Raw genomic sequence first — 42,210 nt, forward strand, 5'->3', positions numbered from 1 at the left:
AGCGCTTGCATTCGGCCCTCGGCTATCGATCTCCCCTTGAGTTCGAAGCCGCGTTCAAGCAAAACACGATGCGATGACTTTACCCATTGTCACTGAGATTATCGTGTCTCACTTGAGGGGTGCAGTCCAGCAGAGGTGACGCCGATCCACGACCCAGGCGAAGAGATCAGCAGGAAGGAGGGATTGCCGGACAGCGAAAAGCTGGTCAAGCGCACCTGCCCCGACACCAGGGCAATCACTCCGTCCCGGGAGTCGCTCGCGGAATAGATCAGGGAGTTGTCCGCGTTTCGAACGCGACCCAGACGAAGAATGTTGTCCGCCAATGACGGAGAAAGGCCAGCAAACCACTTGTTCCTGCGCAGAACAGCCTTGAGGACCGCTTTGTTCATTCGTCGCCACACATGAAGACGGGATGGTCGCTGTCGCGACATCTGTCATCCCATATCAGTGTAGCGGAGATCAATCGAGGTGGCCGGGCTCCCGGCGGTGTAGGCCCACCCCAGCGCGAGTCGGCCCGCCAGCGCTAGAACGATTTTTCCTCGGCCTCATAGATGGTCATGACGGGCGGTCTCGCGCACAGCTTGGCGACCTCCTGCACGAACGCCCGTGACCCGGGTCGGGCGAAATGCGCCTCGAGCGCGATGGCGTCACGCCAGCGCTCGAAGAAGCGCAGACGGAGCGAGTTTTCACAATCGACCTGCACGGTGTGCTCCACGCAGCCGTCTTCCATACGCGAACGATGCACATGCTCCAGGCTGACCTTCATCAGACGATCAAAGTTTTCGCCAAGCCCGTCCACAGACCCCACAACGATGATCATCGGCTCACATCCTCACTCTTGTGTTCCTCAGAAGGCGCCGGATGGCTGTCCTCGGCGAATGGCATGAGCGGGATCGTGCGGACGTCGAGACCTCGGCGCCTGGGATGGACGCCAGAACATTGGTTGCCTCGGTTGTCATGCTGACCGTCGTTTCCCCGCGAAGTTGATTTTCTTGCACGCGGCGACCTGCGTCCCGGCGCCCTCGCCCGCTCAAGCTAAGGTGATTTAGTGCATCGATTGTCGCGATTGCGACAGTCTCGGCCATGATCTGTGCTTGTCTCTTGGCGGCGTCACGACGCGGCACGGCCGGAGGCGCAACGGGCAACCATGTCGAAACGAGAAGACCCGATGTTGCTGACGGCCGAACGCCTCTTCTCAGTCGAGGGCTTGGTCACCATCGTGACCGGCGCGGCGAGCGGACTTGGCCTGGCCATTTCCCGGACCATGGCAGCCAATGGTGCCGATTTGATCCTGGTTGACAGGAACGAGACCGAACTGAGGCGGATCGGCGAGGAGATCATCCCGGGGGCAGAGAACGCGACGGTCGATGTCGCAGATCCAGACGCCATCCGGCGGACGGTCGATGACGTCATCGCGCGCAAGGGCCGGCTCGACGTCATGTTCGCGAACGCCGGCATCAGCGGGGGAGCCGGAATTCGATTGCCGCAGGGCCACATCGAGAACGTCGATTTCGCAGCCTGGAATGACGTTATTGCCATCAACCAGACCGGCGCGTTCGCGACCATCCAGGCTGCGGCCCGTCACATGAAGGCGCAGCGCGGCGGTCGGATCGTGGTCACGGCGTCGGTCGGAGGATTAAGAGGCTCGGCAGCGACCGCCTATGCGTATGCGGCCGCCAAGGCCGCGGTGGTGAACCTGGTCAGGCAGGCCGCGCTCGAGCTCGCCACGTTCGACGTCAAGGTCAATGCCATCGCACCCGGCTTTTTCCGGACAGGGCTTGGCGGTGGCCGCCTGCTGGACGAGGCCCATACGGCGCCGCTCGAGGCCATGGTTCCCATGCGCCGGCTTGGGCTGCCCCACGAGATCGCCGGCGTCAGCCTGCTGCTGGCCTCACCCGCCGCGAGCTACATCACCGGATCGGTCTTCACCGTCGACGGCGGGATCACGGCGGCATGAAGCAGCTGGAGGGCAAGGTCGCGGTGATCACAGGGGCTGCGAGCGGCATTGGCCGCGAGCTGGCTGCGGCCTGTGCCGCGCAGGGAATGAAGCTGGTTCTCGCCGACGTCGATGTCGACGGGCTTTCCGCCACGAAGGAGCTGATGCCGAGCGGCATCGCCGTGCGCACCGCGCAGTGCGACGTGTCCAGCGTCAAGGCCGTTCAGCGCCTTGCTGACCTCGCGTTTAACGAGTTCGGCAACGTTCACCTGCTCTTCAACAATGCCGGCGTCGCAGCGCTTGGCCCGGTCTGGTCGGCCACCCCCGAGGACTGGACATGGGTGCTTGGAGTGAATCTCCTCGGCGTTGCCAACGGCATTCACAGCTTCGTGCCGCGCATGATGGCTGCGGGCGACGAGGGACACATCGTCAACGCGGCCTCGGCCGCGGGCTTGAGCACCGTTGCGGGCTCCGGCGTCTACTGCGCCAGCAAGCACGCGGTCGTCGCCCTGTCCGAGTGCCTTGCGAAGGACCTTCAGCTTGCCGGATCTGATCTCAAGGTCAACGTGCTGTGCCCCTCGCTGGTCAGGACGGCCATTGTCGATTCCAGCCGACATCGGCCGGTCCATCTGGCCGCGACCAATCCGGACAGCGCCCCCTTTGATCAGCGCGTCAGAGCGGGAATGGAGGCATCCGAGGTCAGCGCCGCCGATGTGGCCAGCATGACGATCCAGGCCATCCACGACGACGAATTCTACATCCTTCCGCATCCCTCGGTGCGGCTCCGGGTCGAGGAGCGGCTCCGCAACATCATCGGTGATCAACATCACCACCAGCCAGACGGCCTCCTTGCGTCGACGGATGAACCATGAGCAATTCAAACGAGACCGCCGACCTCAGAGCCAGGATCGAGGCGCTCGAGAAACGCGTTGCCGAGCATGACGATCGCGAGGCGATCCGGACACTGCGCTGCACATACCACGAATACGTCAACCAGGAGCGCGTCGCCGAACTGGCCGATCTCTTTGCGGAGAACGCCACCGTCTCCTATGGCGGTCGGCCGTCGGTGACTGGCCGCGAGGCGATCCGCGACTTCTTCCTCAACTTCCCGATCAAATGGGCGCGTCAATTCATCCACGCGCACGTCGTCGAAATCGATGGCGACCACGGCAGAGGCTACAGCCATCTCGACGGGCGCCCCGTTCTCAACGGCAAGAGCCTCATGGTCGGCGGCCGGTTCGACGATGAATATGTCAGGGAAAACGGCCGTTGGCTGTTTTCGAAAGTCGTGTTGACGACCTGGTACATGGTCCCGGTCGAGCCCAGCTGGGAAGCCGCGGCAGCGACCAGGCCGGCCCAGACCTGAGCTGCACGAACTCAGGCCTGTTGATTTGACGGCCGAGCTCCGTCAGACGTGATAGCGGCGCCGACAAGGACGGCGTCATGCACGATCTTTCACGGGCCATGCCCCGGTCCGCCCGGACTGGCGCCAACGCTGGGCACGCGTCGCTGCGGGGTCACTTGCCCTGGCAACGTCACTGCGGCGGAGTCGGGGCGCCCGGCGCGACGGGTTCCATCAGACGTCATCAAGCTGATCTGAACCTGCCGGCAACTTCTGAATAAAATAATCCTGTTGCTTTTTTTCAGAAACTATGTTTGTGTATCGCCATCCTGGACCCGCCGAGAGGGGCGCTTCGCGATCGTCACGAGACGTGGGGTCTGGGGATGCGGTGGCCGCAGGCGTGCTGCAGCGGGCTCACGGGCCCGCCGACGAACGGCAGGTTTGCGGACGTGAAGACGCGTGGTCCTGGCGCCCCGATGCTGGCGCCAAGTCGTCGGGCGATGATCCCGAGGGCGACGGTGGCTAAAAAGCCGGACACCGGGGAGATCGCGACATAAGCGTGAAAACCATCGCGCGGGGAATGCCGGGATGTCTCGGCTGAACCTGTGGTTCCTGCCGCCTGCATTTTTTTCGCAGGCGGGCCATGGGTGCGGCCAGCGCCCGGCATTCCCCGCGCCCTCTCATTCTCGAGGGCGGAACGACCGGCACAACTCGGACGCCATCGCGCCGCGGGACCGCAGCCCATCGCCCGAACCAAAGGCGCGAGGCCGGAACAAACCGCAAACAGATTTGAAGTCTGGGGAGAGAGGGATGGTGCGCTCGGAGGGACTCGAACCCCCACGGTGTTACCCACTGCCACCTCAAGGCAGCGCGTCTACCAATTCCGCCACGAGCGCGAAGAAGAAGCCGGGGCCAGAGGAAGGACGGCACCGGATCAGTGGCGCCCGTGTATCAAATCGATGTCAGGGGGACAAGGCCCGCCCTGCCCTAAAATACCGGATTGTGGACGGTTTTGGCGTGGGCCGTGGCGCGCTATCGCGACGTCGGCGTCGGCGAGCGCGGCAGCATCTGCTTGACCTCGACCGCGATGCGGTTGCGGTCGACCAGCACCACCCCATTTGCGATCGGCAGATTGTTGGCGAGCACCTTGACGTCGTCGGCCTCGGTGGCATCCAGCTCGATGATGGCGCCGCGGGACAGGCGCAGAACCTGGTGGATGGGCATGGAGCAGGTGCCGAGAACGACCATCAGGTCGACTGTCACTTTATCGAGGGTTGACACTGCAGGACCACCGAAGTCACGACTGGATTTTGATTGCCCAGACATCACCATGTTGTGGTTAGCCAATGGTTAACAGCCGCGAAACACTCGACCTGACCACCTTTGCGGGCCCTCCCGGCAACGCCGTGGATTGGCGCATCTCCGATTCGCCGGTCGACTACGCCCGGGCGACCGAATTCATGGAGGCGCGGGCGGCCGCGATCGCCGCCCATGAGGCCGCGGAGATGGTCTGGCTGCTGGAGCATCCGCCGGTCTACACCGCCGGCACGTCGGGCAAGGCCGAAGACCTGCGCGATCCGCGCTTTCCGCTGGTGCCGACCGGCCGCGGCGGCCAGGTCACCTATCATGGCCCCGGCCAGCGCGTGGCCTATGTCATGCTCGACCTCAAGCGGCGGCGCCCCGACGTGCGCGCCTATGTCGCCGCGCTCGAGGAGACCATCATCCGCACCCTCGACGCCTTCAACGTGCGCGGCGAGCGGCGCGAGGATCGCGTCGGCGTCTGGGTCAAGCGGCCCGACAAGGGCGAGGGCCACGAGGACAAGATCGCCGCCATCGGCGTGCGGCTGAAGCGCTGGGTGACCTTCCACGGCATCGCCATCAATGTCGAGCCGGACCTGTCGCACTTCCAGGCTATCGTGCCCTGCGGCGTGACCGATCCGCGCTACGGCGTCACCAGCCTGGTCGATCTCGGCCTGCCGGTGACGCTCGCCGATGTCGACGTCGCGTTCCGACAGGCGTTCGAGAGCGTGTTCGGCGCCGTCAGCGTCGCGCAGCCGGAGACGGCATGAGCTCACGCGGCGCCCTGCTGCGGCGGGACGTCGAGCTTCGCCGCAACATAGCGGCGCTCCTGGCTCAGGCCGCCGAAGCCGTAGGCATCCGCCTTGACCTCGTCGACATGCAGATAGGTCTCGTGATGCAGCGGGCCGATCAGCTCGGCCATGCGCGCGAACACCGCGGCGAGATAGGCGGCCTTCTCGTCCTTGGTGTTGGTGCCTTCGCTGACGTGAACGTCGATCCAGTAGCTGGCGAGCCCTTGCTCCGCCAGCGAGGCGCCGCCGGCGAACCAGTCCGCGGCGTCCGCTTCCGAGACGATGACGGCGGTGACCTTGGGATCCTTGCGCAGGATGCGCGCGGTCAGTTCGGTGACGGCCTCCGCGATGTCTTTCTTCAGCCCGGGCGAGCGGCGCTGGCTGGCATAGACGATGTTGATCAACGGCATGGTTGGCTCCCGGTATCCAGCGCGTGACTGCGCTTCGGGAGCAAAGCTAGCCGCGCGCCGCTCATTTTGGTATCTTATCGATATGGATATCAATGATAACGAGTTCATATGACCGCCACGCTCGACATCGCGACCGTCCGCGCCTTTCTGCTGGTGAGCGACCTGCACAGCTTCACCCGGGCGGCCGAGACGCTCGGCACCACCCAGGCCGCGGTCAGTCTCAAGCTGCAGCGGCTCGAAGCGCTGCTCGGAAAGCGGCTGGTCGAGCGTTCGCCGCGCGCGGTCCGGCTCACCGCCGACGGCGCGGCCTTCGCCGAGAACGCCCGCGCGCTGGTTGCCGCGCATGACCTCGCGCTCACCGGGGCCCCCCGCATCCGGCCGCTGCTGTCGCTGGGCATCAGTGATCACGTCGCCGGCCCCGAGCTGGTGCCGATGCTCGAGCAGTTGCATGCTGCCATGGCGGACCTCGTCCTGTCGGTCAGCATCGGCTTCTCGCGCGACCTGCTCGACCGCTACGATGCCGGCAAGCTCGACGCCGTGATCGTCCGCCAGGAGGCGAGCCGCCGCGGTGGCGAGGCGTTGATCACGGACGAGTTCGGCTGGTTCGCAGCGCCCAGATTTCGTCTGCCGGCCGGCGGCACGCTGCCGCTCGCCACGCTCGCACCGCCCTGTGGCGTGCGCAGCATCGCGGTCCGCGCGCTCGAGCGCGCGCGAATCAGCTTCAGCGAGACGTTCGTCGGCGGCGGGGTGACGGCCGTTGCGGCCGCCGCGCGCGCCGGTCTTGCGATTGCGCCGCTGGCCCGCCGGATCGCACCCAGCGGACTGATCGATATCGGAACGGATCTCGGCCTGCCCAAGCTTGGCCGCTCCAAGGTGATGCTGCATGCAAAGGCGGGAGATGCGGCCAAGCGCGCGGCCTTGCGCACGCTGGCCGCGGCATTCCGAAGCGCCGCGATGTCGAAGTAATTGACGCCGACAGGACCTGATGTAGCATGGGTTAATAATCGGAGTTCAGGAGCAGCGGCTTGAACCGTCTCTTGACCGCAGCTGACATCGTCAGCGCCCCAGCAAAGCCGAGCCCGGCCTCGACCGGCGCGACCGGCCTCGAACCATTGCATCGCCACGCGCTGATCCGGACCTCGAACGCCGACGTGCTGCGCGACCTCGCGGGGCGCCGGCTCGGCGCCGAGCGCGTCGACTTCAGGAACGCCGAGCGCTTCGAGGCGATCGTCAACCTGATCGAACTCGAGACCATCGGTCTCGCCTTCGGCACCACGACCTGCGACATGGTCTGCGACCATCGCGCCGCCGACTTCACCAGAGTGCAGATCGCCCTGAAGGGACGCGCGGTCAGTTGCACTCCCGGCGAGGCGACCGACGTCAATGAGCATCAGTTCGCGGTCGCGCCGGCCGGCGTGCCATGGCAGATGGCATGCCAGGGCGGCCATCGGCGACTGACCCTGCGGCTCGATCCGCAGGCGCTGCGACGGCGCCTCACGGCGCTGGTCGGCGTGCAGCCGCGCACCGACTTCGTGATCGACCCTGCCATTCCGGCCGCCGATCCGCAGGCCCGCAGCCTGATGCGGCTGCTGGACTTCCTGACGACCCAGCTCAACGAGCAGGATACGGCGTTCCCCGCCGCAGTCTATCGCGAGCTGGAGGATGCGGTACATGTCGCCTTCCTCTGCGCCAGCCGTCATCGTTTCCGCGACACGCTCCTGGATCCCTCTCCGATGCCGGATTTCGGCCTGGTCAAGCGGCTAGAGGACTATATCGAGGCCAACTGGCGCGAGCCGATCACGATCGAGCGGCTGGCGCGCGAGGCCGGCGTCAGCGTCCGGTCGATCTTCCGCCTGTTCGAGCGTGTGCGCGGCTATTCGCCGATGGCCTTTGCCAAATCGGTGCGCCTACGGCGCGCCCACGAGATGCTGCGCTCCGGCGATCCCGCCATCACGGTGGCGGCGGCCGCCGCCGCCTGCAACTTCGCCAATGCCGGACACTTCGCCCGCTACTATCGCGCCACGTTCGGCGAGCTGCCATCGGCGACGATGGCGCGGGGCGAGCGGTCGTGACGCATTCGGCCGCTCACAGGATGGATTCGAGCGCGCTGCGCAGGCTCTGATGCCGGAACACGAAGCCGCTCGACAGCGCCTTGTTCGGCACCACGCGCTGGCCGCCGAGCAAGAGCTCCTCGGCGAAGTCGCCGCCGATCCGGCGCAAGAGGCCGGCGGGAACACGCAGCAGCGCCGGACGCCGCAGGCAGCGCGCGAGCTCGGCGGTGAAGGCGAGATTGCGCACCGGCAGCGGCGCCGTCGCATTGACCGGCCCGGTGATGTCATCGGTCGCGATCACATGCGCGATCAGCCGAACGAGATCGTCGCGCTCGATCCAGGACATCCATTGCAGGCCGGAGCCGAACGGCCCGCCCAGGCCGAACTCGAACGGCGTCAGCATCCGCGCCAGGAAGCCGCCGTCGCGGCCGACGACGAGCCCGATCCGCAGCAATGCGACGCGGACACCGTGCGCTTCGGCACCGCGCGCCGCCTGTTCCCAGGCGTCGCAGAGGTCATGGCTGAAGCAGGCATGCGACTTGGCCGATTCGGTCAGAGGCTGGTCCTGCCACAGGCCGTACCAGCCGATCGCCGAACCGTTGACCAACACCTTCGGCTTGCGGTCGAGCCGCGCGATCAGGGATACGACCGCTTCCGTCGTAGCAAGCCGGGACTGCAGGATCGTCGCGCGCCTGGCCGCGGTCCACGGCGCGTTGCCGATCGGCTCGCCGGCCAGGTTGACGATCGCGTCGATACGGGTGCCGGAGGCGAGCTGATCGAGGCTGGTGATCAAGGTCAGCGGCGCCGGCAGCACTGCGGCCTTGGCCGGGTCGCGGACCAGGGCGACGACGTGATGGCCGGCCGCGGCGAGACCGGCCGCCAGCCGCGCGCCGATGAAACCGGTCGCACCCGTGATCAGGATGGTCTGCGCTGGCGGCAGCGCCGCGACCAGCCCGGCCGCATCCGGCTGCGACATCCGCGCAAGGCGCCGGGCCGCGGCGAAGTCGCGCAGGCCGCACAGCGCGGCGCCAACCGCGGCAGCAGCAGCAATCCAGCTCAGCACGCCGGCATAGGCCGGCACGATCACCGAAGGCCGCATCGCCCAGCCGATCAGCAGCGGCACCAGCAGCATGAGGATCGCGCCGTAGTTGATGGCGAGCAGTGTGTGATTGACGCGTTCGCTCGGCGGCAGCTTGCGCGTCAGATCCTCCTCGACGAAATCGGTGAGGGTGATAGCGATCTCGGCCAGAAGCACCGCGAGCACGAGGATCGCGAACAATCCATGCACCTCGCACCAGCCGAGGACGGCGAACAGCAGCGCATAGAGCCCATTGCGGACGCCGTGCAGCTTGAGCTCGCCCCGCTGTGACGGGCGCCAGGCCAGGCGCTCGGTGTACTCATGGTGATAGAAGGTGTCGAACACGCCCATCACGATCTGAAGCGCGATCAGGGACCAGAGCAGCGGCGTCATGGTGCGGACTCCCGGAACACGGCGCTCTGGCGCATGATGCGCCCGAAGCGCGGATGGACGATCTCGAGCGAGAAGCGAAAGACGCCGCTGCCGAGATCGGAATGGGTGACGGTGAGGTCGCCGGGCGTGAGCCATGCCGGCAGCACCCAGCGCCGGCCGGCGAAGTCGAACGTGTAGCCGGCGCTATGGAAATGAAGCGCGCCATCGGCGACGCCGACGCGCAGGCTCATGCTGAGGCCCCAGCCGAGATATTCCTCGAGCCCCGTCGGACCGGCGAAGCGCTTGGCGGAATGGATCACCTGCGGGAAGCCATGCGGGCGCCCGCAGATGCGCGTCCAGATCTGGCCGCCACTCGCCGCGTCCTCGGTCACCGCGACGATCATCGGCACGCCGATGTTCGCGCGCGTCGGCAGCGGCCCGCCGATCAGCCGCGCCAGATGCGCGAACCAGAAGCCGGCACGGCTGATCTCGGCCTGATCGACCTCGCCGACATAGACGACGGTGGCGCCATCGGCGAGGCGCTTGGAGAAGCGGCGCCAGATCGACACCGGCAGCCGTCCCCAATCCTCGGCCGACAGCAGCGCACGAAACCTGTGATCATCATGAAGCCTGGCGCTGGCGGGCGTTGAAAGTCCGGGATGTCGCATGGTCACCATGACGCCCTCCACTCTCTTCAAACGCTGCCGGACCTGGACCTTCCCGACGGCAGCAGGTTGACGATCTTCTCGCCGAGCTTGATCAGCGTGACGAGGCGCGGCCGCGGCACCTTCAGCATCTGCACGTACCAACGGTCGACCAGCTCGGTGAACGCCAGCATGTCCTTCAGCCGCTTGGCTGCGACCGCGCTGATCGCGGGATCGCCGGTCGCCTCCGCGACGCAGGCGCGCAGCGCCGCGATGGCGGGATCGATCTCGCGTTCCTTGCGGCCGGCCGCGATCCGCTGCGCCACCTCCCAGATGTCGGTCTCGGCCTCGAAATGATCGCGGCGGTCGCCGAGGATCGGCACGCGCCGGATCAAGCCCCAGGCGAGCAGCTCCTTCAGCGAGTTCGAGACGTTGGAGCGGGCCATGCCGAGCGTGTCGGCGATGTCCTCCGCCGTCATCGGCTTCTCGGCGAGGTACAGCAGCCCGTGGATCTGGCTCACCGAGCGGTTCACGCCCCACTGGTCGCCCATGTCGCCCCAGTTGAGGATGAAGCGCTCGACGGCGGGAGGAAGTTTTCGATGACCTGCAATTTCTGTCATAACAGAAATATCTGACTTAAGAGAGTGAATGTCAAGAGGCGCGGCTTTGAACCGGACTGGCGGCCGGCCAGACGGATGTTACGGCGCACATTTTGCGCCTGCCGACCGCCCGGTTCCCCGCCTGCCCCCCTCTGCAACAGGAGCAAGCCATGACGGCATCCGACAAGGCGTTCACTGGATCGATCCCGCAGATCTACGATCAACTGATGGTTCCCTTGATCTTCGCGCCCTACGCGCTGGACCTCGCGCGGCGCATCGCGGCGTACCTGCCGCGCGACGTACTGGAGACGGCGGCAGGCACCGGCGTGGTGACGCGGGCCCTGCACGCTCAACTGCCGCCGGAGGTCCGGATCACCGCCACCGATCTCAACGAGCCGATGCTCGCGCAGGCGAGGACCCATCTCGCCGCTGCGGACCGCATCGCATTTCATCAAGCCGATGCGCTGGCCCTGCCCTTTGCCGATGCGAGCTTCGATGCCGTCGCCTGTCAGTTCGGCGCGATGTTCTTCCCCGATCGCGTCAAGGGCTATGCGGAGGCCCGCCGCGTGCTCCGGCCCGGCGGACGTTTCGTCTTCAACGTCTGGGACCGGATCGAGGAGAATGAAATTCCTCACGTCGTTCACGAGACGTTGCAACAGGTCTTCCCCGAAAGCCCGCCGCAGTTCTTCACCCGGACTCCGCACGGCTATTTCGATGCCGGGCGGATCGAGGCCGATCTGACCGCAGCGGGCTTCACGGACATCGCGATCGAGACGGTGACGCATCGCAGCCGCGCGGCTTCGCCTCAGGACCCGGCCATGGCATTTTGCCAGGGCACGCCGATGCGCGGCGAGATCGAAGCGCGCGGCAGGCCCGGCCTCGCCGCCGTGACGCAGGCGACCGCGGAAGCGCTGGCGCGCCGCTTTGGCGAGGGTGCCATCGAAGGCCGGATACAGGCGCTGGTGATCTCAGCGGAGTGAGCGACGGGCTCGCGCGCCGTGTCGTTAGAGCGTCGGCAACACGGAGAACGCCTCGCCCGGCCGGCGCGGTTTGAGCTGATCGGCCGTCGCCGGGTTTTCCATCACGGCATCGACACGCGCTGCTGGCGGTCCCTCGCGGCAGGCTGCCAACACGGCGGCGACGTCGTCCGAGGGACCCGCGAACAACGCCTCGACACTGCCATCGCTGCGATTGCGCACCCAGCCTTCGAGGCCGTTGAGGATGGCCTGGTCCTCGACCCATGCGCGGTAGCCGACGCCCTGGACGCGGCCGCGAACCATGACGTGGACGATGGCGCGATCGGTCATGATCCGAGCCCCAGAAAATCGCGCAGGCGCTTCTTCACATCGGCGTCGCGCATCAAGCGTGCCGTCAGTTCGGCCGACGGCAGCCCCTTGAGCTGCTTCGGCGAGACGCCGTCACGCAGCGCCTTCAGCGTCTCATACACCGCCTGCGTCGCGGCGGCGATCGGCGCATGGCCCTGCAGCGCGACGCGGACACGGCGCGAGGCGAGATAGCCGAGATCGGACATCTCCTCCGGCGCACCGCCGAGCACGATCGGCAGCGTGGTGGCGGCCGCGATCGCGTCGAGCTGATCGCGCGAGGTGATGCCGGTGAAGAACAGCCCGTCGACGCCGCAGGCCTCATACGCCCTGGCTCGCGCGATCGCGTCGTCGAGCGAGGTGATGGAGACCGCGCCCGTCCGTCCCAGGATGACCAGCGCGGGATCGCCGCGGCCGTCGAGCGCGGCCTTCACCTTGCCGACCCCTTCGGCCAGCGAGATCAGTTGCGGCTTCGCTTCGCCGAAAGCCTGCGGCAGCAGCGTATCCTCGATGGTGAGACCCGCGGCACCGGCCGCTTCCAGCTCCTGCACCGTGCGGCGCACGTTCATCGCATTGCCGTAGCCGTGATCGGCATCGACCAGCACCGGCAGCGCTGCCGCGCGCGACATCCGCCGCATCTGCTCGGCGAGCTCGGTCAAGGTGATCAAGGCAATGTCGGGATCGCCGAGGACGGCGAGCGAAGCCGCCGAGCCGCCGAACATGCCGAGTTCGAAGCCGAGGTCCTCGGCAACGCGGATCGAAATCGCGTCGTAAACGGAGCCGGGATGGACGCAGCGATCGCTGGCGAGGATTGTGCGCAACGCTTCTCGGCGAGTACGGAACGTCATCACGCCCTACCTCTCTCCGTCATTGCGAGGAGCGAAGCGACGAAGCAATCCAGAGTCTCTTGCTGGGCCCTGGATTGCTTCGCTTCGCTCGCAATGACGGCGGTTAGACTTACTACGCAAACTCCAGGATCAGCGCGTCCACCGCGAGCGTCGCGCCGGCGGTCGCGTGGATCTTCTTCACCGTGCCGTCCTGCTCGGCGCGCAGCACGTTCTGCATCTTCATGGCTTCGACCACGGCCAGCGTCTCGCCGGCCTTGACCTCCTGCCCTTCGGTCACGGCGATCGAGACCACGAGGCCGGGCATCGGGCACAGCAGCTTCTTGCCGCTATCACCCGCGGTGACGACCGGCATCAGCCGCGCCGCGGTCGCCTCGGTTTCCGTGTAGACGTAGACCGGTGCTTCGACGCCCTGATGCGCGAGCCGCACACCGTTCGCAATCAGGCGCGTCTGCACGGCGATGGCAGCGCCATCGATGGTGCCGTGCCAGACCGCATCGCCCGGTTTCCAATCCGACACCAGCTGATGCGCCGGGCCGACCTTGCCGTCGCCCCCGACGAAGCGGACCGTGATCGCGCCGTTCTCCCTGGTGATGTCGAGCAGGATCTCGTCGCGCCCGAGCCACACCGCGCGGCGGCCCTGTCGCTTCACAGGCCGGCCGATCATCTGCTGCGAAATCTGCCGCTTGCGCTCGCCGAGCACGTGGTCGATCGCAGCACCCACCGCCGCCAGCCGGCGCGCGATCTCGCCTTCCGGCGCACGCGCGGCAAAGCCCTTGGGAAACTCCTCGGCGATGAACCCGGTCGACAGCCGGCCCTCGCGCCAGCGCGGATGGTTCATCAGCGCCGACAGGAACGGGATGTTGTGGCGGATGCCGTCGACATAGAACGCATCGAGCGCGGTCGACTGCGCCTCGATCGCGGCAGCCCGCGACTCCGCATGGGTGACGAGCTTGGCGATCATCGGATCGTAATAGATCGAGATCTCGCCGCCCTCCTGCACGCCGGTGTCGTTGCGCACGGTGATGCCGTCAGCCTTGCTCTCCGCCGGCGGGCGATACTTCACGAGGCGGCCGATCGACGGCAGGAAGCTGCGGAACGGATCTTCCGCATAGACGCGGGATTCCACTGCCCAGCCGGTCATCGTCACATCCTTCTGCGCAAGCGAAAGCTTCTCGCCGGCGGCGACGCGGATCATCTGCTCGACGAGATCGATGCCGGTGACGAGCTCGGTCACGGGATGCTCGACCTGGAGGCGCGTGTTCATCTCGAGGAAGTAGAAGCTCTTGTCCTGGCCGGCGACGAACTCGACGGTGCCGGCTGAGTCGTAGTTCACCGCCTTGGCGAGCGCCACGGCCTGCTCGCCCATCTTGCGCCGCGTCTCCTCGTCGAGCAGCGGCGACGGCGCCTCCTCGATGACCTTCTGGTTGCGGCGCTGGATCGAGCATTCGCGCTCGCCGAGATAGATCACGTTGCCATGCTTGTCGCCGAGCACCTGGATCTCGATGTGGCGCGGATCTGTGATGAACTTCTCGATGAAGACGCGATCGTCGCCGAACGAGGCCTTGGCCTCGGCCTTGGCGAGATTGAAGCCCTCGGCGACCTCGGCGGTCGAATGCGCGATGCGCATGCCCTTGCCGCCGCCGCCGGCGGAGGCCTTGATCATCACGGGGTAGCCGATCTCGTCGGCGATGCGCACCGCGTGCTTGTCGTCCTCGATGACGCCGAGGAAGCCGGGCACGGTCGAGACCTTGGCCTTGGCGGCCGCCTTCTTCGATTCGATCTTGTCGCCCATCGCGGCGATCGCGCCTGGGTTCGGGCCGATGAAGACGATGCCGGCCTCGGCCAATGCCCGCGGGAAAGCCTCGCGCTCGGACAGGAAGCCGTAGCCCGGATGCACCGCCTCGGCGCCGGTCTTCTTGCAGGCCTCGACGATGCGGTCGATGAGGAGATAGCTCTCGGCGGCGGCGGGCGGGCCGATCAGCACGGCATCATCTGCCATCTCGACATGCAGCGCATCGCGGTCGGCTTCCGAATAGACCGCAACGGTTCGGATTCCCATGCGGCGGGCAGTCTTGATGACCCGGCAGGCGATCTCGCCGCGGTTCGCAATCAGAATGGTTTTGAACATGTTCTTGCTTGATACCTTTGGGCGGGCTCCCCGCTCGTGGCACAGGCGTCACACCGCGAGCTTGATCGGTTCGTCTATACCAAAATCGCCCGCGCGCAACCCGCCTCTCGTTCCGACCGTGCCGTCCGGCGAGGCATGCCAGCCGCAGGCATTGCCGTTACCCGGAATAGCTGTGGAAACGTCCGCGGGCATAGGCGTGGGACACCGCCTTCATGAGCTCACCGACCTCGGTCTCGAGAAAATCGTTCGCAACAATCAGGGCCCGAATGGCCGCGCGCAGGTCGCCCCCGCAGGCGGCAATGGCCTGATCCACTGCGGCCTCCAGCGCGAGGTATTCAGCGTCCGTGGCTTGAGCATCGGTGTTGGATTGCGATCTGGGCTGCATGCGCGATGGCGGTCCTCGCTCCGGTCACGCCGTCATGTTCACTTTATGTTCTCTGGAGTCAAGGCGGATCACGCCGCCCCGATCTCTTGATGCTGCGGCTCGGCCTGCGGCTTTTCGGGCGCCAGGGTGACGGACGTCTCCTGGCCGCCCTGCCGCACCAGGCGGTGGATGAAGCCGAGCTTGCCGATGACCGGCGGCGTCAGGATGAAGGGATACAGATCGCGCGCGCCCATCGCCCGCGCGACGCTGTTCATGGCGAAGGTGAACGGCAGCCAGGCGTTGACGATGGTGTCGAAGTCCTCCGCGACATACGGATCGAAGGTGACGCGCGCTGTCAGTCCGCCGATCTGGTCGGCGGGCGGATCGATCTCGATACCGAACTCGGAGGCCATCTCCAGCGTATCGACGATGTGGAGGTAGTGCGCCCAGGTCTCGGCAAAATCCTCCCACGGATGCGTGGTGGCGTAGGCGGAGACGAAATTGTCCTGCCAGTTCACCGGCGGCCCCTGCTCGTAGTGCCGCTTCAGTGCCTCGCCGTAGTCCTGGGTATCGTCGCCGAACACCGCCCGGCATTCGTCGAGCCGGCCGGCATCGCGCACCAGCACGTCCCAGAAATAGTGCCCGACCTCGTGGCGGAAATGACCGAGCAAGGTCCGGTACGGCTCGCCCATTTCCAGCCGGCGCCGCTCGCGCTCGAAATCGTCGGCCTCGGCCAGCGCGATGGTGATGAGGCCGTTGTCGTGGCCGGTCATGACCTTCTGCTGGCCGGCGGGGTCGTCGGCGAGGAAGTTGAAGATCAGCCCGTGCTCGGGATCCTCGATCCGTGTCTTCACAGGGAGTTTCCAGCGGATCAGCGAGTAGAACAGCCGGTGCTTGGCCACCTCCAGCTCTCGCCATCCGGCGAGTTGCGCGGGATCAGACAGATTGGGAATCGTGCCGTTATGCCGGCAGGCGCGGCAGAAGCCTGCGGTCTCTCCGATCTCGAGCAGCCAGTTGCAGGCGTCGTGCTCGGCATTGGCGCAGAAGAAGCGCCCCGTCCCGTGGTCGGCGAGCGTCCGAAACCCCTCCTCCGCCGGCTCGATCGCCGACTGCGTCTGGCGCTCCGGCATGAAGGCGAGCTGATGGCCGCAGCGACCGCAGCTGCGATTCTCGAAATACAGGATGTTCTTGCAGGCCTGACAGACGAAGAGCTTCACGGTATGGACCTACGTGTTGCGGAGTTCAGGGCCTGACGACGCACGACAGTAACAGTCCGTTCCGGGAGCGCGGAACTTTTTATCTGCCCCGACGTTCACGTCATGCGGTCGTTTGCCCGCCTTAATCTCTGCCCAGTTTGCTTTCCTTGAACCCAATGTCGCCACGCTTCCGAACACCCGCGGTGGAATTCTCGGACGACTGCTCGCCACACCAGTACAGGTCAGCATGAACAGCGCGGATGCGCCCAGAGACGACGTGAGGCCGGAGGCTGCCGCCGACGCGCTGCGCCAGCATATTGAGGAGATCGCCCGCGATCGCGATCAGGCCTACCGGGCGCTGCAGGAGCGCGAGGCGGAGCTCGCGCGCATTCAGCGCATCGCCCGGGTCGGCGGCGTCGAGGTCGATTTGCGCGAGGGCTTCCGCAACCGCCGCTCCCCCGAATACCTGATCATTCACGGCCTGCCGCCGGAGGCCGTCCACGAGACTCACGAAGACTGGGTCAGGCGCGTCCATCCCGACGACCGCGTCAAGGCCGAGCGGGACTTCATCGCCGCGGTGAAGAGCGATCAGGAGGACTACACCACCGAATACCGCATCATCCGTCCCAGCGACGGCGAGATCCGCTGGGTCCGCGTCATCGCCCGCATCGAGCGTGACTGGAACGGCCGTGCGATCCGTCTGGTCGGCGCGCATATCGATGTCACCGACCAGATGCTGGCGCAGGCCAAGCTGCGCGAGAGCGAGGAGCGCTTCCGGCTGATCGCCGACAGCGCGCCGGTGCCGATCTGGGTGACGAAGCTCGACCGCACCCGCTCCTTCGTCAATCGCGCCTATATCGATTTCCTCGGCCTAGCCCCTGACGAGGCGCTGGCCTTCGACTGGCGCAAGGTGCTGCATCCCGAGGACCTTCCGCGCATCCTCGCGCAGCAGCAGTCGGGAGAGTGCTCGCTGAAGCCGTTCTTCCTCGAGGCGCGCTACCGGCGCGCCGACGGGGAATGGCGCTGGCTGCGCTCGGAATCGCAGCCGCGCTGGGATGCGAACGGCAAACATGTCGGGTTCATCGGCGTCGCTCACGACGTCACGGCCGCCAAGCAGGCCGAGATCGAGCTGCGCCGCGTCAACGAGACCCTCGAAGAGCGTATCAGGGAGCGCACCGCCCAACTCGAGGCCAATGAAGCGCGCATGCGCGCGATCTTCGACACCAGCAATCAGTATCAGGCCATCCTCGACGTCGAGGGCCGCGTGATGCATGCCAACCGCATCGCGGTCGCCGGCATGCGCGCCGGTGAAGTGAACGTCATCGGCCAGCCGCTCTGGGATGCGCCCTGGTTCACCCATACGCCGGGCGTGACCGAGATGCTGCGCAAGGCGTTCGCCCGCGTGCTCGCCGGCGAGAGCTTCCGGACCGAGATGCGGCTCGACTTCGCCAGCGGCCAGCGGCATTTCGAGCTGTCGATGCGGCCCCTGTTCGACCAGCATGACGTGGTCACCGGTGCGGTCGCCGAGGCCGTCGACGTCACCGAGCGCATCCAGGGCGAGGAGCTGTTGCGACAGTCGCAGAAGATGGAGGCGGTCGGCCAGCTCACCGGCGGCGTCGCCCACGACTTCAACAACCTGCTCACCATCATCCGCTCGGCCACCGACTTCCTGCGCCGCCGCGATCTGCCCGAGGAGCGGCGCCGGCGCTATGTCGACGCGATCTCGGAGACGGTGGAGCGCGCCTCGAAGCTGACCGCGCAGCTCCTGGCCTTCGCCCGGCGGCAGCCCTTGACGCCGCAGGTGTTCAATGTCGGCGAGCAGGTCGAGAACGTCGTGCAACTGATCCGTCCTCTGGTCGGCAGCCGCATCCAGATCGAGCTCGCGGTCACGGACAGCGGGCTGTTCACTCTCGCCGACGTCGCGCAATTCCAGACCGCGCTGATCAATCTCGCCGTCAATGCGCGCGACGCCATGAACGGTGAAGGACATCTGAAGATCGGCGTGCAGCGGACCGAAAGCATCCCGGCCTTGCGCGGTCATGGCACCCGACCCGGGGCCTTCATCGCGATTTCGGTCGCAGACACCGGGGGTGGCATCGCGCCTCAACATCTCAACGCGATCTTCGAACCCTTCTTCACCACCAAGGAGGTCGGCAAGGGCACGGGTCTCGGCCTCAGCCAGGCGTTCGGCTTCGCCAAGCAGTCCGAAGGCGACATCGCGGTCGAGAGCAGCATCGGCCACGGCGCGACCTTCACGATCTACCTGCCGCAGGCCACAGCCCCGCAATCCGGCGCGGAAGCCGGCGCCGCGCGCATCGAGCCGGCGACCATCGGGCGCGGCTACCGCGTGCTCGTGGTCGAGGACAATGACGAGGTCGGGCAGTTCTCGACCGAGCTGCTCGAGGACCTCGGCTACGTCACGCGCCGGGTCGCCAATGCCACCGATGCGCTGGCAATCCTGGCGAACGACGAATTCGCCGTCGACCTCGTGTTCTCCGACGTCATCATGCCCGGCATCAACGGCCTGGAGCTTGCCGGCATCATCCGCGACCGCTATCCCGGCCTGCCGGTGGTGCTGACATCCGGCTACAGCCACGTGCTCGCCGAGAATGCCCATCACGGCTTCGAGCTGATCAAGAAGCCGTATTCGGTGGAATCGCTGTCGCGCATCCTGCGCAAGGCGATGGCCGAGAAGGCGCCGCTGCCGCGCTGAGCCGGCATCGGGAACCAACATTGCCGATCGGACGTTCTGTTCCGCAGATGTGCCGTGAACCGCGTCCGCGCGTCGCGCCGCACTCGGTCATCCAATGTCATTGCGGACCATTTGATGCGCTCCCTTCGCTCGCGGCTGTCGGCGCTCTGGCTCATGCTGGCAGTTTCTGGCGCGGCGACGGCGTATCTCCTGGTCGAGTCGTTCCAGCAGTCGAACGACGCTCGCGTGGCGCGCGCGCAGGATCTCGTGACGCGCGGCTGCCGCGACATCGCCGACCGCTATCAGTTCTTCGTCTCGGGCTGGCGCGGCGCGCCGGTCGACGACAGCCTGAAGCAGGATCTGATCCCGCTGGTGCAGTCCGCCTTGGCCGCGACCCCCGGTGTCGAAGGCGGCATCTGGCAGACGGAGACCGGATCGCTGGCCTATGCCTATCCGACCTACGAAGGCACCGGACCCAAGACCGACCTGCCGGCCGCCGAGCTCAGCGTCATCAAGCAGATCAACAGCGACGCGCAGCGCAGCGGCCGCCCCTTCACGACAAAGAATGCCGGACGGTCGCAGACCCTGATCGTTCATGCCTGCCCGTTGCGCGGTCCGCTCCAGAACGTCACCGCCTGGACCATGACCCGCGCCGCCGCGGCCGAAGGTCCGGCCTACACGCATCTGCTGATCGGGCTGATCGTGCTGGCGGCGACGCTGCTCGGCTCGGCGATCTGGCTGGCCTGGATCCTGGTGTCGTGGTCACGCCGCATCGCCATGATCGAGACGGCGCTGGGCGAGCCGACGGACAATGCCGACCTGCCGCAACTGCCGCACACCGGCGCCCGCGAGCTCGACCGCCTCGTCGACGCCGTCAACGATGCCGGCCATCGCCTCTCGGCGGAGCGCATGCGCGCCACCGCCGCCGAGCGCCTCGCAGCCGTCGGCCGGCTGTCGGCCACGCTCGCCCACGAGATCCGCAATCCGATCGCGGCGATGCGCCTGAAGGCGGAGAACGCGCTCGCCTCTCCCGACCCTGCGCGCAAGGCCGGCGCGCTCGAAGCGATCCTGCAGCAGGTGGCGCGGCTCGACGCGCTGCTGCGCGATCTCCTGGCGATGACCCAGGCGAGCCAGCCGAAGACCCGTCCCGTCGAGCTCGACGACTTCCTGCAGGCCACGATCGAAGCGCACCGCGATGTTGCCGCGCGCCACGGCCAGTCGCTCCGCGCCGTCGCGCCCTCCTCCGCGCGGTGCTGCTTCGATCCCGCGCAGCTGCAGCGCGCGCTCGACAATCTGATCCTCAATGCGATCCAGAACACCCCCGAGGGCGGCGAGATCGTCGTCGCAGCCGAGATCGCCGATGGACGCCTGCTGTTTCGCGTCACCGACAGCGGCCCGGGCATCGCCCCCGGCATCAGGGATCGCCTGTTCGAGCCGTTCGTCAGCACCCGCGCCGACGGCACCGGGCTTGGACTTGCCATCGTGCGCGAGATCGCGCGCGCCCATCATGGCGATGCGCAACTCGCCCCTGTCAGCACCGGCACCAGCTTCGAGATCTCCCTGCCATGGCAACCATCCTGATCGTCGACGACGATGCGGCGCTACGCGACGGGCTGGCGGAGACGCTGACCGATCTCGGCCACGAGGCGATCACGGCCGCCTCCGGCCGCGAAGCGACCGGCATGGTGTCTCCCGCGACCGATGCCGTGCTGCTCGACCTGCGCATGCCGGGGCTCGACGGCATCGAGACCTTGCGCCGCATCCGCGCCGATGGCGATGCGCCTCCGGTGATCGTGCTGACCGCCTATGCCAGCCCTGAGAACACGATCGAGGCGATGCGGCTCGGCGCGTTCGATCATCTGGTGAAGCCGATCGGCCGCGACGCGCTGCGCGAGCTGATCGCGCGGCTGCCGCCGCGCCGGTCTCAGCAGCAGGACACGGCCTCCGCCGACGACAGCGGACTGATCGGCACCAGCGAGGCGATGCGCCGGGTGCAGAAGACGATCGGCCGCGCAGCCGATGCCGACGCGACGGTGCTGATCCGCGGCGAGACCGGCACCGGCAAGGAGCTGGTCGCGCGCGCGCTTCATGTCCACAGCCGGCGCAGCGCGTCTCCCTTCATTGCCGTCAACTGTGCCGCAATCCCACGCGATCTGCTCGAGAGCGAATTGTTCGGCCACGTCAAAGGATCGTTCACCGGCGCCAGCTCCGACCGCGCCGGCGCCTTCCGCGATGCCGGGTCGGGCACCCTCTTCCTCGACGAGATCGGCGACATGCCGCCGTCGATGCAGGCCAAGATCCTCCGCGCCCTGCAGGAGCGCGTCATCACGCCGGTCGGCGGCAAGCCGGTCAAGGTGTCGGCCCGCGTCGTCGCGGCCACGCATCGCGATCTCGCCAGGCTGGTCGCGAGCGGCGCCTTCCGCGAGGATCTGTACTACCGCCTCAACGTGATCCCGATCGAGCTGCCGCCGCTGCGCGAGCGCGCCCAGGACATCCTGCCGCTGGCCGGCCATTTCCTGGCGCTGGCGTCGGAGGGACGGCCGCGCCCGCAACTGACCGACGCGGCCATCGACAAGCTCGCTCATGCGCCCTGGCCCGGCAATGTCCGCGAGTTGCGCAACGTGATCGAACGCGCCTGCGTGCTGACGCAAGGAGTCCTGATCGACGCCGACGATCTCGACATCACCGACGCGCCGCATGACGAGGAGACGGAGACTTCGACGGACCTGCCGGCGGCGGTGGCCCGGCTGGAAGAGCGCCTGATCCGCCGCGCGCTGGCGGCGTGCGGCGGCAACCGCACCGAAGCGGCGCGACAGCTCAAGATCAACCGGCAACTGCTCTACACCAAGATGCAGCGCTACGGTCTGGGTGACGAGCAGGCGTCAGGAAATCCGACGCGCGCCGTCGGGAAAGACGACGCCTAGCGCCCCCAGCCGTCATGCAACCCATTGATTTGTCGTCGTCCGGCACTTGGCACGGCCGTTGCGAACCATCTTGCGTCACCCCTGCCAAAAGGAGTTCCAGGATGACGCGAAAGATGACGCCGATCATGGCCGCGCTGATGCTCGCCGCAGCGGGCTGCGGCATGACTGCGGCCAGCGCCCAGGCACCACTGTCCCCGCCGGATGCGACGTGGGACGCATCGCAGCTTCCGGAGACACGGGGGATCGTCAAGCAATACACGCTGACGCCGCGCGGCGATGTCGACGGACTGATCCTCAACGACGGCACCGAGGTGAAGCTGCCGCCGCATCTGACGGCTCAGGTCGTGTTCACGATCCGGCCGGGCGACGGCGTCTCGATCCGCGGCCTGCGCGCCCGCGCGCTGCCGCTGGTCGACGCGGCCTCGATCACCAACATCGCGACCGGCAAGACCGTCGTGGACGACGGTCCGCCCGACCGCCCCGGCCGGCACGGCGCCGACCAGACGGTCAGCGGACGGATCGCCACGGTGCTGCACGGCAAGCGCGGCGAGGTCAACGGCGCGGTGCTCGATGACGGCACGTCGCTCCGCCTGCCGCCGCCCGAAGCCGAACGGCTCGCCGACTGGCTGCATCCCGGACAGACGATCTCGGTGCGCGGCGACCTGCTCGAGACCGCCCTCGGCAAGCTCGTCGACGTCAAGGCCATCGGCACCTCGCCGGATCAGATGACGGAGATCGACGGTCCGCGCCCGCCACGCGGCCCGAAAGGCGGCCCCGACCGGCTCGGCCCGCCGCCGCCTCCGCCGCGCGGCTGATTTCTTTCCCTTCGATCACGAACGAACGCAACACAGGAGACGAACATGCATTGGATCGACCCTGAAAGCCTGCCGCTCGTGAACGGCGTGCTCGAACGCTTCGTGCTCAATCCGCATGGCGAGGTCGACGGCTTCGTCATGCGGGCAGGTGACAAGGAAATCCTCGTCCATACGCCGCCGCATATGGCGGCGGAGCTGACGCACCACATCAAGGCGGGCGATACGGTCGGCGCGCGGGGCGTCAAGCCGCGCGGGGCGCAACTGCTCGCGGCGGTCGCCGTGTCGGCTGAAGATGGCCGGCAGATCATCGACCACGGCCCGGACGAGGAGCGCGAGCACCCCAAGCACGACCATCACCGGATGGACGTCGAAGGCAAGGTGCGGCTGTCGCTGTTCGGCCCCAAGGGCGAGCTGCGCGGCGCGCTGCTGACCGACGGCACCGTCGTGCGCATCGGGCCGAAGGAAGCCAAGGAGATTGCCGAGCTGCTCGCGCCGAAAGCGACGCTGGCGGTTCGTGGCGACGGCATCGACACGCGCTTCGGCCGGGTCATCCACGCCCGCGAGGCGGGCCCGGACCTGAAGAGCCTCAAGCCGCTCAAGCATGGCCCCAAGAAGGGCCCTGAGCATGGTCCCAAGAACGGACCGAAGCACGGACCGAAGCACAAGCATGGGCCCAAGCACGATCACGCGCACGCGTGATCGCCTGCACTGACGCAACGAGGGACCGAGGCCTGAGAGCATGTCACAGGATGAGACTACCACGCGCCGGGCGCGCCGCGCGCTCGACGCCGCCAATTTCTTCCTGGCCGACGTGCGCGATGGCCTCGGGCCCTATCTTGCGATCTATCTCCTGACCGAGCAGAAATGGGACGAGGCCTCGATCGGCGTGGTGATGTCGCTGGCGACGATCGCCGGCATCGCCGCGCAGACGCCGGCCGGCGCGCTGGTCGACGCGACCAGGGCGAAACGGCTGGTCATGATCGTTGCCGCGATCATCGTCACGGCGGCGTCCCTGCTGCTGCCGCTGATGACGAGCTTCTGGCCGGTCGCGATCTCGCAGAGCATCGCCAATGCCGCCGGCGTGATCTTCGCCCCGGCGATCGCGGCTGTGTCGCTCGGGATCGTCGGCGCCAAGGCCTTCACGGCGCGCGTCGGCCGCAACGAGACCTTCAACCATGCCGGCAATGCCGTCGGCGCCGTGATCGCCGGGGCCGCCGCCTATGCGCTCGGACCATCGGCGGTGTTCTACCTGATGGCGGTCACGTCGGCCGGCAGCCTCATCAGCGTGCTCGCCATCCCCGAGCGCGCCATCGACCATGACGTCGCGCGCGGGCTGGCGCATCAGGCGGAGGGCAACCGAGCGGGCCAAGGCGAGCAGCCGTCGGGCCTGGACATTCTCCTGACCTGCCGTCCGCTGCTGATCTTCGCGGTCTGCGTCGCGCTGTTTCACCTCGCCAACGCCGCCATGCTGCCGCTGGTCGGCCAGAAGCTGGCGCTGCAGGACAAGAATCTCGGCACCAGCCTGATGTCGGCCTGCATCGCCGCCGCCCAGCTCGTGATGGTGCCGATGGCGCTCCTGGTCGGCGCCCGCGCCGACCGCTGGGGTCACAAGCGCTTCTTCCTGGCGGCGCTGCTGATCCTGCCGTTGCGCGCGGTGCTCTATACGCTGTCCGACGACAAGGCCTGGCTGGTCGGCGTGCAGTTGCTGGACGGCGTCGGCGCCGGCATCTTCGGCGCGATCCTGCCGGTCATCGTCGCCGACCTGATGCGCGGCACCGGCCGCTTCAACGTCGCCCAGGGCGCGGTCATCACGGCGCAGAGCATTGGCGCGGCGCTGTCGACCGCGCTCGCCGGCCAGGTCGTGGTCCATGGCGGCTACAGCGCCGCATTCCTGGCGCTCGGCGCGGCTGCCGCCCTCGCCGTGATCGTGTGCTGGCTGCTGCTCCCCGAGACCGGTGGAGCAGAGGCCGCCCTCCCGAACGCGGCGCCCTCGCCCGCTATCCCCGCCGAATGATTTGCTCTATCGATCCCCGATCATGTCCCTGCACGATACCTGGCTCGCCTACGCCATCATCATTCCCGCCATCGCCGGCGTCATCATCCGCCCCTTTCGGCTGCCCGAGGCCGTGTGGGCCGCCGCCGGCGCGATCCTGCTGGTCGCGCTCGGCCTGCTGCCACCAGCCGATGCGCTCACCGGCATCCGCAAGGGCGTCGACGTCTATCTGTTCCTGATCGGGATGATGCTGATCGCCGAGCTGGCGCGCCGCGAGGGCCTGTTCGACTATCTCGCGGCCTATGCCGTGGAGCATGCGCGCGGCTCGCCGCAGCTGCTGTTCCTGCTGGTCTATGCAGTCGGCACCCTGGTCACGGTGCTGCTCTCCAACGATGCCACGGCGATCGTGCTGACGCCGGCGGTCTATGCCGCGACGCGCGCCGCCGGCGCCTCGCCGCTGCCCTATCTGTACGTCTGCGCCTTCATCGCCAATGCCGCGAGCTTCGTGCTGCCGATCTCCAACCCGGCCAATCTCGTCGTGTTTGGCGAACGCATGCCGCATCTGACCGAATGGCTGCGCCAGTTCACCCTGCCCTCGATGGCCGCGATCGCGCTGACCTACGTCGCGCTGTGGCTGACCCAGCGCCGCGCGTTGCGCGAGGAGACGCTGCGCACCGATGTCGAGAAGCCGCATCTCAGCCGCGAAGGCCGGCTCGCCGCGTTCGGGATCGGCGCCATCGCAGCCGTGCTGCTGACCGCCTCGGCGCTCGACGTTCAACTCGGCCTGCCGACGTTCGTCTGCGGCGTGGTCACCGCGGCCGCGATCCTGCTCATCGGCCGGCAATCGCCATGGCCGGTGATCAAGGGCATCTCGTGGGGCGTGCTGCCGCTGGTCGGCGGCCTGTTCGTGATGGTGGAAGGTCTGAGCCGCGCCGGCGCGATCGGCCAGCTCAGCGCCTGGCTGCACCAGGGCGTGACGTCGTCGCCGCACGGCGCGGCGTGGGCCGCGGGCCTGATCACCGCGGTCGCCGACAACATCGCCAACAATCTCCCGGTCGGCCTGGTCGCAGGCTCCGTCGCCACCAGCGATCACCTGCCGCATGAGGTCATCCGGGCCATCCTGATCGGGGTCGATCTCGGCCCGAACATCTCGGTCACGGGCTCGCTTGCCACCATCCTGTGGCTGACGGCATTGCGGCGTGAGAAGATCGAGGTGACGGCCTGGCAATTCCTGAAGATCGGACTCGTGGCAACGCCGCCCGCGCTGATCGCAGCGCTGGCGGCGGCCATTTGGTAAAGACGACCGGGGCTTAGGCGGCCGCCTCGTAGTTGACCGCGGTCTCAGCGATCTTGGTCAGCGTCTCGTCGGTCTTCCGCTCTTCGTTCAGCGTCTGGTCGAGCAGCTTGGCGGCCTTCGGCAGGTTGAGCTTGAGCGCCCAGGCCTTCAGCGTGCCATAGCGCGACATCTCGTAGTGCTCGACCGCCTGCGCTGCAGCAAGAAGGCCGGCGTCGAGCGCCTGCGTCCCCTTGTACTCGTCCATGATCTCCTTGCCCTCGTCGATGATGCCCTCGATCGCATCGCACTTCTTGCCGCGGGCGGGCTTGCCGATCAGCTCGAAAATCTGCTCGAGCCGCTCGATCTGGCCTTCGGTCTCCTCCTGGTGCTTCTCGAACGCCGCCGCCAGCTTCTCCGACTGCGCCGCCTTGGCCATTTTCGGCAGCGTCTTCAGGATCTGCTTCTCGGCGTAGTAGATGTCCTTGAGGGTATCGAGGAAGAGCTCGTTGAGGTCTTTGTCGGCAGGCATGGTGTGCTCCCTGAATTGTGTGAGCCGACAACCGGAAAGCCACACCCTGGTTCCTGCCGCGGACTACCGCTTCACGAAAATCCTGTCCGGAGCGGTGCCGATCGGGCGCGAGCCCCTTGTAACAAAACTGTCACCCGGCAAAACTAAAGCTCTTCCCTGCGGCGAGACGCCGCGATTCCGCCGATTGCTTTTCAGGAGTTTTCAATGCGCCGCCCGCTCGTGCTGCTGTGCGCCGGACTGACCCTGCTGTCGTCCAGTGCCGCTTTTGCGCAGAACGCCACGCCCCATAACCTGATCCTGTTCATTCCCGACGGCCTGCGCGCGCTGAAGGTGACGCCGGAGACGGCGCCGGCCATGGCCGCCGTTCGCGACAAGGGCGTCAACTTCAAGAATTCGCACTCGCTGTTTCCGACCTTCACCATGGCCAATGGCTCGGCCATGGCGACCGGCCATTATCTCGGCGACACCGGCACGTTCTCCAACACGATCTTCACCGGCTACACCTCCGCACCAGCGGGCGACACCGTCGTACCCTTCATCGAGAACGACGCCGTGCTCGGCGACATCGACGAGCATTTCAACGGTGACTACCTCAACGAGGACACGATCCTGAAGCTCGCGCGCAAGGCCGGCTATTCGACCGCCGCGATCGGCAAGCTCGGCCCGACCTATCTGTTCGACCACACCGGCTGCCCCTGCAAGCCGGGCGCGAGCTCCTCGATCGTGATCGATGACTCCACCGGCAACAAGAACGGCGTGCCGATCACCGACGAGATCAAGGACGCCCTGACCAAGGCCGGCCTGGCGCTGGCAACGCCGTCACGCGGCGACAACGGCAAGGCGGGCGACGCCAAGACGCCGGGCACGACCACAGCCAACGTCGCCCAGCAGGCCTACATGGCCGACGTCGCCACCAAGGTGGTGCTGCCGATGTTCAAGGCCCGCAACAAGCCGTTCGTGCTGGTGTTCTGGTCGCGCGACCCCGACGGCAGCCAGCACAATCACGGCGACAGCCTCAACACCATCACGCCGGGCATCAACGGTCCGACCTCGATGGCCGGCATCAAGAACGCCGACGACAATCTCGCCGCGCTGCGCAAGGCGCTCGACGACCTCGGCCTGGCCGACTCGACCAACATCATGGTCCAGGCTGACCACGGCTTCTCGACCATCTCCAAGGAGAGCAAAACGAGTCCCTCCGCCAAGGTCAGCTATGACGACACGCCGAAGGAGTTCCTGCCGATGGGCTTCCTGGCGCTCGACCTCGCCAAGGCGCTCGACCTGCCGCTGTTCGACCCGAACGACAAGAACGCGGCGGTGCCCGAAGGCAAGCACCCGAAGGCCGGCAATGGCGTGCTCGGCAAGGACCCGGCCAGGCCCGATCTCGTCGTCGCCACCAACGGCGGCTCCGACTTGATCTATTTGCCCAACAACGACAGGAAGCTCGCCCGCCGCACCGTCAAGGCGCTGCTGGCGCAGGACTACGTCTCCGGCATCTTCGTCGACGACAAGCTCGGCGAGATTCCGGGCACCTTGCCGCTGTCGCAGATCAACCTGCAGGGCAAGGCGGTGACGCCGCATCCGGCGATCGTGGTCAACTTCCGTACCTATGTCGCGCCGGGTTGCGACCAGCCGTCCAACTGCCAGGTCGAGGTCGCCGACACCGTGCTGCGCCAGGGCCAGGGCATGCACGGCTCGTTCGGCCGCGGCGATACCTACAACTTCATGGCGGCCATCGGACCCGACTTCAAGGCGGGCTTCGTCGATCCGCTGCCCGTCAGCAACGCCGATGTCGGCGCCACCGCCGCCAGGCTGCTCGACCTCAAGGTCGCTCCGAAGGGCAGACTGATCGGCCGCGTCATGACCGAAGCGATGCCGAACGGCGCGACGCCCAAGGCTGTGTCGGACGTCGTCAAGTCCGATCCGGCCGCCGGCGGCCTGCGCACCGTGCTGAAGCTGCAGCGCGTCGGCACCCAGCGCTATTTCGACGTCGCCGGCTTCCCCGGCCGCACCGTGGGGCTGGATGACGAGGCGCCGAAGCAGAAGGCCGCGGCGAAGTAGTCAGTCGATCGCCAGTACTTCCATGCGATCACCGGAGTGCCCCGCGAAAGCGGGACACTCCTGTTTCGATCAAACGCGATGCCTTAGCCCGGGTGAGCGCAGCGATACACGGGGACACTTTTCCCGCATGTCGCTTCGCTCATGCGGGCTACGGCTATCTCCTCGCCGACGGAGTGTGGTCCACTTACTCACCGCGCGACGTCCAGCGTCACCCGAACCTCGACGGTCTTGCCGCCGCGGAGCACGCGCAGCACCACCCGGTCGCCCGGGTTCTTGTTCTCCAGCGCCCGCGTCATGTCCTCGGGCGACTCCACCGCCTGCCCGTCGACCGCCAGCACGACATCGCCGAGCGCGAAGCCGCCGTCTCGCGTCAGCCTCGCCGGAACGAGCCCCGCCTTCTCGGCCGCCGAATCCTGCTCGACATCGAGCACGAACACGCCGGACAGGCCGAGCCGCGCCGACAGCGCCTCGTTGGCCTTGGGATCGGTGCGGATGCCAAGGCTCGGGGTGACGTAGCGGCCGCTCGCGATCAGGCGCGGCACGACCCGGTTGACCCTGTCGACGGGCACGGCGAAGCCGATGCCGGCCGAGGCGCCCGAGGGACTGTAGATCGCCGTGTTGACGCCGATCAGCCGTCCTGCGCTGTCGAGCAGCGGCCCGCCGGAATTGCCCGGATTGATCGCGGCATCGGTCTGGATCAGTCCGTTCAGGGTGCGGTCCTGCGTGACCTGAAGGTTGCGGTTGAGCGCCGAGACGATGCCGGTGGTGAGCGTGCTGCTGAGACCGAACGGATTGCCGATCGCGAACACCTTCTGCCCGACCTTGAGGTCGGCGCTGGTGCCGAGCGGCAGCGGCTTCGGCCGGTCGACGCCGACGCCGATCACGAGCACCGCCAGATCGTTCTCCGGACTGGCGCCGACCAGCGCGGCGCGGAACGAGCGTCCGTCGGTCAGGCTGACCAGCGCCTCGGTGGCGCCTTCGATGACGTGATAGTTGGTGACGACGTGGCCGAGGTCGTCCCACACGAAGCCCGAGCCGGTGCCGGAGCGCTCCTGCTGCGAATTGCCGGTCCACGGGTTGACCGATTGTTGAACGGTCGTGATGAAGACGACCGAGCCGCTGCGGCTCTCGAACAGCGCGATCGTGCTCTTCTCGTCGGCGGCGAGATCGCCGCGCGGCGTGATCTCGCGGGGCTTGGCGCGCATCCCGAGCAGCTCGGCCTGGATCAGCGGAAAGGTCTGCCAGGCCATCATGAGCAGCAGCGCCGTCGCCGCCACCGCGAACAGACGCGCGGCGAAGCTCCATCGGCTCATCTCGACATTCTCCGTGTTCGGTCGCATCATCGCCGATTGATTCACCGGCCGGGCGGCGCCATCAAGAGCCGTGATGCGATCGCCGCCGGTCAAAAAGACCGGTCAAAACGAAAAGAGCGCGATGAGATCATCGCGCTCGTCGAACTCATGCGGCTGGATGAACGCGACGCGCCTACATCCCGATGTCGATCATCGACGGCAGTTGCGCCAGCGGCAGCACGGTGACGCCGACCAGGGTCGCGACCATCGCCATCAGCGCGCGGTTGCCCTGGCGCTTGCCGCGCATCTGCTTGGCGACCCATTCCAGCGCATCGGTGCGAATGCCCCGCGCATTGATCGGAGCCCAGCTCTCGATCGCGGTCTCCGGCGACAGCGCCACGCTGCGCGGCGGCACCGGCAGGCCGGAGGCGGCCGCGGTGTGATGCGCCACCGCCTTGGCGAGCAGATCCTCGAAACGGCCGTCGTCCTTGCGCTCGGTTGCGGCGGCATCGATCGCGAACAGCGCCTCGGCCTCGGCGCGGCTGACCGGCGCGTCGTTGATCGCGGCAGCGCTCAGAATGCGCGCGCACCAGGCCGCGTCATCGGCATCGAGCACGCGGGAGAAATGCACGCGTCCCGCGGTGGTCGGCCCCTCGCCGGTGATCACGCCGTCGCGCACGATGCCGAGCGCGAGAGCAGCGGTCTCACAGGAGGACGGTTCGAGACCATCGATGCCGATGGTTTTTGGTGCAGAGGTAGCCATGTTCTCTTCTCAGTTGCTGTGTTGACCCACCTTGTCGGCGCCCGTCTGAACGAGTGGTTAACGGTTCGAAACGGTGCTGTGGGTTTTTGTATCGGTTGCCGATTTGCCGCAGTGACCTCGATCACGGTTCAAAGCCGTGGGGCGTCCGGGGGCGGCGTGTTGCGACCAGCAGATGGCGAAATCTGGGCAAGCGGTCGTCTGACGGATGTTTCGCCGTAGCCCGGGAACTCAAAAGAAGTTGTTGGCCTCGTGAGCTTTGGGGCAATTATCTTCTCTTTTCCGTCAGCCGGTTCCCTTTCGCGGCGGTATTTCCTATAGTGTTTGGAAGATTTATTCCCACCACGTGCAATGAATTGAGGACTGCCATGGCTCTCCAGATCGGCTCCACTGCCCCCGACTTCGAGGCAGACACCACCGAAGGCAAGATCAAATTCCACGACTGGATCGGCGACAGCTGGGCGCTCCTGTTCTCGCATCCGAAGGATTTCACCCCGGTGTGCACCACCGAGCTCGGCGCGCTGGCGCGGCTGAAGCCGGAGTTCGACAAGCGCGGCGTCAAGCTGATGGGCCTGTCGGTCGACCCGGTCGACAACCACGCCAAATGGTCGGAGGACATCCGCGAGACGCAGGGCGCGGCGCCGAACTATCCGATGATCGGCGACACCGACTACAACGTCTCCAAGCTCTACGACATGCTGCCGGCGGCGATCTCCGGGGACCCGTCCAAGCGCAGCGCGGCCGACAACCAGACCGTCCGCAACGTCTTCATCATCGGCCCGGACAAGAAGATCAAGCTGATCCTGGTCTACCCGATGACCACCGGGCGCAACTTCCAGGAAATTCTCCGCGTCATCGATTCGCTGCAGCTCACGTCGAAGCACCGCGTCGCCACCCCCGCCGACTGGAAGCAGGGCGAGGACGTCATCATCGCCGGCTCGGTGTCCGACGACGAGGCCAAGACGATCTATCCGAACGGCTGGAAGGCGCCGAAGCCCTATCTGCGCGTGGTGCCGCAGCCGAAGTGAGGTCGGCAACCGACGTTTGACGACGTCATCCCGGGACGCCTCGCAGAGGCGGCCCCGGGATCTCGGTCGACTGGGATTGCACTCCGAGCGCTTCGGGCCGATGCCCCTTCATCCCCGCGGCGTGACCCAGTCCGCGATCAGCAGCCCCGCTGTCGCCGACACCGCCGTGACGAACACGCCCCAGCTGATATCGACCGCCACCACCGTCCAGGTCCACTGCTTGAGCATCGCGAGCGAGGTCAGCTCGAAGGTCGCGTAGCAGAACAGCCCGAACAGCGCGCCATAGAGCAAGGTCGAGCGCCAGGTCGCATCAAGCGGGCCGCTGACGAAGATCAGCACGCCCACGACATAGAGCAGATAGAACAGCACCGCCGGCACGGGACGGATCTCGCCGAGCATCTCGCCGACCTGCGACTGGAAGAAGCCCTTGGCGACGATGCTCAGGAACGGGATGTCGAAGCCGAGCAGCACGGCCAGGGTTGCAAAATACAGGACGGCGTAGCGGCTCAAGGACGGCTCCTCCTTCACGTTTCACGCACTGCCGTCGGCGCGGGATCGGCCGGTGCCGTCAGCCGCGACGCTTGGTCTTGGGCTTCTTTCCACCAGGCGCCTTCGACCGTGGGCTATGAGACGGAAACGCCGGTCCGCCACGGCTGGACTTGTCGCCGTGCTTCTTTTTCTTCGTGAACGCCTGGGCATGGCCGGACTTCGACGGCGGAGCGTCGTGATGCGCCCTGCTCCGCGGCGGAGCTTCCTTGTCCCGGCGAGGCTGATCGCGATGCAGCGGATGGTAGGCGCTTTCCTCTGCCTGGCGCCGTGGCTCGGCCTCGCGCCGCGCCGCCCGCTTCTCCGGACGCGGTTTGTCGGCGGCCCCCTGCCCCGACGGCGCAGCCGCCAGCGGCTCGATGCGGATCGTATCCTCCTTGTCGGGACGGCGGATGTTGGCGGCGAAGGCGTCGGCCACGCGCGCGGCGATCTCGAACTCCGTCGTGGTGTCGGAGATCTTGATGGCGCCGATGTCGTTCTTGTCGATGCCGCCGCGACGGCAGATCATCGGCAGCAGCCAGCGCGCTTCCGCATTCTTCCTGCGCCCGATCGCCGCCCGGAACCAGACGCTCGGCTCGCCCATGCCGTGGCGCGCCGACGGCTTTCCCGACTTGGTCCGCTGCACCGGCGGGCGATCGTCGCCGCGCACCGGCCGAGCGGCATCGCGACCGCGATCATGGCGTGACCGGCCGCGGTCCTCGCCGGGATCCAGAATGTCCTCCGGCGACGGCAGCCGCGCGCGATAGAGCCGCGCCAATGCGGCGGCGATGTCCTCGGCCGACCGCTCCGCCAGCAGCGCTTGCGCGAGCGCCAGATCCTCCGCCGTCGTCTCCTCGGTGAACACCTGGTCGTGCAGCATGCGCTCCTGATCGAGCTTGCGGATCTCATCAGCTTGCGGCGCTGCGCCCCACGCGGCCTCGATGCCGGCGAGGTTCAGCAGCGTTTCCGCCCGCCGCCGCCGCGCCGGCGGCACCAGCAGCACGCTGACGCCCTTGCGGCCGGCGCGGCCGGTGCGACCCGAGCGATGCTGCATCACCTCGGGATCGTTCGGCAGCTCGGCATGGATGACGAGATCGAGATTGGCGAGATCGATGCCGCGCGCCGCGACGTCGGTCGCCACGCACACCCGCGAGCGGCCGTCGCGAAGCGACTGCAGCGCCATCGTGCGCTCGTTCTGCGTCAGCTCACCCGACAGCGCGACGACGGAAAAGCCGCGCTCCAGCAGCGCCGCCTGCAGATGCCGCACCGCCTCGCGCGTGTTGCAGAACACGATTGCGCTCGGCGACTCGTAGAAGCGCAGCACGTTGACGACCGCATGCTCGACATCGTCGGCGGCGATGCGGATGGCGCGGTACTCGATGTCGGCATGCCCGCCTTCATCGCCCTCGACCTCGATCCGGAACGCGTCGTCCTGATACTGCTTCGCCAGCGCCACGATGCCGCGCGGAAAGGTCGCCGAGAACAGCAAGGTCCGGCGCGTCTCCGGCGTGGTCTCGAGAATGAACTCCATGTCCTCGCGAAAGCCGAGATTGAGCATCTCGTCGGCCTCGTCGAGCACCACGGCCTTCAATTCCGAGATGTCGAGACGCCCGCGCCGCAGATGGTCGCACAGCCGCCCGGGCGTGCCGACCACGATATGGGCGCCCGCCTCGAGCTCGCGCTGCTCGCGGCGTGGATCCATGCCGCCGACGCAGGAGACGACGCGCGCACCGGCGTGCTGATAGAGCCAGCCGAGCTCGCGCTGGACCTGCAGCGCCAGCTCGCGCGTCGGCGCCACGATCAGCGCCAGCGGCGCCGCCGCCGGCGCGAACCGTTCGGCGTCACCCAACAGATTCGCCGCCATCGCCAGCCCATAGGCGACGGTCTTGCCAGACCCCGTTTGGGCCGACACCAGGAGGTCGCGATCGACGGCGTCGTCCGCGAGCACCGCGAGCTGGACGGGCGTGGGAGTCTCATAGTTGCGCTCGGCCAGGGCGCGGGCGAGCGGCGGATGGGTCGCGGGAAAGGGCAATTGACGGAAAACCTCGTTTGATTCCGATGGCTTTACGCCATGCGGAGCGAAATCGCCATGCCCGCCCGCACCCAATCAACGCGGCGCTCCCCGGCCCCCCGCTACGCCGCTACTCGTCGCTCCACGGCCAGTGCCAGTGACGCCAGCCCCAGTTGCGGGGCCCGCTGCTGTCCATCGCCGCCTTCTGCTTGTCGTCGAGCGAGTCGTAGAGCGCCTGGAACGCTGGCCGGACGATCTTGATCGCCTGCTGCATCGTGTCGAGGCGCTGCTCCGCCAGCGCGAGGCGGTCGGTCGCCTTGGCCGGCGGCGTCGCCGGGCAGTCCTTCGTGATCAGCTCCGCAGCTTTGGCCGATGCCGCCTTGAGATCATCGAGCCGCGCCCGCTGCGTGTCGTTCGGCTTGATGGCCGCCTCGATCTGCGACATCCGCCATTCGGCAAATCCGGCCATGCGGGGATTGCAGAGGAAGCCGAACCCCCGGCCGCCCATCATCCCCGGCCCCATCATCATGCCCGGCCCCCAACCTGGTCCGCCTGCGCCCGGCTGGGCAAGGCCCGGGGCGGCGGTGACGGTCACGATTGCGGCTGCGAACACCAGCGCGCGTGGATCTAATCGCATGGCAGAACTCCTCGACGTGGCACCAATGAGTTCGCGCAAACTAAGCGCACGGCGAACTTGCCTTTTGAGCAAGATCAACGGACCAATGATGGGCGACGGCCAAATTGAGGAGATGACAACGATACGCAGCTATCGCTGGATATGGACGTCGGCGGTCGCATCGGGCTGCGGGACGTTGGCTCATATAGGCCTGATGGAGCTCAAGAGCGGGCTTCACCTGTTGCCGCAGTTCGATCCCGCCTCGGCGCTGCTCGATACGCTCCAGCCCCTGTTCGCCCGAGCGATGCAGGACGGGGCGCCGCTGTGGCTGCTCTCGCAGCTCAACGGAGCCTTCCTGATCGGCCTGCTGTTCGGGCGCTTCTTCCACCGCCTGCCCGGCGGCAGCGGTGTCGCCAAAGGCTTCCTGCTCGGGCTCGCCGGCTGGCTGCTGCTCGGAATCGTGTTGTTTCCCGCCATCGGCCTTGGACCGTTCGCAACGTCGCTCGGGCTGGGCGCCGGCCCGGCGCTGTTCTCGCTGGCGATGGTCGAGGCGTATAGCGTCGTGCTGGGCGCCGTGTATGCGGCTCTGCAGGGACCGGATCAGAAGATCGAGGTCGGCCGCGGAGACGGCGGTCACGTCTGAGCGCCGCCGGGAGGGACCCCTGGCGTCATTTCGAAAAGACCGAATTTTTTTCTTTCGTTTTCTCGTAACTCATGTATGATCCGCGTCGTCCTGCCCATGCAGAGGGACGTACGCGTCGTCACGAACGTCGGTGCGGGATGCGGTGGCCGCGATTCATGCCGGACGCGCATTTCGCGCAGACGACCGGCATGATTGCGGACGTGAAGTCGCAGCGTCCCGATACCCCGAAGCTGGTATCACGCTCGTGACGATGCTTGCGCATCGCGCGGACAATGGTGGCCAACAAGCCGGCGCACCAGGGAGACTGCGTATAAGCGTGAAGACCACCGCGCAGGGAATGCCGGAGTGTTCGGCTTTGCCTGTGGTACCTGCCGCCTGCATTTTTTTCGCAGGCGGGCCATGGGTGAGGCTTTCACCCGGCATTCCCTGCACCCTCTCGTTTGCGGAGGGTGAGCAAGCAGCAGAAACTCGGGCCCATCGTGCCGCGGGAATGCGAAGTCATGTTTGGCGCGTTCGATCAACACACGGTGTCATTCCGGGGCGCCCGCACGGCGAGCCCCGGAATGACGTTGTGGAGATGATCGTCGGTCTCACGCCAATCGTCGCGCGTGGCGACATGACGGTGTCGCAAACAACAGCAAGCCGATCGGCCAAGTTGATCGCCCATCGCACCGCGACCTCAAGTCCGCACCGCAGCAAACGCAGAGCAGCAAACTGCATCCCCGCTGGCGCAATGGCATGGGACTTGCTCAAATCGCACATCAGTTCGTCGCTTGCGGAGACATGGAATGCTTGAAGGAGCCGAAGTCCGGCTGGCCGTCGATATCGGGGGCACGTTCACCGATATCGTTCTCGACATCGGTACGCAGCGCCGGACGCGCAAGCTGCTGACCACGCCGACGCAGCCGGAGCAGGCCGTGCTGGACGGCACCCGTCTCATTCTCGCCGACGCGAAGGCGCGCATCTGCGACATCGATGTCTTCATTCACGGCACCACGCTCGCGACCAATGCCATCATCGAGCGCCGCGGCGCCAGGACCGCACTGATCGCAACGTCCGGCTTCCGCGATGTTCTGGATATTGGAACCGAGAGCCGCTACGACCAGTACGATCTCTCGATCGACAAACCGAAGCCGCTGGTGCCGCGCTCCCTGCGCTTCACCGTGCCCGAGCGCGTTGATGCCCACGGAGACGTCAGACTGCCGCTCGACGAAGCGGCGGTGCGCGCGCTGGTGCCGCAGTTGCGCGCCCTCGATGTCGCCAGCATCGCCGTCGCCTTCCTGCACGCCTACGCCAATCCCGCGCATGAGCGCCGCGCTGCCGAGATCCTGACCGAGGCGATGCCTGATGTCTCGGTCACTTTGTCCTCGGCGGTCTGTCCCGAAATCCGGGAATACGAACGCACCTCGACCGCGGTCGCCAACGCCTATGTGCAGCCGTTGATGGACAGCTATCTCGCGCGCATGGAGCGGGCGCTGCAAATCGAGCAGTTCCGCGGCGCGATCTATCTCGTCACCTCGGGCGGCGGCGTCACCTCGATCGCCACGGCGCGCCGCTTCCCGGTGCGGCTCGTCGAATCCGGTCCCGCTGGCGGCGCGATCTTCGCCGGCCAGATCGCAGCTACGCTCGGCGAGCGCAAGGTGCTGTCGTTCGACATGGGCGGCACCACCGCCAAGATCTGCCTGATCGAGAATTTCGAGCCGGAGAGCTCGCGTGTGTTCGAGGTCGACCGTGCCGCGCGGTTCCTCAAAGGCTCGGGCCTGCCGGTGCGCATCCCCGTGATCGAGATGGTCGAGATCGGCGCCGGCGGCGGCTCGATCGCGCGCATCGATGCGATGAAGCGCGTCACCGTGGGCCCGGAGAGCGCCTCTTCCGAGCCGGGTCCGGCCTGCTACGGCCGCGGCGGCCAGCGCCCGGCGGTCACCGATTCCGATGTCGCGCTCGGCATGATCGATCCCGACGCGTTTGCCGGCGGCACCATCAGGCTCGATCCCGAACTGTCGAAACAGGCCCTGCTCCGCGACGTCGGCGCCCCGCTCGGCTTGGACGCCGAGACCGCTGCCTACGCGGTGCACGAGGTCGTCTGCGAGAACATGGCGAGCGCGGCGCGCGTCCATGCCGTCGAGCGCGGCGCCATCATCGGCCAGCACACGCTGATCGCCTTCGGCGGCGCAGCGCCACTGCATGCCGCGCGCGTCGCCGAGAAGATCGGCGTCGCCAGGGTGATCGTGCCGTCCAATGCCGGTGTCGGCTCGGCGGTCGGCTTCCTCGCCGCACCGATCGCCTATGAGCTGGTGCGCAGCCGCCATGCGAGGCTCGACGATTTCGACACGGCGCTCGTCTCCACCCTGCTGCAGGAGATGGCCGATGAGGCCCGCGCGCTGGTGGAGCCTGGTGCGGCCGGCGCACCGTTGCGCGAGCGCCGCTCGGCTTTCATGCGCTATGTCGGCCAGGGCCACGAGATCAATGTCGAGTTGCCGAACCGCCCCCTGACGGCGGACGACCTGCCCACCCTGCGTACGACCTTCGAGGCCGGCTATGCCGCGCTGTTCGAGCGCCCGATCCCCGGTGCGGCGATCGAGGTCCTGAGCTGGTCGGTGCTCGCGACGACGGAAGCGCACCAACCGCCCGCCGTCACCGAGGTCCAGCGCAAGCCTGCGGGCAAGGCTGCGGGGCACCGCAGGTTCTTCGACGGCCGCGCCGGACGCTTCGTCGAGATCCCGCTGTATCGCCGCGAGCAGATGGCGCCGGGCGCGGTCATCGCCGGCCCCGCCGTGATCGCCGAGGACGAGACCTCGACTTTCATCTCCAACAGTTTTGACGCGCATATCGATGGTGCCGGCAGCATCGTCATGGAACGGAAGGCGGCCTGACAATGAGTTCATCACAGAGCAGCCTGATCGACTTGCAGATCATGTGGCACCGGCTGATCGCCGTGGTCGAGGAACAGGCCCAGGTGCTGCTGCGCACCGCCTTCAGCCCGATCGTGCGCGAATGCGGCGACCTCTCCGCCGGCGTGTTCGACCTGAACGGCCGCATGCTGGCGCAGGCCGTCACCGGCACGCCGGGCCACGTCAACTCGATGGCGGAGTCGGTGAAGCACTTCATCGCGCATTTTCCGATCCACACGATGAAGCCCGGCGATGCCTACATCACCAACGATCCCTGGATGGGCACCGGGCATCTCAACGATTTCGTCGTCACCACCCCCTGCTTCAAGGACGGCCAGCCGGTCGCCTTGTTCTCCTGCACCAGCCATCTGATGGATATCGGCGGCATCGGCTTCGGCCCCGACGGCACCGACGTATTCATGGAGGGGCTGTACATCCCGATGCTGAAGCTGATCGACCAGGGCGTCGTCAACGAGACGCTGATGGCCATGATCCGCGCCAACACCCGGCTGCCGGTGGACACCGAAGGCGACACCTATTCGCTCGCCGCCTGCAACGATGTCGGCTGCCAGCGCCTGGTCGAGATGATGACCGAGTTCGGCATCGCCTCGCTCGATGCGCTCGGCGACTACATCTGCGACCGCTCGCGCGACGCCGTCCTGGCCGAGATCGCCAAGCTGCCCAAGGGCACCTGGCGCAACGAGATGGTGGTCGACGGCTATGATGCGCCTGTCACCCTGAAAACGGCGCTGACGATCTCGGAGAGCGGCATCCACGTCGACTTCGACGGCACCTCGCCCGCCTCGAAATTCGGTATCAACGTGCCATTGTCCTACACCACGGCCTACACGGTGTTCGGGCTCGGTTGCGTCGTGGCCTCCGCGATCCCCAACAATGCCGGCTCGCTGTCGCCGCTGACCGTGTCGGCGCCATCGGGCGCGATCCTCAATGCGCCGAAGCCGGCGCCGGTCGCCTCGCGTCATGTCATCGGCCAGATGCTGCCCGACGTGGTGTTCGGCTGCCTGCGCCAGATCATCCCCGAGCGCGTGCCCGCCGAAGGCACGTCGTGTCTGTGGAATCTCAACGTCCGCGGCCAGACCCGCTCCGGCGCCGGCGGCAATTACGGGTTCTCGATGGCGGTGACGTCGAACGGCGGCACTGGCGCCCGTTTCGACAAGGACGGGCTGTCGGCCACCGCCTATCCCTCCGGCGTGCGCGGCACGCCGGTCGAGATCGCGGAGACGCAGACGCCGCTGATCTTCTGGCGCAAGGAGCTGCGGCCGGATTCCGGCGGCGCCGGCCGCACCCGCGGCGGCCTCGGCCAGATCATCGAGGTCGGCAGCGGCGTCGATGCGCCGTTCGACATCCTCGCCGCCTTCGACCGCATCGATCACCCGCCGCGCGGCCGCGATGGCGGCCACGATGGCGAGGCCGGCTATGTCGGTCTCGCGTCTGGCAAGAAGCTGCGTGGCAAGGGTTTTCAGACCGTGCCGCCGGACGACCGGCTGGTGGTGCTGACGCCGGGCGGTGCAGGCATCGGCGATCCCCGCGAACGCGCGGCGGAGCTCGTGCAGAGCGATGTCGAGAGCGGGCTGGTGTCGGCGGACAACGCGGCAAAGGTCTACGGGCAGGCGCGGTGAGATCTCATGCCAGTCGAAACATTGGTGGCCTCATGGTTCGAGACGCGTCGCAAGAGCGACGCTCCTCACCATGAGGGTTTAGCACCGCTATCGGTGCTGCACATTGACCATGAGGGGCGTCCTCATGGAGAGGATCAGCATCTGGCCGCGCAACGAGCCCTCATCCTGAGGAGCCCGCCGCAGGCGGGCGTCTCGAAGGATGGCCACGACCCCACGGCTCGCCAAACCTCTTCCATTTCCCTTAGCTCAGCAACGAAGCGGAGACACTGATGATCACGCGACGGACGTTCACGGCAGGTGCAGCGGCGCTGCTCACGGCGAGCCAGGTCTCGACAAGGGCACGCGCGGCGACGACCAACTGGGACATGTCGACGGTCTGGCCCGAGGGCAACTTTCACACCCAGAACGCGATGGCCTTCGCCGAGGAGGTGAAGAAGCAGACCAACGGCGCCGTCAACATCACCGTGAAGGCAGGCGGTCAGCTCGGCTTCAAGGGCCCGGAGCATCTGCGCGCGGTGCGCGACGGTCTCGTCCCGCTCGCGGACGTGCTCAACATCCAGCAGGTCGGCGACGAGCCCTTCATGGGCGTTGAGAGCATCCCGTTCCTCGCCGGCTCGATGGACGAGCTCAAGGTGCTGCACAAATACGTGCGGCCTGAATATGAGAAGATCGCCGCGCGCAATAACCAGAAGATCCTCTACATCGTGCCGTGGCCGACGCAGTATCTGCACCTGAAGGTCAAGACATCAGACGTCGCCGGCCTGAAGAACATCAAGATCCGCGTGCCCGACAAGAACGCGGTCGACATGCTCAACGCCATCGGCATGGCCGCGGTCATGATCCCCTGGGGCGAGACGATCCCGGCACTGGCCTCCGGCGCCGTGGCGGGCGTCTCGACCTCCTCGGTCTCAGGGGTCGACGGCAAGTTCTGGGAATTCCTCAAATACGTCTACCCGACCAATCATGTGTGGTCGTCGCAGATGCTCAACGTGAACCTGGATTCCTGGAAGGCGCTGACGCCCGAGCAGCAGAAGACCGTCAGCGACATCGCCGCCAAGATGGAGCCGACCTTCTGGGCGAATTCGCTCAAGGCCGATGTCGACAGCCTCAACCGGCTCAAGGAAGGCGGCATGGAAGTGGTGCCGGTTTCGGATGCGATGATGACCGAGATCCGGGCCAAGACCGCGCCACAGATGGAAGCCTTCCTCAAGCGCGTGCCCGCTGCCGATCAACCGGTGAAGTCCTATCTTGCCGAGATGAAGCGTGGCTGACGCGATCGTGGAGCCGTCGCCGGGCGAACGGGCGAGCCTCAATGCAGCGGCGCCCGCGCCGCTGCGCATCCTGCTCGATGTCATCGACCGGCTGGGCCGGCTCGACGGCTGGATCGGCGGCGGCTGCCTGCTGACGCTGACGTTGCTGATGCTGGCCGAGGTCACGACGCGGGCGCTGTCGAACGTGCTGCCGTTCTTCCCGCCGACCATCTCGATCGCCTGGGAGTACTCGTCCTATCTGATGGCGGCCTCGTTCACCTTCGGCGCGGCCATGACCTTGCGCGTCGGCGGCCATATCCGCGTGGTGCTGCTGCTCAAGAACGTGCCGGCGCCGCTGCAGCGCGCGCTGGAGGTGCTGGCCGCCGCCGCCGGCTTCGCCTTCATGACGTTCCTGACGTCGGCGATGACCAAGTTCGCCTGGAGCTCCTTCGTCCGCGGCCAGGTCTCGACCTCCAGCGACACCCCGCTGTGGTTTCCGCAGGCCGTCGTCACCTTCGGCATGCTGCTCCTGACCCTGCAATTCCTCGCCCGCGCCATCCAGGCCGCGCTGGGACTGCCGCTGGAGGATCACCGCATGAAGGCGTCGCCGGTCGAATGAGAGAGCGTGCCCACGTCGCGACGATCGGTTCGCCGCGAGCAGCGGCCGCCGAACTACGCAGTTCTTGTCCATCAACTGATAGGCGAACTCTCACCCCGCACGCGGTGCGCCCCCTCTCCCCGTCCTTACGGGGAGAGGGTCGGGGTGAGGGGCAGCCGCGCGGGAAGTGCGTGCGGAGAGACCTGTACCCCCCATTGGCGCTAACTTACCATTTTGCTGCCGGAAATGGATGATTCCTCGGTCGAGTGACTGACGAATCGCTTTC

The 42,210-nt window shown here is 67.0% G+C and carries 39 protein-coding genes and 1 tRNA gene; 21 read left to right on the plus strand and 19 right to left on the minus strand.

Annotated features, from left to right (window positions below; translation table 11 throughout):
• Nucleotides 1-98 precede the first annotated feature (98 nt).
• Nucleotides 99-389 (minus strand): hypothetical protein, encoded by a 291-nt coding sequence (locus tag ACQR1X_RS31725; protein ID WP_434900291.1) that lies wholly within the window; start codon nt 387-389, stop codon nt 99-101.
• A gap of 134 nt (nt 390-523) precedes the next feature.
• The gene (locus ACQR1X_RS31730; RefSeq protein ID WP_434900292.1) at nt 524-820 is read right to left on the minus strand and encodes a putative quinol monooxygenase; all 297 of its coding nucleotides are present in this window, start codon (nt 818-820) and stop codon (nt 524-526) included.
• Between the two features lie 399 nt (nt 821-1,219).
• Between ACQR1X_RS31730 and ACQR1X_RS31735 the strand changes: the two genes are divergently transcribed.
• From ACQR1X_RS31735 to ACQR1X_RS31745, 3 genes are read left to right on the plus strand one after another with little or no spacing between them, the layout of a single operon-like run.
• The gene (locus ACQR1X_RS31735) at nt 1,220-1,957 is read left to right on the plus strand and encodes an SDR family NAD(P)-dependent oxidoreductase (protein ID WP_434900293.1); all 738 of its coding nucleotides are present in this window, start codon (nt 1,220-1,222) and stop codon (nt 1,955-1,957) included.
• Nucleotides 1,954-2,808, plus strand: a complete 855-nt coding sequence (locus ACQR1X_RS31740) for an SDR family NAD(P)-dependent oxidoreductase (RefSeq protein ID WP_434900294.1) — start codon at nt 1,954-1,956, stop codon at nt 2,806-2,808. The genes ACQR1X_RS31735 and ACQR1X_RS31740 overlap by 4 nt, the downstream gene beginning before the upstream one ends.
• On the plus strand, nt 2,805-3,302 hold the full coding sequence (locus ACQR1X_RS31745) for a nuclear transport factor 2 family protein (protein ID WP_434900295.1): 498 nt from the start codon (nt 2,805-2,807) through the stop codon (nt 3,300-3,302). Before ACQR1X_RS31740 ends, ACQR1X_RS31745 begins: the two co-directional genes overlap by 4 nt.
• Nucleotides 3,303-4,089: 787 nt before the next feature.
• Here the strand turns inward: ACQR1X_RS31745 and ACQR1X_RS31750 are convergent.
• Together ACQR1X_RS31750 and ACQR1X_RS31755 are read right to left on the minus strand one after the other, a co-directional pair.
• Nucleotides 4,090-4,174: transfer RNA gene (locus ACQR1X_RS31750), tRNA-Leu, on the minus strand.
• Between the two features lie 136 nt (nt 4,175-4,310).
• Nucleotides 4,311-4,559 carry a FliM/FliN family flagellar motor switch protein gene (locus tag ACQR1X_RS31755; RefSeq protein WP_315717718.1) on the minus strand — a complete coding sequence of 83 codons (249 nt, stop codon included), beginning with the start codon at nt 4,557-4,559 and terminating at the stop codon, nt 4,311-4,313.
• Between the two features lie 65 nt (nt 4,560-4,624).
• On the opposite strand from ACQR1X_RS31755, the gene lipB reads away from it, so the two are divergent.
• Entirely contained in the window at nt 4,625-5,347 is a 723-nt protein-coding gene (gene lipB / locus ACQR1X_RS31760) for a lipoyl(octanoyl) transferase LipB (protein ID WP_434838307.1), read from the plus strand.
• A gap of 2 nt (nt 5,348-5,349) precedes the next feature.
• Here the strand turns inward: lipB and ACQR1X_RS31765 are convergent, their stop codons facing one another.
• A complete protein-coding gene (locus ACQR1X_RS31765; protein ID WP_434900296.1) occupies nt 5,350-5,778 on the minus strand; it encodes a tautomerase family protein in 429 nt (142 codons plus the stop codon).
• A gap of 108 nt (nt 5,779-5,886) precedes the next feature.
• On the opposite strand from ACQR1X_RS31765, the gene ACQR1X_RS31770 reads away from it, so the two are divergent.
• Both ACQR1X_RS31770 and ACQR1X_RS31775 read left to right on the plus strand, forming a co-directional pair.
• Nucleotides 5,887-6,744 carry a LysR family transcriptional regulator gene (locus ACQR1X_RS31770; protein WP_434838308.1) on the plus strand — a complete coding sequence of 286 codons (858 nt, stop codon included), beginning with the start codon at nt 5,887-5,889 and terminating at the stop codon, nt 6,742-6,744.
• Nucleotides 6,745-6,803: 59 nt separating this feature from the next.
• Nucleotides 6,804-7,850 carry an AraC family transcriptional regulator gene (locus ACQR1X_RS31775; protein WP_434900297.1) on the plus strand — a complete coding sequence of 349 codons (1,047 nt, stop codon included), beginning with the start codon at nt 6,804-6,806 and terminating at the stop codon, nt 7,848-7,850.
• A 13-nt stretch (nt 7,851-7,863) separates the two neighbouring features.
• On the opposite strand, the gene ACQR1X_RS31780 is transcribed toward ACQR1X_RS31775, so the two are convergent.
• Genes ACQR1X_RS31780 through ACQR1X_RS31790 form a run of 3 tightly spaced genes read right to left on the minus strand, consistent with a single transcriptional unit; the run spans nt 7,864 to nt 10,543 of the window.
• The gene (locus ACQR1X_RS31780; protein ID WP_434900298.1) at nt 7,864-9,300 is read right to left on the minus strand and encodes a TIGR01777 family oxidoreductase; all 1,437 of its coding nucleotides are present in this window, start codon (nt 9,298-9,300) and stop codon (nt 7,864-7,866) included.
• Nucleotides 9,297-9,956: a DUF4166 domain-containing protein gene (locus ACQR1X_RS31785; protein WP_316216094.1), complete on the minus strand. Its 660-nt coding sequence runs from the start codon at nt 9,954-9,956 to the stop codon at nt 9,297-9,299. Before ACQR1X_RS31785 ends, ACQR1X_RS31780 begins: the two co-directional genes overlap by 4 nt.
• A gap of 17 nt (nt 9,957-9,973) precedes the next feature.
• Nucleotides 9,974-10,543 carry a GbsR/MarR family transcriptional regulator gene (locus ACQR1X_RS31790; RefSeq protein WP_315804920.1) on the minus strand — a complete coding sequence of 190 codons (570 nt, stop codon included), beginning with the start codon at nt 10,541-10,543 and terminating at the stop codon, nt 9,974-9,976.
• 149 nt (nt 10,544-10,692) lie between these two features.
• On the opposite strand from ACQR1X_RS31790, the gene ACQR1X_RS31795 reads away from it, so the two are divergent.
• Nucleotides 10,693-11,502, plus strand: coding sequence for a class I SAM-dependent methyltransferase (locus ACQR1X_RS31795; RefSeq protein WP_434874563.1), 810 nt, complete (start codon nt 10,693-10,695; stop codon nt 11,500-11,502).
• 24 nt (nt 11,503-11,526) lie between these two features.
• Here ACQR1X_RS31795 and ACQR1X_RS31800 read toward each other — a convergent pair whose 3' ends face one another.
• The 5 genes from ACQR1X_RS31800 to ACQR1X_RS31820 form a co-directional block, all read right to left on the minus strand.
• Nucleotides 11,527-11,829, minus strand: coding sequence for an acylphosphatase (locus tag ACQR1X_RS31800; protein WP_315804918.1), 303 nt, complete (start codon nt 11,827-11,829; stop codon nt 11,527-11,529).
• Complete coding sequence (locus ACQR1X_RS31805; protein WP_434900299.1) at nt 11,826-12,692, minus strand: isocitrate lyase/PEP mutase family protein; 867 nt, start codon at nt 12,690-12,692, stop codon at nt 11,826-11,828. Before ACQR1X_RS31805 ends, ACQR1X_RS31800 begins: the two co-directional genes overlap by 4 nt.
• Before the next feature lie 112 nt (nt 12,693-12,804).
• A complete protein-coding gene (locus ACQR1X_RS31810; protein ID WP_434847795.1) occupies nt 12,805-14,820 on the minus strand; it encodes an acetyl-CoA carboxylase biotin carboxylase subunit in 2,016 nt (671 codons plus the stop codon).
• A 157-nt stretch (nt 14,821-14,977) separates the two neighbouring features.
• Complete coding sequence (locus tag ACQR1X_RS31815; protein WP_434900300.1) at nt 14,978-15,205, minus strand: hypothetical protein; 228 nt, start codon at nt 15,203-15,205, stop codon at nt 14,978-14,980.
• 68 nt (nt 15,206-15,273) lie between these two features.
• Nucleotides 15,274-16,401: a zinc-binding metallopeptidase family protein gene (locus ACQR1X_RS31820; RefSeq protein WP_434900301.1), complete on the minus strand. Its 1,128-nt coding sequence runs from the start codon at nt 16,399-16,401 to the stop codon at nt 15,274-15,276.
• Between the two features lie 226 nt (nt 16,402-16,627).
• Here ACQR1X_RS31820 and ACQR1X_RS31825 point away from each other — a divergent pair, with 226 nt between their 5' ends.
• The 7 genes from ACQR1X_RS31825 (at nt 16,628) to ACQR1X_RS31855 (ending at nt 26,101) form a co-directional block, all read left to right on the plus strand.
• Nucleotides 16,628-19,093, plus strand: coding sequence for a PAS domain S-box protein (locus ACQR1X_RS31825; RefSeq protein ID WP_434900302.1), 2,466 nt, complete (start codon nt 16,628-16,630; stop codon nt 19,091-19,093).
• A gap of 114 nt (nt 19,094-19,207) precedes the next feature.
• Complete coding sequence (locus ACQR1X_RS31830; protein ID WP_434880573.1) at nt 19,208-20,653, plus strand: sensor histidine kinase; 1,446 nt, start codon at nt 19,208-19,210, stop codon at nt 20,651-20,653.
• Entirely contained in the window at nt 20,638-21,996 is a 1,359-nt protein-coding gene (locus ACQR1X_RS31835) for a sigma-54-dependent transcriptional regulator (RefSeq protein ID WP_316216087.1), read from the plus strand. Before ACQR1X_RS31830 ends, ACQR1X_RS31835 begins: the two co-directional genes overlap by 16 nt.
• Nucleotides 21,997-22,109: 113 nt before the next feature.
• A complete protein-coding gene (locus ACQR1X_RS31840) occupies nt 22,110-22,811 on the plus strand; it encodes a hypothetical protein (protein WP_434900310.1) in 702 nt (233 codons plus the stop codon).
• A 45-nt stretch (nt 22,812-22,856) separates the two neighbouring features.
• Nucleotides 22,857-23,510: a hypothetical protein gene (locus ACQR1X_RS31845; RefSeq protein WP_434900303.1), complete on the plus strand. Its 654-nt coding sequence runs from the start codon at nt 22,857-22,859 to the stop codon at nt 23,508-23,510.
• A gap of 40 nt (nt 23,511-23,550) precedes the next feature.
• Nucleotides 23,551-24,825 carry an MFS transporter gene (locus ACQR1X_RS31850; RefSeq protein WP_434880576.1) on the plus strand — a complete coding sequence of 425 codons (1,275 nt, stop codon included), beginning with the start codon at nt 23,551-23,553 and terminating at the stop codon, nt 24,823-24,825.
• A 22-nt stretch (nt 24,826-24,847) separates the two neighbouring features.
• The gene (locus ACQR1X_RS31855; RefSeq protein WP_434900304.1) at nt 24,848-26,101 is read left to right on the plus strand and encodes an arsenic transporter; all 1,254 of its coding nucleotides are present in this window, start codon (nt 24,848-24,850) and stop codon (nt 26,099-26,101) included.
• Between the two features lie 13 nt (nt 26,102-26,114).
• On the opposite strand, the gene ACQR1X_RS31860 is transcribed toward ACQR1X_RS31855, so the two are convergent.
• Nucleotides 26,115-26,609, minus strand: coding sequence for a ferritin-like domain-containing protein (locus ACQR1X_RS31860; protein ID WP_315776574.1), 495 nt, complete (start codon nt 26,607-26,609; stop codon nt 26,115-26,117).
• Between the two features lie 204 nt (nt 26,610-26,813).
• Here ACQR1X_RS31860 and ACQR1X_RS31865 point away from each other — a divergent pair, with 204 nt between their 5' ends.
• Complete coding sequence (locus tag ACQR1X_RS31865) at nt 26,814-28,670, plus strand: alkaline phosphatase family protein (protein ID WP_434900305.1); 1,857 nt, start codon at nt 26,814-26,816, stop codon at nt 28,668-28,670.
• 188 nt (nt 28,671-28,858) lie between these two features.
• Here the strand turns inward: ACQR1X_RS31865 and ACQR1X_RS31870 are convergent, their stop codons facing one another.
• Both ACQR1X_RS31870 and ACQR1X_RS31875 read right to left on the minus strand, forming a co-directional pair.
• The gene (locus ACQR1X_RS31870; RefSeq protein ID WP_434874573.1) at nt 28,859-29,983 is read right to left on the minus strand and encodes a S1C family serine protease; all 1,125 of its coding nucleotides are present in this window, start codon (nt 29,981-29,983) and stop codon (nt 28,859-28,861) included.
• 172 nt (nt 29,984-30,155) lie between these two features.
• Complete coding sequence (locus ACQR1X_RS31875) at nt 30,156-30,725, minus strand: hypothetical protein (protein WP_315804904.1); 570 nt, start codon at nt 30,723-30,725, stop codon at nt 30,156-30,158.
• A gap of 365 nt (nt 30,726-31,090) precedes the next feature.
• Here ACQR1X_RS31875 and ACQR1X_RS31880 point away from each other — a divergent pair, with 365 nt between their 5' ends.
• A complete protein-coding gene (locus ACQR1X_RS31880; protein WP_315804903.1) occupies nt 31,091-31,750 on the plus strand; it encodes a peroxiredoxin in 660 nt (219 codons plus the stop codon).
• Nucleotides 31,751-31,858: 108 nt separating this feature from the next.
• Here the strand turns inward: ACQR1X_RS31880 and ACQR1X_RS31885 are convergent, their stop codons facing one another.
• The 3 genes from ACQR1X_RS31885 to ACQR1X_RS31895 form a co-directional block, all read right to left on the minus strand.
• On the minus strand, nt 31,859-32,260 hold the full coding sequence (locus ACQR1X_RS31885) for a DUF2177 family protein (protein WP_316237773.1): 402 nt from the start codon (nt 32,258-32,260) through the stop codon (nt 31,859-31,861).
• 58 nt (nt 32,261-32,318) lie between these two features.
• On the minus strand, nt 32,319-34,307 hold the full coding sequence (locus ACQR1X_RS31890; RefSeq protein WP_434900306.1) for a DEAD/DEAH box helicase: 1,989 nt from the start codon (nt 34,305-34,307) through the stop codon (nt 32,319-32,321).
• Nucleotides 34,308-34,416: 109 nt separating this feature from the next.
• On the minus strand, nt 34,417-34,923 hold the full coding sequence (locus ACQR1X_RS31895) for a Spy/CpxP family protein refolding chaperone (RefSeq protein WP_315804900.1): 507 nt from the start codon (nt 34,921-34,923) through the stop codon (nt 34,417-34,419).
• Nucleotides 34,924-35,035: 112 nt separating this feature from the next.
• Between ACQR1X_RS31895 and ACQR1X_RS31900 the strand changes: the two genes are divergently transcribed.
• From ACQR1X_RS31900 to ACQR1X_RS31920, 5 genes are all read left to right on the plus strand, one after another.
• Nucleotides 35,036-35,545, plus strand: a complete 510-nt coding sequence (locus ACQR1X_RS31900; protein WP_315804899.1) for a DUF6789 family protein — start codon at nt 35,036-35,038, stop codon at nt 35,543-35,545.
• A gap of 788 nt (nt 35,546-36,333) precedes the next feature.
• Complete coding sequence (locus tag ACQR1X_RS31905) at nt 36,334-38,418, plus strand: hydantoinase/oxoprolinase family protein (protein ID WP_434900307.1); 2,085 nt, start codon at nt 36,334-36,336, stop codon at nt 38,416-38,418.
• Nucleotides 38,419-38,420: 2 nt separating this feature from the next.
• A complete protein-coding gene (locus ACQR1X_RS31910) occupies nt 38,421-40,076 on the plus strand; it encodes a hydantoinase B/oxoprolinase family protein (RefSeq protein WP_434900308.1) in 1,656 nt (551 codons plus the stop codon).
• Between the two features lie 269 nt (nt 40,077-40,345).
• Nucleotides 40,346-41,347, plus strand: a complete 1,002-nt coding sequence (locus ACQR1X_RS31915) for a TRAP transporter substrate-binding protein (RefSeq protein WP_315804896.1) — start codon at nt 40,346-40,348, stop codon at nt 41,345-41,347.
• Nucleotides 41,340-41,945, plus strand: a complete 606-nt coding sequence (locus ACQR1X_RS31920; RefSeq protein WP_434900309.1) for a TRAP transporter small permease subunit — start codon at nt 41,340-41,342, stop codon at nt 41,943-41,945. The genes ACQR1X_RS31915 and ACQR1X_RS31920 overlap by 8 nt, the downstream gene beginning before the upstream one ends.
• Nucleotides 41,946-42,210: the final 265 nt, after the last annotated feature.

Origin of the sequence: Bradyrhizobium sp. HKCCYLRH3073 (genome assembly GCF_051167995.1) — a bacterium.
Lineage (GTDB): Bacteria > Pseudomonadota > Alphaproteobacteria > Rhizobiales > Xanthobacteraceae > Bradyrhizobium.

Excerpts from the sequence above, each read along its gene's own strand:
- ACQR1X_RS31725 (WP_434900291.1), bottom strand. The coding sequence starts at position 389 with ATGAACAAAGCGGTCCTCAAGGCTGTTCTGCGCAGGAACAAGTGGTTT.
- ACQR1X_RS31730 (WP_434900292.1), bottom strand. The coding sequence starts at position 820 with ATGATCATCGTTGTGGGGTCTGTGGACGGGCTTGGCGAAAACTTTGAT.
- ACQR1X_RS31740 (WP_434900294.1), top strand. The coding sequence starts at position 1,954 with ATGAAGCAGCTGGAGGGCAAGGTCGCGGTGATCACAGGGGCTGCGAGC.
- ACQR1X_RS31745 (WP_434900295.1), top strand. The coding sequence starts at position 2,805 with ATGAGCAATTCAAACGAGACCGCCGACCTCAGAGCCAGGATCGAGGCG.
- lipB (WP_434838307.1), top strand. The coding sequence starts at position 4,625 with ATGGTTAACAGCCGCGAAACACTCGACCTGACCACCTTTGCGGGCCCT.
- ACQR1X_RS31765 (WP_434900296.1), bottom strand. The coding sequence starts at position 5,778 with ATGCCGTTGATCAACATCGTCTATGCCAGCCAGCGCCGCTCGCCCGGG.
- ACQR1X_RS31770 (WP_434838308.1), top strand. The coding sequence starts at position 5,887 with ATGACCGCCACGCTCGACATCGCGACCGTCCGCGCCTTTCTGCTGGTG.
- ACQR1X_RS31780 (WP_434900298.1), bottom strand. The coding sequence starts at position 9,300 with ATGACGCCGCTGCTCTGGTCCCTGATCGCGCTTCAGATCGTGATGGGC.
- ACQR1X_RS31785 (WP_316216094.1), bottom strand. The coding sequence starts at position 9,956 with ATGGTGACCATGCGACATCCCGGACTTTCAACGCCCGCCAGCGCCAGG.
- ACQR1X_RS31790 (WP_315804920.1), bottom strand. The coding sequence starts at position 10,543 with ATGACAGAAATTGCAGGTCATCGAAAACTTCCTCCCGCCGTCGAGCGC.
- ACQR1X_RS31795 (WP_434874563.1), top strand. The coding sequence starts at position 10,693 with ATGACGGCATCCGACAAGGCGTTCACTGGATCGATCCCGCAGATCTAC.
- ACQR1X_RS31800 (WP_315804918.1), bottom strand. The coding sequence starts at position 11,829 with ATGACCGATCGCGCCATCGTCCACGTCATGGTTCGCGGCCGCGTCCAG.
- ACQR1X_RS31805 (WP_434900299.1), bottom strand. The coding sequence starts at position 12,692 with ATGACGTTCCGTACTCGCCGAGAAGCGTTGCGCACAATCCTCGCCAGC.
- ACQR1X_RS31810 (WP_434847795.1), bottom strand. The coding sequence starts at position 14,820 with ATGTTCAAAACCATTCTGATTGCGAACCGCGGCGAGATCGCCTGCCGG.
- ACQR1X_RS31815 (WP_434900300.1), bottom strand. The coding sequence starts at position 15,205 with ATGCAGCCCAGATCGCAATCCAACACCGATGCTCAAGCCACGGACGCT.
- ACQR1X_RS31825 (WP_434900302.1), top strand. The coding sequence starts at position 16,628 with ATGAACAGCGCGGATGCGCCCAGAGACGACGTGAGGCCGGAGGCTGCC.
- ACQR1X_RS31830 (WP_434880573.1), top strand. The coding sequence starts at position 19,208 with ATGCGCTCCCTTCGCTCGCGGCTGTCGGCGCTCTGGCTCATGCTGGCA.
- ACQR1X_RS31835 (WP_316216087.1), top strand. The coding sequence starts at position 20,638 with ATGGCAACCATCCTGATCGTCGACGACGATGCGGCGCTACGCGACGGG.
- ACQR1X_RS31840 (WP_434900310.1), top strand. The coding sequence starts at position 22,110 with ATGACGCCGATCATGGCCGCGCTGATGCTCGCCGCAGCGGGCTGCGGC.
- ACQR1X_RS31845 (WP_434900303.1), top strand. The coding sequence starts at position 22,857 with ATGCATTGGATCGACCCTGAAAGCCTGCCGCTCGTGAACGGCGTGCTC.
- ACQR1X_RS31850 (WP_434880576.1), top strand. The coding sequence starts at position 23,551 with ATGTCACAGGATGAGACTACCACGCGCCGGGCGCGCCGCGCGCTCGAC.
- ACQR1X_RS31855 (WP_434900304.1), top strand. The coding sequence starts at position 24,848 with ATGTCCCTGCACGATACCTGGCTCGCCTACGCCATCATCATTCCCGCC.
- ACQR1X_RS31860 (WP_315776574.1), bottom strand. The coding sequence starts at position 26,609 with ATGCCTGCCGACAAAGACCTCAACGAGCTCTTCCTCGATACCCTCAAG.
- ACQR1X_RS31865 (WP_434900305.1), top strand. The coding sequence starts at position 26,814 with ATGCGCCGCCCGCTCGTGCTGCTGTGCGCCGGACTGACCCTGCTGTCG.
- ACQR1X_RS31870 (WP_434874573.1), bottom strand. The coding sequence starts at position 29,983 with ATGAGCCGATGGAGCTTCGCCGCGCGTCTGTTCGCGGTGGCGGCGACG.
- ACQR1X_RS31875 (WP_315804904.1), bottom strand. The coding sequence starts at position 30,725 with ATGGCTACCTCTGCACCAAAAACCATCGGCATCGATGGTCTCGAACCG.
- ACQR1X_RS31880 (WP_315804903.1), top strand. The coding sequence starts at position 31,091 with ATGGCTCTCCAGATCGGCTCCACTGCCCCCGACTTCGAGGCAGACACC.
- ACQR1X_RS31895 (WP_315804900.1), bottom strand. The coding sequence starts at position 34,923 with ATGCGATTAGATCCACGCGCGCTGGTGTTCGCAGCCGCAATCGTGACC.
- ACQR1X_RS31900 (WP_315804899.1), top strand. The coding sequence starts at position 35,036 with ATGACAACGATACGCAGCTATCGCTGGATATGGACGTCGGCGGTCGCA.
- ACQR1X_RS31905 (WP_434900307.1), top strand. The coding sequence starts at position 36,334 with ATGCTTGAAGGAGCCGAAGTCCGGCTGGCCGTCGATATCGGGGGCACG.
- ACQR1X_RS31910 (WP_434900308.1), top strand. The coding sequence starts at position 38,421 with ATGAGTTCATCACAGAGCAGCCTGATCGACTTGCAGATCATGTGGCAC.
- ACQR1X_RS31915 (WP_315804896.1), top strand. The coding sequence starts at position 40,346 with ATGATCACGCGACGGACGTTCACGGCAGGTGCAGCGGCGCTGCTCACG.